This window comes from Acinetobacter yuyunsongii, assembly GCF_041021915.1.
Taxonomy (GTDB): Bacteria; Pseudomonadota; Gammaproteobacteria; order Pseudomonadales; family Moraxellaceae; genus Acinetobacter.
In genome coordinates this window covers 1,787,813-1,845,483 of record NZ_CP157435.1, presented here as the reverse complement: position 1 = coordinate 1,845,483, position 57,671 = coordinate 1,787,813, and the positions used below count along the sequence as shown (strand labels likewise).

Sequence of the window (57,671 nt, the reverse complement as noted above, 5' to 3'; positions counted from 1 at the left end):
GATCATCGCACTGCAATTCGAAATATTCAAGAACTGAGTATTACTGATTTAACGCAACATCAACGTATTTTATGGGTGGTGAGTACCTATGGAGAAGGGGATGCACCTGATGCAGCCCAGTCCTTTGTCCATAAAATTCTGTCCCAATCTTTAGATTTATCGCATTTGTTATTTTCAGTGCTTGCATTGGGTGATCAACGTTACTCGAATTTTTGTCAGTTTGGGAAAACACTAGAACAATGGTTATTGAAGCAACAAGCTCAAGCTCTATTTCCAATAGTTTGTGTGGATCAGCTCAATAGTCGTGATTTAGAACAATGGTTGCTTGGCTTGGAGCAGTTAACCAGCACTCAATTTTCAGCGCTATCTATTGAAAAAGAGCATGTAGAATTAAAGTTTGCTCATCGCCAATGCTTGAATAGAGGCAGTATTGGGGAAGCAATTTATAAAATCCAATTAATTCCTGAACAAGATTTGGTTTGGTCATCAGGCGATATTTTAGAAATTCAATGTGAAAACAATACGATTGATATTCAGAATTTTTTAGTAGCACAACAGCAAGAAGATGCAGTGGATTTCATACCTCAACTGCGCCGCTTAAATTTAAGAAAATTACCACCTCGCGCATCACTTTCATTTGCTGAATGGATTACACAATTTGAATCCTTAGCTCAGCGTGAGTATTCGATTGCAAGCTTACCTGAAAATGGTTTAATTGAATTGGTGGTGAGACAGCAACAGACTGAATCAGGTTTAGGACTAGGCTCAGGTTGGTTGACAGTGGGGTTGGAGCAAGACCAATCGCTGCAAGCCAACATACGTCATAATCCAAGTTTTCACTTAGTTCATGATGATCGACCACTGATTTTAATTGGCAATGGTACGGGAATCGCAGGTCTAGTTGCACATTTACGCCAACGTGAGCATTGGGGATATAGACGGAATTGGTTGATTTTTGGTGAAAGACAGCAGCAGTTTGATCATTTGTACCAAACAGAGATTCGCTATTGGCAGCAGCATGGTTTTCTGGAGTATGTGGATTATGCTTTTTCACGTGATCAGGCTGAAAAAGTCTATGTGCAAGATTGTCTAAGAACACAATCAGTTCAATTACAAGCATGGATTGCACAAGGCGCAGCGATATATGTCTGTGGTAGTTTACAAGGCATGGCGAGCGGTGTTGATCAAGTTCTAAAAGAGATTCTAGGGTATGAACAGGTAGAACAGCTTAAGCAGCAACAGCGTTATCAATGCGATGTGTATTAAGTCTATCGATCAGTTGTCAGATTGGGCTAGTACCAGTGCTTTGATTTTGTCAGCTTTTTCAAAATGATCAAGTCGATGTTCAATGATTCACCAATGGGGCAGCTTCCATTAAGTGTTTAGGATCATCATTTTTATTGGCAAAAAAGGCATAGAAAGAAAGTCCGACGTTACTGCCTTTTTTTGCAATTTTTTCATCGCAGACCTGTAGGATTTTGGCTTTGAGTTCGGCTCTCATATTATCCTCTAAGCACTGATGAAAGTAGGATGAAGATCATAGCATTCCCAATATCGAAAATTTTCATAGTTAGATTTTTAATATCTATTTTGAAATCTAAAAAAACCAGCTATTTTCATAACTGGCTTTTGTTAATGATGAATCAATTTAGCCTAGGCAGTAAAGTTAGAACTTTTTCTCAACAGAGAATTGGAAACTCGCTATACCTTGATTTGTTCTTGCTTGATATAAACTACCGTCAGATTGATTGGTCAGTCGTTCTTTATAATCTGTACTGAGTAGATTGTTGAGATTTAAACTTGCCGCCCAGCCACCAGTGAAACGCTTGGTTGCACTGAGGTCTAATCCAAAACGTTGATTGGTGGTTCGATCATAAGGTTGACCATCTAAACCACGCGTAAATTCAGGTGTATAACTTAGATTCATACTGGTAGAAAGCTGCCAAGGCTTAAAGTTATAAGATAACCCAGCACTTGCATTATACGGGGCAACATCGCTGACTAAACGCTCATTGTGCTGTTCATCTTCAACTTTTGCACGAATCGTTGATATTTGCCCATTCAGCATAAATGAATGACCTGCATCCGTTTGTTTCAGCGCATAACGTCCAGAAAGTTCAACACCATAGGTCGTTGCTTGATTTTGGTTTTGTGGGCGTTCAACATAACGTGACCCTTCAAGCGCAATCACCTTTTCGATGTAATCTTTAATTTCGCGATGATATGCAGTTAAACTCATACCACCATTCGCTGAGTCATATGCCAGAGTTGATTCTACAGCGCTTGTTTTCTCTGGTTTTAAGTCAGGATTACCGCCGCGATCAGGATTATTCAATGAACCAGCATCGCTATCTGTAGAAACAGTGACATTCGGAATGAGACGATCAGTTTTTGGACTGTTAAATGCTTGGCTCAGGTTGGTTTGAATCGACCATTGTTCGGTTAGATCAAAACGATAAGCAAGTACAGGGCTAAGATGTTGGTCCTGATAATCAACTAGACCAGAGCGATTTAACCATTCTTGGCGCGCGCCCAACGTAATGGTTTGTCGATCTGTAAAACGCCAGCTTCCCTCGGCATATAAAGCATAACGTTGCTCATCTAAACGATTGCTCACATTACTGTCTAAATTACTACTCCGTGTATCAACACCAAATTTGATTTGACGAGTCGGATCTAATTTACGCATCCCATCATAAGCGAGGCCATATTCATGAATGGTTTCATCGGTATAAATGGTATTTTGAGGTGAACGGGTGAGTTGAGTTTCGGTTTGACGTTCAACGGATAGCCGAATCTTATCGCTTAAGTCTTTGTCTTTTCGTTCATAACGTGTATTTAGACGAATGCTATCATTTTTATCATCTTGCGTTTGATTGGCTGAATAACCATCCATTTTGATGTTGCGATAGAATAATTCGGCAATCAATTTTTGTTGATCATCGAGATCGTATTGCAAGCGTGGTGAGAACATTTGCATGCTTCGATTGACCGTGCGCGATTGTTCACGTGTACCCGCTGATGTTTCTGTTTTGGTTAGAGATGTGTTATCAACCCACATTTGATTTGCAGAAATACTATATGACCATTGATTTTCACGACCGTCAGCTTGTAGGCTGATTTTTTGTTCGCTCTTTGATTGTTTCTCAGAATCCTCATACTTACCATAACCTACTTTTATCGAGCCACTGATGCGACTATCGAGAGGTTCTTTCAAAATAATGTTGATAACAGCTGATGACGCAACAGACGCTTGAGCAACACTTGGCTGCTTCACGACTTCAATTCGTTCAATCATTTCAGGGGTAATCGTGTCAATAATAGACATCCCACCACGTGGTCCACCTTGCACAGGTTCACCATTGATAAGGAATGTTGGACCAGCTCCACCACGGAAACGCATTCCAGAAGCGCCACCACCACCGCGTGGACCTTGTCCAGGTGTCGGAAGTTGAAATCCAGCAGCTCTACGTAATGCATCCATCACGGATTGATCGCCGTACTGTAGCATTTCATCACGGGTGATAATGGTTTTAGGTACAGCACTTATATCATCATCTTTTGGTTTCTGTGGCTCTGCCGATGCTTTAAACGATAGGGTAGGTAAAACCTGCGTTGCTGGTTCTGTAGGTGTTGTTATGTTGCTATCAGCGGCGAAAACTGAAGTGCTGATACTCAGTAATGCCGAGCTAAGTACACTCAATTTCCCAGAATAGAGTGGATATTTCATTCAAGTACCCCAAAAGAAAGATCAAATTATTTTGTGTGTAGCCTAATGTAAAATTGTGTAGAAAAATGGAATTTAGCTTAAATAAGCCTCAGATTTAAAAAATATTTTTTAATTATTTATGCGCTATTAAAGAGCATTATTTTATAAAAATTGACTGCTAAATAAGCTGAGATAAAAGAATTTATGTAAAATATGGTAAAAATAAGAATTATTTTCATTAATATTGTATTGTTTTTTATATTTTAAGTTTTACTTAATATTTGTCTGATTTTTTGTTTGGAATTCTTATGACATCTCGATATGTTACGCTCTCTCACAAGCCTATTTTTAGATTTAGTGCATTAAGCTTAATGCTCTTACAAGCGCAGTACCTATTTGCCAACGAGAACAATACTCAGACTGCGGTTATGCCAACGATTAAAATTGAAGCAATGAGCGAGCTTGATCCAATTAAAAGCTATATTGATTATGAACAAGCCAGCGTGACTCGAAATGGGCTAAAGAAAAAAGATATTCCTCAAACGATTGATACGATTGATGTTCAGAAATATAAAATCTATGGTGCAAATGATTTAAGTGTCATGTTACAGGGAACACCAGGGATATCAACGAGCTATGACATGCGTGGTGATGGCATCAACTTCCGTGGATTTAATGCAGATACTGGCGATATCTATCGTGATGGTGTCCGTGAAAGTGGTCAAGTTCGCCGTAGTACTGCCAATATTGAGCGTATTGAAATATTGAAGGGTCCAGCATCAATCTAAAGGGATAGAGTTTAGCTTTATTGGACGTGCTTTAGATAACTTGTTTGTACGGGGAGGCTATAGTTATATGAATACAGAGATTTCTAAAGACAATAAAGCGGCCAATGTTGGTAAAGTACTCAATAATACTCCACGCCATACTGGAAACTTATTTATACGCTATTTACCAGTCGAGAAGATCTATGGTGAAATTGGCGCAACTTATGTTGGTGATGCGAAGATATATTCCAATGGCAATTTAGATAATACGCCTATCGATTTTCAAGGATTCACGCGTTTAGATGCTGCAATTGGTTATAGCGCTGATCCTTGGAACGTTACGCTTGCTGTAAATAACCTAACCAATAAAGACTATTGGCGCTCAGAGTCAATGCCTAGAACACCACGTAATGTTCTAGTTCGATTGAATTATCAGTTTTAAACTTGTTTAGATCGCATATGAGTAAAAGCGTCTTTAGTTAAACTAAAGACGCTTTTTTATTTGATTTTTGATAATAATCCATCTTTAATTTTAACAAATGTTATAAAAAATGCTTAAATTTCAAGCTATCTAATTGAATTATATAAAATGCAATTGCATTAAGAATATAAATAATTTAAGATTTATTTGGATGAAAAATATACAAAATCAATTCATAAACAATCATATAATTGTGAATTATTTCTAATTTTTGATTATTTAATGTTAATTAATTCTCTTTTTTGTTTATTATTGTTAATATTCAAGAAAAGCATACAATAGAGATAATAATGAAGAAATTCCTTCCATTGCTTGTTGTTTGTTCGATTGTTGTTTTAGGTTACGCTGCATATGTAGATGCCCAAGATAAAAGACGCCAAGAGCTTACGAAAATTGTAAATGATGCGGAACACAGTTTGCATATGATCCAGAATAATCCTAATTATACCAAGCATACACATTTGCCATCGTATAAGAACGATCAATAGTCATTGATATTAATCAATAATTATTGCAATTCAGTGTATGTGTCTTTCTAGAATGTATGATAACTAGGCTTTTTTTTGATTTGAAGCCATCAAGTTTTGCTTAAAATCTGTTAAAATATTTACCATTGAATAAAAAGCTGCATCTTGTTATGCAGCTTTTTACATTTTGATAGCGGGTCAGATTTATACATCTTGTTGGTGTCACAAGCATTCGGCTGGCATAGAGATTGCTTTGTCGTTGTGTATGCCATTTCGCAAATTCAAAAAAGATTGAAATGCAAGTGTATAGATTTCAATTCCTAAGATCTCAGATTTTAACAGGTGCGATGTTATGACAACGCCTAATGCTTCGGTTGGTGTTTTAGAACGCTTATTTAAATTAAGTGAGAACAAAACCAACTTCAGAACAGAAGTTCTAGCGGGTGTAACTACATTTTTGACGATGTGTTACATCATTATTGTAAACCCACTTATTCTTTCCGAAACTGGAATGGATCATGGTGCCGTGTTTGTTGCAACCTGTTTAGCTGCTGCTATTGGTTGCTTGGTAATGGGGATTGTTGCCAATTATCCAATCGCACTTGCACCGGGGATGGGCCTAAATGCCTACTTTACCTATTCGGTCTGTTTAGGCATGGGTGTACCTTGGCAGACGGCGCTTGCGGCTGTTTTTGTATCAGGTTTAATCTTTTTGGCAATCAGCTTTTTTAAAATTCGTGAAGCGATTGTCAATGCCATTCCTATGTCGCTTAAATTTGCGATTGGCGGGGGTATTGGTTTATTTCTTGCCCTCATTGCGCTTAAAAATGCAGGCATCATTGTAGACAATCCAGCGACTTTAGTTGGTCTGGGAAATATCAAGCAACCTACGGTTTTACTGGCTTTATTTGGCTTTTTAATGATTGTGGTTTTACACCAGTTAAAAGTTCGTGGTGCGATCATCATTAGTATTCTTGCTGTGACTGGAATAGCGACAGCTTTAGGCTTAAATGAATTTAAAGGTGTTGTGGGACAAATTCCATCGATTGCACCCACCTTTATGCAAATGGACTTTGAAGGTTTATTTACGGCAAGTATGGTTGGTGTGATTTTTGTCTTCTTTATTGTCGATTTATTTGATAGTACAGGGACTTTGGTTGGTGTATCGCACCGTGCAGGTTTACTACAAGATGGTAAGTTACCTCGTTTGAAGAAAGCGTTGTTTGCTGATTCAACAGCAATTGTTGCAGGTGCAGCATTAGGTACATCTTCAACCACACCTTATATCGAATCTGCCTCTGGCGTTGCTGCGGGTGGTCGTACAGGTTTGACTGCCGTTGTCGTTGCATTCTTATTTATTGGCTGCTTATTCTTGGCACCATTAGCTCAATCTGTTCCAAGTTTTGCAACAGCTCCTGCATTATTATTTATCGGTGTGTTGATGATTCAAGGAATCACACATATTGATTGGGATGATATTACAGAAGCAGTACCTGCATTTTTAACGATTGTATTTATGCCATTTACGTATTCAATTGCGGATGGTATTGCAATGGGCTTTATTAGTTATGCATTAGTCAAATTATTTACAGGCAAAGCAAAAACAGTTCCTTACATGGTTTGGATTATTGCTGCACTGTGGGTATTTAAATTTATTGCATTTGGTGGTTGAGCCATTTAAAAGTTATTGATAAAACCTTTAGAGGGTGTACCGAACAGGCAACACCCTTTTTTATTTAAACGTGGAGTTAATATGAATCAAATCGAGCTGATTCGTGCTTTACCCAAAGCCGAATTGCATGTGCATATTGAAGGGACTTTTGAACCAGAACTGATGTTTGCAATTGCACAGCGTAATCAGATTCAGATTCCGTATCAATCAGTTGAGGAAATAAAGCAAGCCTACAACTTCCATAATCTTCAATCATTTCTTGATATCTATTATGCTGGTGCGAACGTGCTGGTGCATGAACAAGATTTTTATGATCTAGCTTGGGCATATTTCGAGAAATGTGCTGAAGATCGTGTCGTGCATACAGAGATGTTCTTCGACCCACAAACACATACTGAGCGTGGGGTTGAATTTGCAACGGTACTGGCAGGTTTAAAGCGTGCTTGTAAAGATGCTCAAGAAAAATTAGGGATTAGTTCTCAATTGATCATGTGCTTTTTGCGTCATTTAAGTGAAGAAAAAGCATTTGAAACACTTGAGCAAGCCTTGCCATTTAAAGATGACATTATTGCAATTGGTTTAGATTCAAGCGAAGTAGGGCATCCTCCTTCGAAATTTGAACGTGTTTTTGCTAAAGCACGTGAAGCAGGTTTCTTGATTGTGGCACATGCAGGTGAAGAAGGCCCCCCAGAATATATCTGGGAAGCTTTGGATTTACTCAAAGTAAACCGTATTGATCATGGTGTTCGCTCAGAAGAAGATGAGCAGTTAATGGTACGTTTAATCGCAGAAAAAATGCCATTAACAGTTTGCCCTTTAAGTAATTTAAAGCTTTGTGTTGTCAATGACATGGGTGAGCATAACATCCGCCGTTTATTACAAAAAGGTGTGCATGTTACTGTAAACTCGGATGATCCTTCATATTTCGGTGGTTATATGAATGATAACTTTGTAGCAATTCAGCAGGCTCTAGATTTATCGAATGATGAGCTTAAGCAACTTGCAATTAACTCTTTTGAGGCATCCTTTATTTCTGATGATGAGAAACAGAAATGGATTGCAGAAGTAAAAAAGATTTAAATGTAAAAAACCGCGTTAAGCGGTTTTTTTATGTGTCAGGATTTATTTAGGTTGGCGCAACATACTCAATAAGACATTATCTTTATCAATGATGTGATGTTTTATTGCTGCTAAAGCATGACCAACAATAAGTAAACCTGCAAACCAAGAAAGATAAATGTGTAATGGTTTCACTATTTCAAGCAGGTCAAAATTATCTTGAACTAGGCGAGGAATTTCAAATAAATATAAAACAGGAGCTGGATGTCCAGCACTCCAGCTAAATAAACAGCCGGTAATTGGTAGCGCAAGTAGCATGAGATACAGTAAGAAATGGCCGATATGAGCCAAAGTCTTCATCATAGGTGACATGGTGTTTGGTAGTTTAGGGACTGGGTGGGTATAACGCCAAAAAATTCGAATCACAACCAGAAAGATAATGGTGGTGGCTATATTTTTATGTAGTGTAATAACATTGCCTTTGAAGCTTCCATCAACGTCATAGCTGAGAAAATTCCCACTGTAAAAGCCGATCAGCCAAGCTGTGATAAAAATAGCCGCCATCAGCCAGTGTAAAATTTGCGCTGTGCGAGTGTAATATTGTGCTGAGGTTGACATCGCAACATCCTAGCGGTGAATATGAGTTTTACGATTTTAAATAGCTCATTTTTCTTCATATACAGTGTATATGTAACAGAGCGTTTTACGTGTAGAGCAGTAAGTAAAATGCAACTTGATTGTTATATTATGTAAAGAATCTACACAGTCATTTCTTTCAAGTCATCCTTTAGGCACAATACGCGTGCTAAAATTTTGGATACAGGTTTGAGTTCGTGAAAAAATTATTCTTTATCGTACCTATGTTATTTGCTTTAAATGGGTGTGTTGCGCCAAATACTAATAATTCCACTGCAACAACATCTCAGCAGCTAGGTATGGCTGCATTAAAAATTGCTGTGAATGCAAAATGTATTAATGAGATCAATACATTACCAGCATGGAAAACAGCGACACGTTTAATGACATCTGAGCAACGTGAAAACATTCAAACGAATGTATGTGGATGTGTTAGTGAAAAAGCACCAAATAGTGTAACGACTGTTGAATTGGCCACAGCTGCGATTGATCCTACAGCGCGTGCAACGATTGTAAATCAAGTTGTTTCTAAAACAGTAAATGCCTGTGTCGCAGAAGTGTTGAAGAAATAATTCTGATGAAATACGCTAAGCAGAGCTAAGTTTGACTTGGTTCTGCTTTTTTAGATGAAATTGATATGGTCTTGTAATTGGAGATCGTGTTAATAGACTTATATGATTAAATTGTAAAAATACCTACGTTTAGAATAGGTTTTGTATGAATAAGAACAATTTTTTTATTCTTTTCTCTTTCTTTACCTTATTTGCAGGTGTTGACGCACAAAGTGCTGAACCAACTAAACTGAAAATGGGTACGTCAGCAATACAATGTGCAGCACAAACCAAGTGTACTCATGATATCGATGATTTCGCGGCTTAGAAAGTTGCAAGTAAATTAATGACCAAGAACCAAAAACAACAGAAGAAAAAGCAAATTTGTAAATGTGTTGGTAAAAATGCACCTACTGTATTATCTCCATCAGAGCTTGCTTTAGCGGCAGTTGGTTCAAAAGCTAGAACAGCATTAACAGGCGTTGCTGTCGCAAAAACGATGAACGCTTGCGTATCAGAAGTGATAAAATAGAACAGTTTAAATAAGTTGTAATTAGTTGCTCTGAAGCAGCTAATCTTTGTGAGTAATATCATGTTTGTTGCTGGTGTAGATGAGGCAGGGCGTGGGCCTTTGGTCGGTTCAGTTGTTGCTGCTGCGGTAATTTTAGATCCCAATAATCCGATTGATGGTTTAAATGATTCTAAAAAATTAACTGAAAAGAAACGTGAAAAACTTTTCTTAGAAATTCAAGAGAAAGCCTTAGCTTGGTCAATTGCAGAAGCTTCCCACTCAGAAATTGACGAAATTAATATTTTACAGGCAACTTTTTTAGCCATGCGTCGTGCTGTAGATACCTTAAACATTCAGCCTGAAAAAGTGATTGTTGATGGCAACCAAATTCCGAAAGGAATTGAAATATTGTGTGAGGCGATTGTTGGTGGGGATGCAAGTCATGCGGAGATTAGCGCAGCAAGTATCTTGGCTAAAGTAACACGTGACCGTCAAATGCATGAACTAGATCAGCAGTATCCTAATTACGGTTTTGCAAAACATAAAGGCTATCCAACCAAAGCGCATTTTGAAGCAATTGCAGCGTATGGCGTGATTGATCAACATCGTCGTAGTTATGCGCCAGTAAAAAAAGCACTGGGTTTAAAAATATATAAATGAGTCTCCATAAACAATTAAAGCGACTAATAATTAGTCGCTTTAATTGTTAGAGAAGAATTCTGTACATTAACGATTGAAGTTATTATGTCGAGTGAAATCGTTATTATCTTCTTCAAAAGAAAGTTGATAATCTTGATCAAGATGTTGTAAATGCTCATGCATAGCACGTTCATGTTGGATACGTTGGTAAATTTCCTCACGATGCACGGAAACTTCTTTTGGAGCATTTACACCAATACGCACCTGATTACCTTTTACGCCAAGCACAGTAACACTGACTTGATCCCCAATCATTAATGTTTCTCCGACACGACGGGTCAGAATCAGCATGTTTATCTCCTTGCTAAACGCTTAAACTTGCGACAGGGAATTCATTATTTGAAAGCACAGCCTTAATATACAGAAAATTTTAACAGAAATATGTAAAAAACAGCTTTTTTTCGTAAGTTCTGTCGAGTTCTTCTGAAAAACCTCACAACTTAATATAACAGAGCCACTGTAATAAAAACTATAGTGGCTCTGTATTTTTTACCAGTTACTTGAAAGTAAATATGTTTATTGTGCTATGAATTAAGCACGTGCACTGCTTTCGCCATGTTCACGGTCTAAACCAAAAGCAGTATGTAGGCAACGTACAGCAAGCTCTAAGTAGTTTTCTTCAATGATGACAGAAATCTTAATTTCTGAAGTAGAAATCATGAGGATATTAATGCTTTCATCTGCAAGAGCTGTAAACATTTTGCTTGCTACACCAGCATGTGAGCGCATACCTACACCCACAATAGACACTTTTACGATGTCATCGCGAGTGACAACTTCACAGCCTTCAATGCTGCTTGCTGTTTGGTCCAAGATTGCTTTAGCTTTAGCAAGATCATTGCGATTTACAGTAAAGGTAAAATCAGTAGTACCATCTTCTTCAACATTTTGGATAATCATATCCACTTCAATGTTAGCATCACTAATCGGGGATAAGATTTTAGAGGCAATGCCCGGTTCATCTGGAACACCCAAAATCGTTAATTTTGCTTCGTCACGGTTAAATGCAATGCCTGCAATAATTGGTTGTTCCATGTCGTCTTCTGCCTCAGTCGTGATTAATGTGCCTACGTTTTGTTTGAAATCTTCATCAAATGCGCCGTCATTGTCATTATCAAAGCTTGATAATACACGTAATGGAACTTGATATTTGCCTGCGAATTCAACCGAACGAATTTGTAAAACTTTTGAACCTAAAGATGCCATTTCAAGCATTTCTTCAAAAGAGATACGGTCAACTTTTTTCGCTTTAGGTGCAACACGAGGATCAGTGGTATAAACACCATCCACATCTGTGTAAATTTGGCATTCATCTGCTTTTAAGGCAGCTGCAAGTGCTACACCAGAGGTATCTGAGCCGCCACGACCTAATGTTGTAATATTTCCTTCAGCATCAAAGCCTTGGAAACCTGCGACAACAATCACACGACCAGCATCTAAATCAGCTGTCATGACATCGGTATCAATAGATTCGATACGCGCTTTGGTAAACGCGCTGTCAGTTTTAATACCAACTTGACGTCCAGTGTATGATTTAGCTTCTACACCAATAGAATTCAGTGCCATAGCTAACATGGAAATCGTTACTTGCTCACCCGTAGACACCATTTGATCAAGTTCACGTGGGTTAGGGGTGCTAGTAATGGCTTTAGCAAGCGCAAGTAAGCGGTTAGTTTCACCACTCATTGCCGATACAACCACGACCACTTTGTGACCGTGATCATGCCAACGCTTGACACGATGAGCAACATTTAAAATGCGCTCAGGAGTACCCATAGAGGTACCGCCATATTTTTGAACGATTAATGCCATAGTTGTTCCATATAAGCCATGACCCTGAGAGGCATCAGGGTCAGTTACACAAAAGTGAAGTTGTTATTATTGCTCAAGCCAAGCAGGCAATGCTGCAAAAACTTGATCAAACTTCTCGTTTAGTGGCGCGCCACCTTGTGCTAAGTCAGGTTTACCACCACCTTTACCACCTAGCTCTTGAGCCAAGTGTTTGATGATGTCACCCGCTTTTAGATTTGCAGCATATTGTTTAGCGACGGACGCGATTAAACTCACTTTATCGCCTTCAACGCCAGCTAAAATAATGACTGCATCTTCCAATTTTGATTTTACACTGTCATGCAAATTGCGTAATGACTTTGCATCTAAACCTTTTACGGTTGTGATTAACGTTTGACGACCAGCGATTTCTTTAACTTGGTCTAATAAATCAGCTGCTTGGAAGCTGGCTAATTTTTGATTCAATTGTTCAATTTGCTTTTGCAGACTTGATGCTGTTTCAACAATTGATTCAACTTTTTCTACAGTTTGATCTTTTTGCGCTTTCAATAAAGCATTGATCGTCTGAATATCAGCTTCAGCTTTTTGAACAACTTCAAGTGCTTTGGTACCCGTTACGGCTTCAATACGGCGAACACCAGCTGCTACACCACCTTCAGAAGTGATTTTGAATAAACCAATATCACCTGTGCGCTTAACATGAATACCACCACACAGTTCGATCGAGAAGTTTTTCTCTTCAATAATAGAACCCATAGAAAGTACGCGAACTTCTTCGCCATACTTTTCACCAAAAAGCATCATTGCGCCTTTGGCTTTCGCTGATTCAATATCAAGTAATTCAGTGCTTACTGTCGTATTGGCAATCACTTCAGCATTGACCAAACGCTCAATCTGTTGTAATTGTTCAAATGAAACAGGTTGGTCATTGGCAAAGTCAAAACGTAAAATATCACTTGCAACCAAAGAACCTTTCTGTTGAACATGTTCACCCAGAATTTGACGTAAAGCGGCATGTAGAAGGTGAGTTGCAGAGTGGTTGCGTGCTGTTGCTGCACGAATATCTGCTTTAACCGTTGCTTCAACATTTTGAGTTGCTTTGAGGCTACCCATAGTCACGATACCTTGGTGTACAAAAGCACCACCAGATTTTTTGGTATCTTGAACTTCAAAGATACCGGTATCGTTTTTGAAAATACCAGTGTCACCAATCTGACCACCACTTTCTGCATAGAAAGGGGTTTGGTTCAATACGATCAGTGCTTCATCGCCTTCGTTGATTTCATCAACTTGAACACCATCTTTATAGATCGCAACAATTTGACCTTGACCTTGAGTTGCATCATAACCGTCAAATTGAGTTTCGCCTTCAACTTTTACAATGTTGTTATAATCAACTGCAAACTTACCAGCATCACGTGCACGTTGACGTTGTGCAGCCATTTCAACTTCGAAGCCAGCTTCGTCAATTGTAAGATCACGTTCACGCGCGATATCAGCAGTTAAGTCAGTCGGGAAACCGTAAGTATCGTAAAGTTTAAATACAGTTTCACCAGCAATCACATTGCCTTTTAGCTGAGCCAATTCACCTTCAAGTAATTTCAAGCCTTGTTCAAGTGTTTTCGCAAATTGCTCTTCTTCTTTCAGCAGTTGCGCTTCAATGCGTGCCTGTTGTGCTGCAAGTTCAGGGTATGCTTCACCCATGACTTCAATTAGCGGTTGCAACATCTTGTAGAAGAATGAACCAGTCGCACCGAGCTTGTTACCATGACGCACTGCACGACGAATGATACGACGTAACACATAACCACGACCTTCATTTGAAGGATTAACACCGTCAGCAATCAAGAATGAGCATGAACGTGCATGATCTGCAATCACTTTTAAAGAAGCTGGGTATTCAACTGGTTTATTTTGAGCTTTTGCTTCAGCTTCAATTGCAGTGGTATCCAAACCAATGACTTCAGCGGCTGCTTTTAATAAGTGTTGGAACAGGTCAATTTCATAGTTTGAATTGACATGTTGTAGAACCGCAGAAATACGCTCCAAGCCCATACCTGTATCTACAGATGGTGCTGGAAGAGGGTGCATGACACCATCCGCAGTACGGTTAAACTGCATGAAAACGTTGTTCCAGATTTCGATGAAACGGTCGCCATCTTCTTCAGGTGAGCCTGGTAAACCACCCCAGATATGATCGCCATGATCATAGAAGATTTCAGAACACGGACCACAAGGACCTGTATCACCCATTGCCCAGAAATTATCAGATGCGTATTTTCCGCCTTTGTTATCGCCAATACGAATGATACGTTCAGCATCGATTCCGATTTCTTTGTTCCAGATATCAAATGCTTCATCATCGGTATGATAAACCGTGACATATAAACGATCTTTCGGTAAGCCTAACCATTGTTCGCTGGTTAAAAATTCCCAAGCAAATTTCAGTGCATTTTCTTTAAAATAATCACCGAAAGAAAAGTTACCTAACATTTCAAAGAAAGTGTGATGACGTGCGGTATAACCTACATTGTCGAGGTCATTGTGTTTGCCGCCTGCACGTACACATTTTTGAGATGAAACAGCACGAACATAATCACGCTTTTCTAAACCTAAGAAACAATCTTTAAACTGGTTCATACCAGCATTGGTAAACAGTAAAGTTGGGTCGTTGGCAGGAACGAGAGAACTCGAAGCAACACGTGTATGCCCTTGCGATTCAAAGTAACGCAAAAATGCTTCACGGATTTCAGCGGATGTCATAAAACGAGTACTCACAACCAAGCGTCCATAATTTTTAAAAGTGCTAAATTATAACGGAAAATATGATCCCAACCAACGATTTTACAAGCAATATCATATAAAACTGTGTTTAAGCTAAAAATCTATATTCAATAGCGCTGTTCATGTTTTACCATATAGCATAGAAAAGATGATGTTTTGATGAAAGGGCTCTGCATGCAACGTATCGCTATCAATGGATTTGGTCGAATTGGTCGAAATGTATTACGTGCGTGGTTTGAGAGTCCAAAACAATTTCAATTTGATATCGTTGCTATCAACGACATTGCCGATGTGCAGACTTTGGTACATCTGTTTAAATACGATACCACGCATGGACGTTTTGCAGGTCAAGTTGAAATTCAGATTGAAAATGAACAGATATTTTTAAATATTCAGTCCCATCAACGACAATTAAAATTACAGGTATTTAAACAGGCTCAACCTGAATTACTCCTTTGGGCAGATTTAAAAATAGATGTGGTGTTGGAATGTACAGGTCTATTCCGTTCACGTGCTGATGCAACTCGGCATGTCGAAGCAGGGGCAAAGCGCGTGATTATTGGGGCTGCACCTTTTGATTCGGTCGATGCTGCAATTGTCTATGGTGTCAATCACCATGATGTGAAAGTAACTGATCAAATTATTTCGAGTGTATCTTGCACTACTCAGGCCTTGGTTCCGTTGGTCAAAATCATTGATGATGCCTTTGGCATTGATACCGCTTTAATGACAGAAATCCATGCAGTCACAGCAGATCAATCGGTATTAGACCATGCACATCGAGATTTACGTCGTGCGCGAGCTTCAGGACAAAATATTATTCCAACCACATCAAGTGCATTAGGGGCATTAAAACAAGTCATGCCAAAAATGGAAGGTCGAATTGATGGTTATTCGATTCGTGTACCGACCATTAATGTCGCAGCAATTGATTTAACTTTTGTTTCGCATTCACCAATTACAGTACACAAAGTCAATGAGGTTTTGAGTAAAGCAGCTCAATATGATTATGCGCAGATCATGCAAGTGACAGATGAAGATTTGGTTTCAAGTGATTTTAATCATTCGCCCTATTCTTTAATCGTCGATTTAACTCAAACCATGGTGGTGGGTCATCAAGCTAAAGTGTTTGCATGGTATGATAATGAGTGGGGATATGCGAATCGACTACTTGATTTGTGTGAATCTTTTTGTAATTAAACAGATCATATATTAAAAAGAAAATTTGGGGATGAAATTATGACATTGATGTTGATTTGGGGTTTTCTGATTGTTTTATTGATGGCTGTTGCTTTTTTATTTTGGTTTCAATTTAAAACGTCAAATGTACAAAGCCAAGATATTTATGTTGCGCAATTAGAAGAAAAAGTAGTGCATTTAGAGTTGCATCTAAAAAAAAGTTTGGAAATTATGCAGGATCTCGCTAAGAAAATGCATGTACAGCAAGAAGTGTTAGATAAAACTGTTGCCAATATTGCTGCATTAGAAAAACAAAATGTTGAGCTGGTCAATGTTTTGGAAGTGGTTGTTAAAAATGGGAAAAATATGCCCTAAAGTTGTCCCCCTTGAATAGGGGATTGACAAATCAGTATATATAAACAACTGTTTTTGTTAAATATTTTGATACAAATTTAAAACAAGAAAAGACTCTATATAGAATTGTAAAATTTATGCAAAACAATGATTAATTTTTGTTGGATGGTTAAATATTTTTTAATTATTATTTTGACTGAAAACTAACTTGAAGTGTGTTTTGGCTGTTGCTTATTATAAATCGTGCTTCACAAAGCATTGATCACTAAACACATAAGGATAATTGATAATGAAAAAAATAGTTTTAAAACGTACAGCAATCTGCTCAGCCTTATTTAGTGCGATTGTAATGGTCACAGGTTGTAATGATGATAATAGTTCAAATAACAATAATGGTGGGCAACAGCAAACAACGACTGAAAAATTGACAGGGACTGTTGCAACTGGAGCTGCTCTGGCTGGTGCGAATATTGAAGTGGTCAATAAAAATGGCACAACTAAATCAGTTGTTGCGGGGGCAGATGGTAAATTCAGTATCGATGTTGAAAAGGGAGCACCTTATTTATTAAAGGCAACTAAAGGTACTGGTGAATCCCAAGTTACCCTATATTCTTATGCTTCGGCTGCTGGTAATGTGAATGTAACCCAATTAACCACACAGGCAATTTTGGCTGCCAACAAAGCTGATGAAAAACGTGATTACAACTCATTGGCAGAAATTTATACCAATTGGGCAAAACTGGCTAAAGACAGTACTAGTGATGAAATAAATGCTGCTATTGATAAAGCCGCAAAAGAAGTTGTTGCGAACTTAAAGACCGTATTTGATGCAAATATAGATACGAGTAAAGGTTATCCAAACATTTTTAAAACTGCGTTTAATGCAGATTCTACTGGTCTGGACAAGGTTCTGGATCAAGTTAAGATTAATGGTTTGAATAGTAAATGTACGGGTATTGGTAGCACATATACTTGTAATGTGCAGTATGTCGTCAATGGGCAAAACTTTGCATGGAATTATAGTGTTGATACAGCAGGTCTAAATGTCGTTATTGATCTAGGAAATAATCCAAATATTCCTTCAGGAAATTATAATTTGAATGTTACAACTTCTGTGATGGGGCAAGGTGCAACAGTAACAGTGAAGAATGTTCCAAAACCAGCTAATCAAAATGAATTCTGTGGTTCTAATGATGTCACAGCACAATTACCAAATGGTCAGTTTAAGATTAATAGCTGTAGCTTTAATGGTACGGTAGGTAATATCAATGCGACAGTAAATGCAAACGGTTTTAATGTTACCTATGATGTGAAGTACGAGTATAGCCCAGCATAATCAAATCTAAAAAACTTGGAATTGATTTTAGGCAACCATTTTGGTTGCCTATTTTTATGCGGGATTTACTAAAATTCTCAGGTGCATCATATAAATCTTCATGTTACACTACGCTGAATCGGGCATTCACCCGATTTTTTTATGTGGTTGCTTTTTGTGTGGATGCCTCCACATTGAACAGATTTTAGGTTTGAACATGACCATTTCAGAGACATGGTTGCTCCCTGACGGGGTAGCAGATGTATTGCCCGAACAAGCGCAAGTTGTTGAAGCTTTGCGTAGACAAGCATTAGATTTTCTTGCAGTTCGCGGTTATCAATTGGTATATACACCATTTATTGAATACATCGAATCGTTATCTTCACTTTCAGAATCAAATCAAGATTTAGATTTGGTTACATTTAAAGTTATTGATCAACTTTCAGGTCGTTTGCTTGGTGTGCGAGCGGATATGACACCGCAAGTTGCACGTATTGATGCGCATGTTCGACCAATTGAAGGTGTAGCTCGTTATTGCTATGCAGGTACAGTCCTTCATACAAAACCGCAAAACTTTAATGCAACACGCGCTCCACTCCAGTTGGGTGCGGAGCTATATGGTCATGACAGCATCGAAGCTGATGTTGAAATGATTGATGTTATGCTTGGTTTGTTGGAAAAAACAGATAGTTTACAAGGCGTTCACCTAGACTTAGGTCATGTTGGTTTATTCCGTAGTCTGGTTAAGCGCGCTGGTTTAAATAAAAATACTGAAAATCAGCTGTCTGATTTATATCAGCGTAAGGCTTTACCAGAATTAGAAGAATTTACTCAAGACTTGCCAATGGGTACTGATTTTTATGCATTAGGTCGTTATGCGAGCGATCTAGAAGCTTTGCAAGCACATTTAAGTCCAGATGTTTTAAATGATGTTGATTTTAAAAATGCGTTTGATGCATTGAGAACAACTTTTGCAGAAATAAGATCTCGCTGGTCTAGTCTTGATATTGGTATAGATGTTATTGAGCTGCGTAGTTACCACTATCATACGGGTTTGATGTATGCCATTTATGCGCCTAATCGCGCTGCGCCACTTGCTCAGGGTGGGCGTTATGATGGTATTGGTGAGCACTTTGGTCGTGCTCGTCCAGCAACAGGTTTTAGTTGTGATTTATATGCTTTGGGTGCTACACAATTTACTGAAATTGAAACAGTTGTCGCTCCTAAAGGCAATCAACAAGATTTATTGAATGCAATTGCTGATGCACGTACTCAAGGTTTAAGTGTAGTGCAGTTGTTGGGTAATGATGAGTTAAGTTCAGTGCCTTATGCGACGCATCAAATGGTGTTGCAAAATGGGCAATGGATCATTGAAAAAATTTAATTGCTAAGTTTAAAAAGCTTAGCTTCCAATTTTAACAGCATGATGTAATGAGGCTATTATGGGCAAAAATGTTGTGGTACTGGGTACCCAATGGGGCGACGAGGGTAAAGGTAAGATCGTCGACCTGCTCACAGATCAGGCGGCTGCGGTCGTACGCTATCAAGGTGGACACAATGCAGGTCACACACTTGTAGTCGGTGGTAAGAAGACTGTATTACACCTCATTCCATCAGGTATTTTACGTGAAAACGTATTATGCTTAATCGGGAATGGTGTTGTTCTTTCTCCTGAAGCATTAATCAAAGAAATGGCAATTTTGGAAGCGGAAGGCGTACCTGTTAAAGAGCGTTTACGTATTTCACCAAACTGTCCTTTGATTTTGCCTAACCATATTGCACTAGACCAAGCACGTGAGAAAAAACGTGGTAATGCCAAAATTGGTACAACAGGTCGTGGCATTGGTCCAGCTTATGAAGATAAAGTTGCACGTCGTGCTGTACGTGTAGCTGATTTGATTCGTGGTGGCGCATTACTTGAAGAAAAACTTAAGGAAATGCTAGAGCTTCATAACTTCCAACTTTCTCAATTCTATGGTGTTGATGAAGTGAAGTTTGAAGATGTACTTGAGCTTTGTAATCAATGGCGTGAAGTGCTTGCACCATTAGTGATTGACGTGACCAAAGTGTTACATGATTACCGCAAAGAAGGTAAGTCAATTATGTTTGAAGGTGCTCAAGGTTCGTTACTTGACATCGATCATGGTACTTATCCGTTTGTAACAAGTTCGAATACAACCGCTGGTGGCGTAAGTTCTGGTTCTGGTATGGGGCCATTACATTTAGATTATGTATTAGGTATTACTAAAGCATATACAACACGTGTAGGCGCTGGTCCATTCCCAACTGAGTTGCATTACGATGCTGCTACAGATACAGGTGATGCGATTGGTCGTCATTTAGGTACTGTGGGTCACGAATTTGGTGCATCTACAGGTCGTCAACGTCGTTGTGGCTGGTTCGATGCTGAAATCCTACGTCGTTCAGTTGAAGTGAACTCATTGTCTGGTATTTGCTTGACTAAGCTGGATGTATTAGATGGTTTAGAAGAAATCAAGATCTGTGTAGGCTATGAAGATGTGGATTCAGGTTGTGCAGGTTCTTCTGATGCAATTTCATTTGAAAGCTTAAAACCAATCTATGAAACAATGCCAGGTTGGAGTGAGTCTACAGTAGGCTTAACTCAAATTGATCAACTTCCTGCAAATGCGTTAGCTTATGTAAAACGTCTTGAGCAGTTAATTGAATGCCCAATTGATATTGTTTCTACAGGTCCAGATCGTGCAGAAACCATTATTTTACGTCATCCATTTTCAGCTTAAACTGAATAGATAACGTCAAAAGCCTCTTTTTAAAAGGGGCTTTTTTATTTTTATGGATTTATATATCAAAAATCTCTAGCAAAAAATCAGCTTTTTATTCCAGTCATTGTTATTTCACAGAATGGAAAATCCCCGTTATATTCACTCTACATTCAAACGAAGAGGGTTTTAACCATGACGAAAAAAACAATTCGCTATAATAGATATGAACTGGCATGCCAATGTTAGGTTATATCAAGGCGATTAAAAAGCTACAAGCCAATTCTAATCAGGCGGGGAAAGGAATTGGTTTGAATATTTTGATACAATAAGAATAATCCTGAATATTAAATAAAATTTTAATAAGAAATCTAGGGGAATCTATTGATTCCCTTATTTTTTTCTAAAAATAAAAACTCTTATGCTTTGGAGTGGATAGTACAGCAGTTGTAATCAGTATACATAATCGTATTGTGAGCTAAATAAAATGGTCTTAGAATTTTAAATTGACAAGACATAAAAATGAAACGGGATCAGCAATGGCAGGTGGTTGGGCACGTGACGGTGCAGAGCAGGAGCAGATTGATGCAACAATTCATGATGCGATTGCAAAAGCAAGACAAGGTCTTTCTCATAATGAAGATGGAGAAGCCGCATTATATTGTGAAGAATGTGGCGAGCCCATTCCTCAAGCCCGCCGTGAAGCGATGAAAGGCGTGAAATATTGTATTCGTTGCCAGCAACAACTTGAGGAAAAGAGTAAGGCACTGGAACTATTTAATCGGCGGGGAAGTAAGGATAGCCAATTACGTTAAATCTTTTGCCTTATTAATCTTCTATCTCTTTCACAGCATTATATACAACGCTTGGCTCAATATTGAGCAACTTTTTACCAAAGCTACGTAACCACCAAACCAGTTGAGAGGTAAACGGAACTGTTGCACTAACCTCAACAATATTTTCTTCTAACGGCGTAATCTTTTGGTCTTTACTTAACTGACTTTCATAAAAGCTTTTTGCTGTACTTTCGGTCATCGTTAGTTTGAGCTGAATTTGTTCAGTCGGTTTGCTGTAATCTACACGGAAGCCCAACGCGCCTGATTCGATATAATTATCAATATCAAAATTTACTGGATGTAAAGCACGGCTATCAAGTACAGTTGCTGCTTTAAAGCGGTGCAAGGCAAAAGTTTGTACTTCAGTTTTGTCATTTCTGGTACAGATTAAATAAATTACTGCACCTTTTTGAACCAAAGCTAAAGGATTTAAAATATAGGATTTATCTTCGCCTGAATTGGTTCGTGCTCTATATACACATTCAATTTGTTTATCTTGTAGCAAGCCTTCATAAATTGCTTGTTGAGCTTGTTTATCAACCATCGGAGGGATTAATGGTTGCGAAGCAGGAACAATACGAACTCGATTGATCCATTGTCTGACATTGTTTTGTGTAGACAAACTACGTTTTGCCAGATCAAACCAAGGTGTCATTTCTTCAAGCAAGCTGGGTGGAAGCAAATGGCGTAGATGCTCTTCCACCATCATAAAGGTGACCGCCTGTGAGCTGGTCATGTGCGGCAAACTCTGGATGGGCGCGTCTGAACGCCAACGCCAGCCTTGCGGTACAGTCTTATTGCTTTCAATGGGAAAGCGTTGTGCAATCTGGTTTAAATCCCGCTGAATGGTACGCAGGCTAATTTCGATTCCTTCACGTTGTAATGTTTCTTGTAATTCACGTGTCCCCATCCATTTTCCTGTAGAAAGACGAGACAATATCTGCCATTGGCGATAAAGGCTATTGGAAGTTTCTTTTTCTTGTACGGATGACATAAGCGAAATACGTAATTTAATGGTCTAAAGCAGACACAATAAAAAAACTAGCACTATTTAGCAAGCCCATGATCTTGAGATTACGTATTTACGACTGAAACAACTGTCAATTTATTGAATGATCTTAATCCTGATGAAAAAATAATCGTTTTATATAAGTGGCATTGAAATTGCTTATTTAAGATATAAATAAATGATGAGACGAGGTTTCTATGTCAGAACAAGAACACAACCTACATGCCAGTGCGGATTATTATACTCAAGAGCAAACGGCAGCGGTATCAGTCCATTCGTCTACATTTATCCCACAGCTTAGTGTCAGCACTAACTTGTTTGAACAGCTTAAATCTGAGTTTTTTAACGAGATGCTTGATGACAAAAGTTTTAATGCGGAAGCTTCGAAAAAAATTGAACAGTGGTTGAGTATTCGCAGCCTTGATGAGTTACGAACACTTGGGAATCAAGCGAAGCAACATTTCCTTTATCAGGGAATCACATTTAATGTTTACGGCGATCAAGAGGGTGCTGAGCGAACCATTCCTTATGATTTGATTCCAAGAGTGATTGAAAAGAAACAATGGGAAAAAATTTCCTCAGGTTGCGCGCAACGTGTGAAAGCACTCAATTCATTTTTAGATGATATTTATCATGGACAACATATTTTAAAAGAGGGGCTTATTCCTGCTGATCAAGTGATTGCGCATGAAGCATTTCAGCCACATATGTTAAATCATCATCTTAAAGGAAAGGTTTATTCACAAATTAGCGGTATTGATATTATTCGTGATGGTCAGGGTGATTTCTTCGTACTTGAAGATAACTTAAGAACACCGTCTGGCGTATCTTATATGATTGAGAGTCGTAAGATTAGTCAAAAACTAATGCCTGATTTGTGCATCAGTAATAATTTGCAAGGCATAGAACAATATCCAACTTTATTAAGAGCAATTTTAGAAGAGAACGCTTATGTGGATAAGCCACTTATTGTGGTATTAACACCGGGTCGTTTTAACAGTGCTTATTATGAGCATTCATTTTTAGCACGAGAAATGGATGTGCCATTAGTCACGAGTCGAGATTTATTTGTTGAAAATGATCGAGTTTTTGTTAAAACAATCCGTGGTCGTCAGCAAGTTGATGTGATCTATCGCCGTGTCGATGATGACTTTCTTGATCCGTTAACTTTTAGACCTGATAGCACATTAGGAGTTGCAGGGTTGATGTCGGCTTATTTGCAAAAAAATGTTGTGATTGCAAACGCACCAGGTACAGGTGTTGCTGACGATAAATCAATTTATCCTTATGTTGATAAAATGATTCAATTTTATTTGGGTGAAACAGCAATTTTAAGTAATGTTCCGACATATCAATGTCGTGATCAAGAACACTTGGATTATGTACTTAGTAATTTAGAAAAATTGGTCGTGAAAGAGGCACAAGGTTCGGGTGGATATGGGATGTTGATTGGACCACAAGCAGATCAACAACAAATTGAACTATTTAGACAAAAAATTATTGAAACACCACATTTGTATATTGCACAACCCACTCTGGCACTTTCTGTAGCACCAACATTAACGTCCGAAGGGCTTGCTGAACGACATATCGATTTACGCCCATTCGTTTTGAGTTCGCCTTATCGTACTGAGATTGTGCCAGGAGGTCTGACTCGAGTTGCAATGCAAGCGGGTTCTTTAGTGGTTAATTCCTCTCAAGGCGGTGGTATCAAAGATACATGGGTTGTAGAAACATTGCATTCTTGAACGCTTTCCTTAAGAGTTTTAGTCCAAAGTCTATAGCCTAGTGCCGTACTTTGGGGATTTTGATCATATATAAGGGAGGAAATTTATGCTTTTACTTAGCTCAAGCGCTCATCATATTTATTGGTTAGGTCGTTATTTATTTAGAATTGGTCATGTTGCTAGCCATTTGCCATTTTGTGATGATGAACAAGCAGCAGATTTTGCTCAAGCACTTTGTTTACATATCGATGATGCTGAGAATCTGAATAATTTTATGCTAGATCATCAACAACCCTATTCTTTATTGAGCCAGCTTGAGATTGCTCGAGATAATATTCAAGAATTACGTGGTTTACTGTCAGCTCAAACCTATGCTGAGCTGAATCATATCATTAAAAATGCAGTATCAGATGGTGAAGAGATTCAAGCCGTCGTAGGGAAGTGTTGTGCTCTTTTAAAAACAGAACAAAACGATGTTTTCTTATTCTTTCATGTTGGACAATGTATTGAAAAAATTGATACGCATTTCCGTTTTCAACATAATATTCAGGATGTTATAGCTTCGATTGATCCGATTATTGAACAGTTATTTGAACTAGGTTGGGATGACTTGCAGCCAAATTGGCAGATTCTAAAAGAGCAACCTTATTTAAATCAGTTTTATGCCTTTACCTATAAGTTAGAAAATCAATTTGAGGCATTCTCATGAAACTCATGGTGAATCATCAAACGCACTATCGTTATACGCAAGTTGCTCGAAATAGTGTGCAATCGATTAAAATGATGCCACAGAGTTCTATGCACCAAAGCATAGAAAACTGGCATATTAGTGTGCCGGGACAATATTCATGTCAAAGAGACGCATTTAATAATTTATGGATCACTGCAACTCAGAGACATGCATATCACTACTTGACCATTATGGCGCAAGGTGTCGTTGATTTATATGCAACAGAACTCGGCTATGTAAAAACGGATGTTTCTCCAATGCTTTTTTTGCAGCGTACCATGATGACGTGTTGCGATCTAAGTATGCTTGATTTTGCTCAGGCAGTGGTCAAAGTAAAAGATCGTAAGCATTTAATACTTTTATCTGAGAAAATTTTACAACAAGTTCAGTACCAGCCTGAGACAACCTCAGTGACGACTTCTGCAATTGATGCATTTCATGCAAGACAAGGTGTATGTCAAGATCATGCACATATTTTAATTACAATGTGCCGTGGATTACATTTACCAGCTCGTTATGTGTCTGGCTATATATATGATGCAAATCAACCGCACCTAGCCAGTCATGCATGGGCTGAGGTTTTTGTAGAAAATGAGTGGTATTGTTTCGATGTAAGTAACCAGATATTTACCCCAAAAAATCATATTTATGTCGCAGTTGGTCGTGATTATCTAGATGTTGCACCAATTCGAGGTATCCGTGAGCAAGGTGGGGTGGAAAGTATGATATCTACGGTTCAAGTTTTGGCTTGTTGAAGGTAAGAGAAGAAGAGATGACCTATTGTTGTGCATTAAGATTAGAGCAAGGTTTGGTATTGATTAGTGATACTCGAACTAATGCAGGGGTCGATCATATTTCTGTATTTCGTAAATTACATACCTTTGGTGTTGAAGGTGAGCGTTTTATTGCATTGCAAACAGCAGGTAATTTAGCAACAACTCAAGCTGTTATTGGTCATTTACAAAATGCTTTAGCATTACATCAAGAGCCAAATTTATATAGCGCAAATACCATGTTTGAAGTTGCTGAATTAATTGGAAAGACTTTGCGTAAGGTACTCGAGGATGTTACGACTGATACTCAGGAACAGATGAACTACTCGTGTAGTATTTTGGTGTGTGGGCAGATACAGGGTGAGGAAATGCAACTGTATAATGTCTATCCACAAGGTAATTTTATCTGTGCGACTACCGATACCCCATATTTCCAGATTGGTGAAAGTAAGTATGGAAAGCCAATTTTAGATCGTGCACTGCACTATACGATGCCATTAGATGATGCGTTACGTTGCAGTTTGATCTCTTTTGATTCAACATTAAGGTCTAATGTTTCTGTTGGATTGCCTTTAGACGCGTTGGTTTATCATAAAGATAGTTTTAAAATTCCTGAAGGGAAACGCATCCGAGAAGATGATCCTTACTTTACCCAAATTAGTAAACAGTGGTCTGATACCTTGCGCCGTGGACTTCAAGAGTTACCAAAGCCTACGACTGATTATGGTTTGTAATCATATAAGAAAAAATCCAAGCAAAGGCTTGGATTTTTTATCTGTTTTAAATCACTTTTCGAATGGGTCTATTACTTAACCGACATAATAATTCGTAACCAATCGTGCCATTTGCCGCAGCGACATCATCAACCAAACGAGATTTGCCCCATAGTTCTACTTTAGTACCTAATTCAGCTTTAACCTGAGTAACGTCAATCGCAATCATATCCATGCTGACACGTCCGATCATGGGAACTAACTGCTGATGAATCGCCACAAAATTTGGTTTGATATATGCTCTTGGATAACCATCACCATAGCCAATTGAGACAATGGCAATATTCATAGGCTGTGTTGCTGTAAACGTTGAACCGTAACCTACAGATTCGCCTTGTTGAATTTGATTAAGCGCAATGATTTCTGCACTAAAGGTCATTACAGGCTTTAAATCGAGTTCATTTACATTTTTGTCAGCAAATGGACTTGCGCCATAAAGCATGATACCTGGGCGAACAAAATCGAAATGCAATTCAGGATATTTATAGATCGCAGCAGAGTTACAGCATGATGCAAAGATAGGGGCACATGCTTCTTTGACATGGAGAAATTGCTGCTTTTGTTGTTCATTTAAAGGGTGATCGGCATCTGCATTGGCAAAATGCATAGTAAGGACACAGCTAAAGCCTTCTGATTTTAAACGTTGAATGACATCGATAATTTCAGTCACTTTAAAGCCTAAACGGTTCATTCCGCTATTTAGCTTGACCCACACTTTTAAGCCCAAAGCATTATAAGCTTGTTTATGCTGAATCAACCATTCAACTTGTTGACTTTGATGAATCAGGCATTCGAGTTTGTACTCAATTACTTGTTGCATTTCGTCTTCTGAAAATATGCCCTCAATCAAAGTGATGGGTTGAGAATATCCCAGTTGCCTGATCTCTAAAGCTTCTTCTAAACAGGCGACACCAAAGGCATCTGTTGCATCCAAGGCGGCTAAACAGTCTTTAACTCCATGTCCATAAGCATTTGCTTTGACCATACTAACAATTTGTGAATGTGGAGCAAGTTGTTTAACGCGGTTTAAATTATATTGTAGTGCATCACTATCAATATAAACTGTTGCTTGGCGCACCCTGATTTCTCCTTTGGGTCGACATGGAAAGTTTTTAAGGCAGATCAATAACCGAGGGATTATTCCTCGTCATCGTATTGAGCATAGAACTCAGGTGAAAGGTTACTAAAGCGAGTGTATTGACCTTCAAAGGCAAGACGAACTGAACCAATTGGACCATTACGTTGTTTACCGATAATAATTTCGGCTGTACCAGCTTCTTTAGACTCTTTGTTATAGACTTCATCACGATAAATAAACATGATCAAGTCGGCATCTTGCTCGATTGCGCCTGATTCACGTAAGTCTGACATGACAGGGCGTTTATTTGGTCGGTTCTCCAAACTACGGTTAAGCTGAGACAGTGCAATGACAGGGCATTGCATTTCTTTAGCTAGTGCTTTTAAGCTTCGAGAAATCTCCGAAATCTCACCCACACGGTTATCGCCCATACCCGGCACTTTCATTAACTGTAAGTAGTCGACCATGATACAGCCGATTTTTCCATCATGCATTTTGGCAATACGTCGCGCACGTGCACGAAGTTCGGTTGGTGGTAGGGCAGAGGAATCATCGATATAGAGGTGCATTTCTTGTAATTGAAGAATAGTTCCTGTGACTTTGGTCCATTCATCTGCATCGAGATTACCTGAACGTAGATGACCCTGATGGACTTTACCCATTGCTGAGATCAAACGCATAGCAATCGAGTCTGCTGGCATCTCCATTGAGAATACGAGAGCAGGTAAGCGGTTGTATTGCAGTACACTTTCAACTAAGTTCATGGCGAAGGTGGTTTTACCCATCGAAGGACGGGCTGCAACAATAATCAAATCCCCAGGTTGCATACCTGAGGTTTTATTATCTAACTCTAAGAAACCTGTGGTTAAACCTGTAATATTGCCGTCTAATTTAGAAAGTTCATCGAGTTTAGAAATCACATCAGCAGTGACAGAGCTAATCGATTTTGGCCCTGAATCTTTCTTGTTGTTGTTATGTTGTTCGGCCAAAGAGAAAATACTGGTTTCGGCTAAATCTAGGATTTCACTGACAGGGCGACCTTTGGTGTCATAAGCATTTTGCAAAATATCACTACTGACTTTAATCATTGCGCGTAGTGTTGAAAATTCTTTAATTTTATTGGCGTAGATTTCAAGATTGTAAAAGCTTGAAGGTGAATCTGCCATCAATTGCATTAAATATTCTTCACCACCAATTGCATCAAGCAGGTTTTGTTTGAGTAACCAATCATTGACCAATACAGCATCATAAGGCGAGTTTTCTTGCGCTAGTTTTTCGATGGCACGATAAATATATTTATGACGTGTTGCATAAAAATCATTTTCTTTAAGTAAATCGCTAACTTGTTCAAATGATTCGGCAACCGTCATTAATGCCGCGAGCACAGCTTGCTCAATTGCGAGATTGTGCGGTGGTGTACGAAATTCTTTTAATTGACCTGAGTCACTCACTTTACTCTCTGTGTTTGGAGAATTTTTCGTAAAATTGGCATTCGCCTGTGACATAACAAGACCTAATAAAAAGATGAAACTGTAACGACTGACTATCTTAATCCAAATGGACGCAGACAGGAGAATTTAATTGGAAGAAAATTGTTTAATTGCTGGAAAAGTAGGGTGTACTAAAATATAAAATTTTAGGAATAAAAAAAGAGCATGTAAAAACATGCTCTTTTCTTTGCAGAAATTACTCAGATACGATAGTAACGAGAACTTCAGCAACAACATCATGATGCAATTGGATTGCGATGTTGAATTCACCAGTGTGACGAAGCGCACCGTTTGGTAAACGAACTTCTGCACGGTCTACTGCTAGACCAGCGTTCGTTAAAGCGTCAGCGATATCACGAGTACCGATAGAACCGAAAAGTTTACCTTCATCACCAGCTTTAGCAGTGATAACGATATTTACTTCGTTCAATTGTTCAGCACGTGCATTCGCAGCAGCTAAAATAGCAGCTTCTTGTTTCTCAAGTTCAGCACGACGAGCTTCAAATGCAGCAGTATTTGCTTCAGTTGCAGCTACAGCTTTACCTTGAGGGATCAAGAAGTTACGACCGTAACCAGCTTTAACTGATACTTTGTCGCCTAATTTACCAAGGTTCTTAATGCGTTGTAATAAGATAACGTCCACAGCTCACCTCACTTACTTATGGTTGTCAGTGTACGGAATCAAAGACAAATAGCGAGCTTGTTTAATAGCTAACGCTAATTGACGTTGATAACGAGCTTTAGTACCTGTAATACGGCTAGGAACAATCTTGCCGTTTTCAGTGATGTACTGTTTTAAAGTGTCGATATCTTTGTAGTCGATGTACGCAACATTCTCAGCTGTAAAGCGGCAGAACTTGCGACGACGGTAAAAACGTGCCATTGAGGTTCTCCTTATTCAGCTTCTTGAATTGCTTGTTGTGCTTCTTCACGTTGAGCTTTACGCGCACGTTTCTCTTCAGCACTCTTAGCAAGTAAAGATTCTTCAGTAATTGCGTGTTCACGACGGATGATGATGTTACGAATGATTGCATCGTTATAACGGAACAATTCTTCTAATTCATCAAGAGTCGTTTGACCACATTCAACATTCATAAGAATGTAGTGTGCTTTGTGAATCTTGTTGATTGGGTAAGCCAATTGGCGACGGCCCCAATCTTCTAAACGGTGAATTTGACCTTCAGCTTCTTTGATCTGAGAGATATAGCGTTCAACCATACCTACAACTTGATCGCTTTGGTCTGGGTGTACCAATAGTACGATTTCGTAGTGACGCATTGTCAGCTCCTTACGGTTTAAGCAGCCCCCAACTAAAAAGCCAGAAGCAAGGAGTCATAACTAATTTAGTTATGTCGCAAATTGCGAAGCTGGGATTTTAGACACATTTCATTTAAATCGCAAGTAAATTCATGTTTTAGATCGAAGTAAAAAGATGATATAGCCTTTAAAATGAGGGTCATTAAAATCGTTTGAGTTATTTTGACGTAACCCATTTTGTACAAAACCGATTTTATAAGGCAGTTGCATTGCAGAGATACGTTTTAAATATTGTGGGTAATTGGGAATGGTGGTTGTACCTTGATAGGTTTGGATCACAAGTTCACTGATATTATTTCTCAAAATAGTTAAAGTTTTCTGATCCTTAAAATTTGTCCAGTCCAGTAATCCTGTAATGCTAAGTTGATAAGAGGGAGGGAGTCTTTTTCTGAAACTTTCTAGAAAAAGGGCATATTCTTTTAAATCATGGGTTCGACTGTCGAAATCAATTTGAATTCCCTGAACTTGATTACCTTGATTTCTCCAATGTTCTAAACGTTTGAAAACAGTTTGATAGTTTTGTTCGTTCCAAGCCAGATGATGTGTGCGAAAAACTAACCAAATTTTCTGACGGGGTAATTTTAGGATAGAAACACCTTGTGGGATCAATATAGAGCTGTGTTTTTGTTTTGAATATCGAATTTCTCCTTGCAAAATATACAGTTCTTTCGCCTTACTTAAGTAAGGCGCAGATTGAATGTTGCCCCAAATCCAAAAAGAATCGAAATGATAGGCATCAATTGTTGACGTTGCAGATTGTGTCGGTTGGCAAGCAAATAAGTTAAAAATAAAAAAAGTGAAAATGATCGCTTTCAGCCACTTCAACATCGTCAATTACCAATAATATTTCAGTGATTTTGCCCAACTGGTATTTGGATAATCTGTTTTGATTTTATCAAACCATTGTTTTCGGACAGATTTGTTTACTTCATTACCACCACAATCATTAATACCACTTGGCGCATAACATTGAATTGCGCGATAAAGGGCGTAAGCTTGTAAATCGCTTTTGCTTGATGATTTGATGAGATCTTGATAAATCTGACCACGAGCAAAAATTTTTCCTGAAAAATTTGATGTTTGTTTTTCATTATAAGAAAGTTGCTGTAACGAATATCCTTGTTCACTACGGAAATATTCTCCTAAGCAAACATTTAATAATGGATCTTTAGGTGTCTGAGCCAATTGATTAACTAAAGTATCTAAATTTGAGCATTTTAGTTGTGGTGTGATGTTTGCTCCATTCCAAATGAAATTAGAAAAATCTGGCTTATTCTTCAATTGTTCATTGTCACTGTTATAACCCTTATATTGCATGGCATTTTTGGGCATAAAAGCATAGCTTTGTTTAAATAAGTCAAAATTTTGATGAACTAAACTTTTGCTTAACAGGGTATAGGTGGCTGCCTGTTTTTGATCAAGGGTACTGTCATTCGACTGGATGATTTTTTGTAAACTGTCTGCATTTGCCACTTGGGTAATAAAATTTCGTTGCAGATTGAACTGGCTCATTTTTGCTTTTTTACCGATAAAAGCTGAATAATCCTGTCTGGCAGCGAGATGATTGGATAAAGCCGTTTCAAACAGGCCTTTTTGATAACTATCTTTTGCTTGGGCAAACTGTTGATTCCAATAGTGTTCCGCTAGCTGTTTCTGTCCAGTTTTCTCTAAAATTTGCCCCTTTAAAAAGCTCTGGCTTAGCTGTAAATAATTGTTGTTCTTAATATTATCTTTAGGTAAATAGCTCAAGGCCTCCTGTGGTTTATTCTGGACAAATAGCAAATGAACTGCCTGTAAATATTGGAATAACTCAGGCTGTGCCTTAAAAAATTCTTTTTGAGCTGCTAATTGTGTCCATGTTATTGGGCGATAAGGATCAGATGCAGGCATTCGCATATACATCAAGTCATAAGTCGCCAGAAAAAATGGATCTTTTAAATTCTTAACATTGAAATATTGACTATTAAATACCCGACGATCAATTTCGGCAGGTAATTGACTCATCTCCAGATTATAAAATTTTGATTTGGGGTTATGAATTTGCCAAACGATTTCATTGACCAATAAATCCTGACGTTTTGAAAGCCATAGTCCCCGACGCATAAAGCCGCGTGCGCTCGCAACGTATTGCCCATTTGGATAGGCTTTTAAATAAACCGTAATATGATCTAAAAATTGTTTAAGTAAATTTTGATTGATATTGTCCAGATATACATCACCATATTGATCCACACCTGTTGTATAGGCTGAGTTGAGGCTGGTACGAATCAGCATATATAGTGCAGTTTCTTTTAGCCATGTATCCTCAACAGTACTTAATACCGTATAAATTTTGGTCGCGGCAGAGTAGTTTGCATTATAAAACAGGATACTGGCGTTTAAATAAGAGGCGTATTGACGTGTTGTGACTGACCAATTTGGATCAACGGCAATCAATGCAATTTTATCACCACATTGATTCATTTTTTGACGTTCATTAATCAGCAATTGTTTTTCATTTGCTGGAATATTCTTATTGATTTTAACCTGACTAATAAAAGCAGCATTGCCAGAATTAAAACTGTAGCAACGTTCATCAAAAATGATTTCATCTTTTTGCGATAATTTTTCTCGCTGATTTAAAATCCTGTTTTCAGTCAAAGCGGAAATATTTGCGGCATCAAAAGGCACCGTACCGTAGCTTGCATCCCATAAATTACCATCTGCTGTCATCGGCTTAATTGTTGCAAGCCCTAAGTCGCTGAGTAGTAAAGTCATATTGGTTTGACTATCATTTGCTGGATATAACACAGGAAGATTGCTACAACCGTTTAAATTTTTGTCATTTATGGCAAGGTTTGGCTCGCAAAATTGCTCTACACCAGCATAGGTGATTGGGCTATAGTAAATTACCAGTGAAAGCGAAGAATAGACAATTGATTTGAATATAAATTTATTTTGTAGTTTCATTTAGGCAATAAAGGGTGAAATGTTTTTATTGCACGAAATGATAACAAATGAAGTGGGGAATAAAAAGACAGAGAAGTCTCTATCTTTTTAAAAAATAGGGAGGAAGGGTACAGGGCTTTTAAATGTAAAGCTAAAGCTCAAACTAATTACAGTAATTAAGATTACTGAAAAAAGGAAAAAGCGTTTTGCCCAAAGCTGATCATCTTCAGCTTTAAATCCTAAAATACCAATGTAAAACCAGTAAATACAAAGTGCATTACAGATGACCAAGAAAATAATATTGGTATATCCATATATATACAAAGCATTCATCGCAACAGTGAATAAAATCACATAGATCAGCGATTCGATTTTAGTTCTATGAATAGAACGTGCAACAGGTAAAATAGGCACGCCTGCGTTTTTGTAATCTTCAAAACGATAAATCGCAATTGCCCATGAATGCGGCATTTGCCATAAGGCATATGCAATAAAAATGAGAAGAGCAGCCATATCGAAATGATGACTTACAGCCGTATAACCAATAACAGGTGGACTCGCTCCAGAAATACTACCAATCACGGTTTGATGGATCGTGGTACGTTTCGTCCACAAACTATAAAAACCGACATAGACGACAAAACCAATGACTGCGAATAAAAATGCATAGGCATTCACATAGAACCAGAGCATGCTAAAACCAATCACACCTAATACAAGAGCATAAAACATTGCAATAGTAGGAGATATGGTTTTCTTAACAAGAGCACGATTCATTGTGCGTTGCATTTTTTGATCGATGTCTTGATCAATAACATTATTGACTACACAACCAGAAGCAACCACAAAAGTTGTTCCAAGTAATGTAATTAATAATAAGAGGAAGTCTATAGAGCCTTGGGCGGCTAAAAAGAAGCCGCCCAAGGTGGTAATAAAATTACCAAAGAGAATTCCTGGTTTAGTCAGGAATAAATACTTTTTCCACATGACAATCAGTTTAGATCATCATGTTGTAGTGTAGGTAATTCATAATCCACACAGAGCCGACTAAAAGTACAGCAATACATAAGATTGTGTAGATAAATGCAATAAGGTTCCAGCGTTGTTCAGATGATGTATTCATGTGTAAGAAATACACAAGTTGTACGATTACCTGAGCAACAGCAGCGATTGCAATAACAGTAACTAAGATGCCACGGCTAAATCCGCCCGACATCACCATCCCGAATGGGATGATGGTGAGGATAACAGATAGGATAAACCCAACAGTGTATTGCTTAAAGTTACCGTGTGATGCACCTGCAGCATTATGGTCATGACCACTCATTAGAGAACTCCCAGTAAGTAAACGACGCTGAATACACAGATCCAAACGATGTCAAGGAAGTGCCAGAACAAGCTTAAGCAAGCAAGACGACGTGTATTCGGTAGTGTCAAACCATTCTTTTTAATTTGATACATAAGTACCAGCATCCACACTAAACCAGAAGTTACGTGAATACCGTGTGTACCAACTAAAGTAAAGAATGCTGATAAGAATGCACTATGAGTCGGACCGTGGCCAGCATGTACAAGGTGATGGAATTCATAGATTTCCATACCAATGAACGATGCACCAAATAAGAAAGTAATGAATAACCAAGTAATCACTTGGTTTACATTCTTTTTATAAGATGCAAGAACTGCAAATCCGAATGTTACCGAAGAGATCAAGAGGGCAAAAGTTTCGGTTAATACAAAACCTAAAGAATCACCAAAAAGATCTTTCGCACTTGGGGTACCAGGCGGAATATGACTGCTTAATACAGCGAACGCAATGAAGAGTGATCCGAAAAGAATCAAGTCACTCATCAAGTATGTCCAGAAACCAAAGACCGTTAAGTCTGTGTCATCGTGCTCGTGATGACCGTCATGACCGTGGTTGTCGTGATGAAGTACTTCAGCCATTTCCTTAGTCCTTCTTCAAGTGTTTTTCAAGTAACGCATAGCGTTCATTTTCAATACGTTCAACTTCTGCAGCAGGTACGTAGTAATCAACATTCTTAGTGAATGAGCTTACGATCAAGCTAACAACTGAAGCAACGAATGAAACAACGACTAGCCACCAAATATGCCAGATCAATGCAAAACCAAGAACAGTAATGAACATTGCAATGACAAAACCAGCAGCACGATCAGTCGGCATGTGGATGTCTTCATATTTAGTGTTACGTGCATATGCTACGCCATTTTCTTTGTCAGTCCAGAAACGGTCAACGCCGCTAGCTTCTGGTACATGTGCAAAGTTATAGAATGGAGCAGGAGATGACGTAGACCATTCAAGTGTACGACTATCCCAAGGGTCGCCTGTGTAGTCCATGTTGTCTTTACGTTGTAAGAAACCAACGATGATTTGCATTAAGAAACATGCAATACCAATAGCAACAAGAACGGCACCAAATAATGCGATCGCTAAGTATGGATCCCATTCTGGGTTGTCATATGTATTCAAACGACGAGTCATACCCATGAAACCAAGGATATAAAGTGGCATGAATGCAAAATAGAAACCGAAGAACCAGAACCAGAACGCAGCTTTACCCCATGCTTCGTTGAGCTTCCAACCAAACATTTTCGGCCAGTAGAAGATGATGCCGGCAAACATACCAAACACCACACCACCGATAATTACGTTATGGAAGTGAGCGATCAAGAAGAGTGAGTTGTGTACAAGGAAGTCCGCAGGCGGAACAGCCATAAGTACACCAGTTAAACCACCAATACCGAATGTTACTAGGAAGCCAAGCGTCCATAACATTGGAGTAGTAAAGGTGATGCGACCTTTATACATCGTGAATAACCAAGAGAAGATTTTCACACCTGTAGGAATCGCAATAACCATGGTCATGATACCGAAGAACGCATTCACGTTCGCACCAGCACCCATGGTGAAGAAGTGGTGAAGCCATACAACGAACGCAAGTACAGTAATCGCGATAGTTGCATACACCATAGACTTGTAACCGAACAACGCTTTACGAGAGAAGGTTGCAACGATTTCTGAGTATAAACCAAATGCTGGTAATACCAAGATATATACTTCAGGGTGACCCCATGTCCAGATCAAGTTCACGTAAAGCATTGGGCTACCGCCAAGCTCATTAGTGAAGAAATGGAAACCGAAGTAACGGTCTAAAGTAAGCATTGCAAGCGTACCTGTTAATACAGGGAATGATGCAATGATTAATACAGCCGTACACAGTGAAGTCCATGTGAAAATAGGCATGTCCATTAATTTCATGCCAGGTGCGCGCATTTTAATGATGGTAACAAAGAAGTTAACACCAGATAAAAGCGTACCTAAGCCAGAAACTTGGAGTGCCCAGATATAGTAGTCAACACCGACACCAGGAGAATATTGAATGCCAGATAGAGGAGGGTAAGCCATCCAACCAGTCGAAGCGAATTCACCTAGTACAAGTGAAACCATCATCAAACCAGCAGCGCCTGCGAATAACCAGAAACTTAAAGAGTTCAATAATGGGAATGCAACGTCACGAGCACCGATTTGTAATGGTACTGAGATGTTCATCATACCGACAACGAGACCCATCGCTACGAAGAAGATCATGATTACACCGTGTGCTGTAAAGATCTGATCGTAATGGTCTGGATGTAAGTAACCTTCACCACCGCCTTTAGCGAGGAAAAGTTGTAAACGCATCATGATCGCATCGGCGAAACCACGCAGAAGCATGACTACTGATACGATGATATACATGATACCAATTTTCTTATGGTCTACAGATGTGAACCATTCGTTCCATAAGTATCCCCATTTTTTGAAATAGGTAATACCGCCTAGAACTGCAATGCCACCAAGAGCCATCATGACCATGGTAACGAGTACAATCGGCTCTGTTGGAATAGAATCCCAGCCTAATTTGCCAAAAATCATATCCATGTCTTATTCCCCTTGAGCAGCATGTTCAGCTGCAGCATGAGTTTCTGCTGTTGCATGTCCAGCAGCAGAGTGGTCAGCACCGTGATAATTACTCATGTAGTGGTTGATAATTGTTTCAAACAATTTTGGCTCAACTGAAGAGTAATAAGTCACAGGGTGTGGCTTGTTCGGGAACGGTTTCATAGCTTCAGCTTTAGCAAGTGCTTCTTCATCACCAGCAGCCTTAGCACGGTTTATAAGAATTTCGATCTGATGTTTAGAACGATCGCCATCTTTAAGTGTCGCTAATTCAGCTTGGTCAAGTGTACCTTTTTGAATTGCTTCAGCATTGATACTTGTACCATTACCCGCTTTAACAGCTTCTACCCATTGTGCAAACTCTGGTTCAGTTACACTATGTGCCTTGAAGCGCATTTGTGAGAAACCATAACCTGAATAGTTAGCTGAGAAACCACGGAATACACCTGGTTCGTCCGCTAAAAGGTGAAGATGAGTCTGCATACCCGCCATTGCATAGATCTGACCACCTAACTGTGGGATGAAGAACGAGTTCATCGTAAAGTTAGAAGTAATCTTAAAGCTTACAGGCGTTTTTTCTGGGAAGCGTACTTCGTTTACCGTTGCAATGTTTTGCTCAGGATAGATAAAAATCCATTTAAACTGTTCAGCGACAGCTTGAATAGTTAATGGTGCTTTATCTGATTCTAACGGACGGTAAGGGTCGTACTTGTGGGAACCCCACCAAGTTAACCAAGCTAAAATACCAATAATAATGACAGGAACACCCCAAACAACGATCTCAATTGTCGTAGAGTGTGCCCAAGTAGGTTTATAGTCTGCATCTTTATTCGATGCGCGATATTGCCAACCAAACCATAATGCCATAACGATTGATGGAATCACCACCAATAGCATTAGATAGATCGCAGTCATCATCAGGCTACTTTGACCTTGACCTACTGGACCTTTATTGTTTAGAAGTACCATATCACCGCCACACCCTGTCAAGAGCGCAGCCATCGTTGATAAAGACAATACAGCTAAAATCGTTTGTCTCATTTTACAACCTCGGTGAAGAGTCCCATTCCCTAATTTAAATTATGGGATAGCGATTAAAGTGTCGCATGATTGATAAGAATTTTTTGTGAAATGCTTAGCAATCATGCGACACCGCTACGTTGTTGGGCATTATGCCTCATATTGAAAAACTAAGCTACATCTAACACAGTCAGAAATACTTGTTTTGAAACCTGATTTATTTTGTAGGAATTGTTGTTGAAATGTATATTTTTTCTATAAATATCAATTTTGTAGAGGAAAAAAGAGGAATAAATCCTCTTTTGCTTAGTTAATTAAAAATTATTGCTTTACGACCTTAGTTTTTGCCAATTTATCGTGCAAAGTTTGGCGATTTTTATTAAATGCAAAGAATGCATAGTCGATAATGGTAATAAATGGCATAAACAATAAATTCAGAATGATAAATAAAGCACTTCTCAACCAAAAAGCTCTAATCGTATTGACTGCCGTATGTGTTTCAGCATCTACGATTTTAATTTTGGTTATTTTTTTACCAATGCTTTGTCCAGACTTCGCAATTAAAAAAGCTTGCAGCATCAGCATTAGGATCAAATAAACAAAAATACTCATCCATGCTTCATTTGGAATAAGCTGCATAAGTTGATGCTGCAACTCAACTGCTTCACTTGAAGCGACTTGGCTTGCTTGTAATTGCTTTTGAATTTTAAATAATTCTGTGTACTGGCTTTCGTTAAAGAAAAAAGATGGTATAGCGGCCATTGGAAGCCAAAGTGTTAAGTCAATCACCTTAGCGAGTGCACGAGAATGAAATGAGGCGAGTTCAGATGTTTTTTGTTCAACTTTAATTTTAAAAGTTGACTGCTCAGTTTGATTGTTAATTTGATGATTGAATGATGAATAACCTACAGGTTCGTAGACAAGTTTTCCTTGAGTGAGTTCGCCAAGAGTTTTCCATTCACTCATACCTTCGTGCCAAACCAAGTCTGTAAGTAATACTTGTTGGCTAGAAAGCATTTGGTTCAGTTGGTCTAAACTATAAGGTCCAGCTTGTTGGTTATTACGAGCCAAGTAAATTTGCATAATTAAAAATTCTCAATGACTAAAGATGAAAAAAGACCCTACGAAAGGGTCTTTTTTTTAAAAGACTAGGCTTTCTTGATTTGTTCTTCAGCAAGGAAGAACCAAGTATCAAGCACTGAGTCAGGGTTAAGTGACACAGATTCAATACCTTGTTCCATGAGCCATTTAGCAAGGTCAGGGTGGTCTGAAGGACCTTGACCACAAATACCAACGTATTTTCCTGCTTTACGGCATGCATGAATTGCCATAGAAAGAAGGGCTTTAACCGCTGGATCACGCTCATCGAATAAGTGAGATACGATACCAGAATCACGGTCAAGACCAAGTGTTAATTGTGTTAAGTCATTTGAACCAATTGAGAAACCATCGAAGTGCTCAAGGAACTGTTCAGCCAATAAAGCATTGGTTGGAAGCTCACACATCATGATGATTTTGAGGCCATTTTCACCACGTTTTAAACCATTTTGAGCAAGCAACTCAATAACACGTTTGGCTTCAGACACTGTACGCACGAATGGAATCATGATTTGAATATTGGTTAAACCCATTTCATCACGGGCTTTCTTCAAAGCACGGCACTCAAGCTCAAAACAGTCACGGAAGTTGTCAGATACGTAACGACTCGCACCTCGAAAGCCCAACATTGGGTTTTCTTCCTCTGGCTCGTATAATTTACCGCCAATTAAATTCGCATATTCATTTGATTTAAAGTCAGACATACGAACGATGACTGGTTTTTCAGCAAATGCAGCTGCAAGTGTTGAAATACCTTCAACTAACTTTTCTACATAGAATTCGATTGGCGAAGAATAACCTGATGTACGTGTCATTACAGCAGCACGCGTTTCACGTGGTAGGCTGTCAATATTGAGAAGCGCTTTAGGATGTACACCGATCATACGGTTAATGATGAATTCAAGACGTGCAAGACCAATCCCTTCATTTGGAATTTGAGCAAAGTCGAATGCACGGTCTGGATTACCAACATTCATCATAATCTTAAATGGAAGTTTTGGCATTGAGTGAATTGAGTTACGTTGCACCTCAAAATCTAATGCGCCTTCATAGATAAAGCCTGTATCACCTTCAGCACACGAAACAGTGACTTCTTGACCATCGGTTAATACTTCTGTTGCATTACCACAACCCACGATTGCAGGTACACCTAACTCACGTGCAATGATTGCAGCGTGACAAGTACGGCCACCACGATTGGTCACAATCGCTGCGGCGCGTTTCATTACTGGCTCCCAATCTGGGTCAGTCATGTCTGATACAAGTACATCACCGTCTTGTACTTTATCCATCTCTTTAATCGAGGTTACAACACGAACTTTACCAGAACCAATGCGTTGACCAATTGAACGACCTTCACAGATGACAGTGCCACGTTGTTTTAATAGGTAACGTTCCATTGTGCCGACATTTTGACGGCTTTTAACAGTTTCAGGACGTGCTTGAACGATGTAGATTTGACCATCATCACCATCTTTCGCCCATTCGATGTCCATTGGCGAGCCGTAATGTTGTTCAATAATCAATGCTTGTTTAGCAAGTTCATGTAATTCATGATCATTTAATGCGAATTGTTGACGCTCTGGTTTTTCAACATCAACCACAACAACGGATTTACCTGCAGCGCCTTCTTCACCATAAATCATTTTTTGGTGTTTAGAACCGAGATTGCGGCGTAAGACTGAGTGTTTACCTGCATTTAACAATGGTTTTGACAAATAGAATTCGTCAGGGTTGACAGCTCCCTGAACAACCATTTCACCCAGACCGTATGATGCGGTAATAAATACCACATCACGGAAACCAGATTCTGTGTCAAGCGTAAACATTACACCTGCAGCACCAGTCTCTGAACGAACCATACGTTGTACACCCGCAGATAGGGCAACAACACTGTGTTCAAAACCTTGGTGTACACGGTACGCGATGGCACGGTCATTATAAAGCGAAGCAAAAACTTCTTTAATCGCGATAAGAACGTTATCAATTCCGCGAATATTTAAGAAAGTTTCTTGTTGTCCTGCAAAAGAAGCATCAGGTAAATCTTCAGCAGTCGCAGAAGAGCGTACAGCAACAGCGATGTCTGGATTACCGTTTGAAAGTGCTGTAAATGCGTCACGAATTTCTTGTTCTAAATTAGCAGTAAGTGGGGTATCAACGATCCATTTACGGATTTTAGCGCCTGTCTCTATAAGTGCGTTTACATCATCAACATTTAGCTGCTCAAGTTCAGCCTGAATTCGAGCATTTAAGCCGCTTTGATCCAAGAACTCACGATAGGCAGCAGCAGTTGTTGCAAAGCCACCAGGTACCGATACACCAGCATTGGATAAATGGCTGATCATTTCACCCAAAGATGAGTTTTTCCCACCTACGAGTTCGACATCGTGTTTCCCTAATTTTTCCAGACCGATTACGCGCGCTTCCAAAGTATTTACTCCACTTTTTTTGCAGTATGAATGACCATCATTGGTATGAAATTATACGAATGTGCTTAGATTTAGTATTTTACTAAGCGACAGTCATGTTAGATGAGTTTACTATAAAGATTATAGAGCACTAAGACAAATGTTTAAGGAGAATTTTGATGCCCGAAAGTAAACAAATTAAACGGAGTGTATTTTTTATTTCGGATGGTACTGCAATTACCGCAGAAACCCTTGGACATTCACTACTTGCGCAATTTCCGAATGTCGATTTTGATATTCATATTATGCCTTATATTACCACTGAAGAAGCTGCAATGAATGTGGTGGTTGACATCAATGGATGCCAATCAAGAGATGGATGTTTACCACTTGTTTTTGACACATTGGTAGACCCACATGTTCGTGAAATTATTAATACAGCTAAAGCCGTAAATTTGGATGTTTTCGAGGGATTAATTAGTAAACTTGAGCAAGAGTTGGGTACACCACCAACAACTTTAGTTGGACAGACCCATGCTGTAACAGATTCTGAATCTTATAAGGCTCGTATTGATGCAGTACATTTTGCATTAGACAATGATGATGGTGCTCGAACTCGTCATTATGATAAAGCTGACTTGATTTTAGTTGGCGTTTCTCGATCTGGGAAAACACCAACCTCGATTTATTTATCATTACAGTTTGGAATTCGTGTTGCGAACTATCCCTTAACTGAAGAAGATTTAGATGATAATCGTCTACCTGCTGTGCTACGAGCACATAAAAATAAGCTCTTTGGTTTAATGATTGATGCTGAGCGATTGGTCGCTATTCGTAGCGAACGAAAAGCCAATAGTCGTTATGCAAGTTTTAGTCAGTGCCAAATGGAATTACGTGCCATAGAGGGTATTTATATTTCTGAAGGTATTAAGTATTTGAACGTCACTGAAATGTCGATTGAAGAAATTTCAACGCGTATTTTACAGTTGACTGGTTTAAAACGTCGTATTGGCTAAATAGTATCTTTAAATGAGAAGCGTAGAGGATGGGCTACGCTTTTTTATTTTGAAGAAATAAGATTGGGAACCTCATAAAGCAGCGCTTGATGCCATTCAGGTCGATTTTGACTGTAAAAACCATGAAAGCTCGGATGAGACACTTGATTATATCCGTACAGACAAAAGCTTGAAGAATAATATTGATATTATGTTGCTGGATAAAAACTATAAACCTCAAGGAAAGTATCTACGTTACTGCAAAAAAAATACCTCCTATCAATACATGGGCGTGATGAAATAAGCATTGCGGAACGAGGCAATGCTTATTTGAAAATAGGATTGCCTACTGGTTTTTTAGCTCCATGAGCAAGCTAAAGTTTTCCAGACGTTTTTGTGTATCGTAAATATCACAGGTGAAGATAAACTCATCTACATCATATTGCGCAGCAATTTTTTCCAGTCCTGTTTTGACAGTTTCCTGTGAACCAATTTGAGCCATTGCATAGAAATTCTGGATGGCGAGTTGCTCAGCGCTGCTTGCCAGACCTTGTATTGATTCAGTTGGCGGTTTGAGTTTTAGACTGTGCCCCCGAATCAGGTTTAAAATACGCTGATAAGAACTGGTAGCTAAATATTGTGCTTCTTCATCAGTTGCCGCAACGACTGTTGGTACGCCCATTGACACATAAGGTTTATCAAGATATTCAGATGCTTGAAAATTCTCACGGTAAATTTCGATTGCTTGACCTAACATACGTGGAGCGAAATGTGATGCAAAAGAATAGGGAAGTCCCAACTTTGCAGCAAGCTGTGCGCTAAACAGACTTGAACCTAGCAACCAGACAGGTACATGAGTGCCTTGACCTGGGGTGGCAATAATTTTCTGGTTGGGCTGTGGGTCTTTAAAATATTGCAAAATTTCCATTACATCCTGAGGAAATTGATCTTCGGTTTCTTGACGCCCGCGTCGTAATGCACGCATCGTCATTTGATCAGTTCCTGGAGCACGCCCCAAACCAAGTTCAAAACGATTTGGATAAAGTGTAGCTAAAGTCCCGAATTGTTCTGCAACAACTAATGGTGCATGATTAGGTAACATGATGCCACCAGAACCTAAGCGAATTTTGTGTGTATTTGCTGCGATGAATCCTAGTAAAACTGCCGTTGCGGAACTCGCAATTCCATCCATATTGTGATGTTCAGCTAACCAGAAACGTTCATAACCAAGCTTTTCAGCGTGTTGAGCAACTTCTAGTGTATGACGAAGTGAAAATTCAATACTTTTATCGTCTCTGACAGGAGCTAACTCCAAAATTGAAAATTTGATCTCTTGTAGTGACTTCATTTTTTAACTCTCAAAATCATATATCGAAATAATACGATATAAGTTTGGTTTTGTATATCGAATATTGTCGATATTTGTTGCGCATTGGATAAAATAAAAAAGCGCCCGAAGGCGCCAAAAGAGAAAGCGTTTGGATTTGATCCTTAATCTTTATACCAACCACGGTGATAGCCATTATCATGACGGTAATGATGACGAGATTTATAGTATCTACGATCATCATAAGAACGGCGGTTGTCGTAACGGCGCTCATCGTAAGAACGACGGTTTTCGTAACGTTCATCGGCATCACGATCTTGACCTACTTTTTGACCTAATACCGCACCACCTGCAGAGCCAAGCGCAGCACCGATATAACCACCATTGGTTCCGCCCATATTACGACCAACCGTATAACCACCCACACCACCTAAACCCGCACCAATCGCTGCTTCAGTACGATCACGTTTATTGCTTGATGCTGCTGCACCACCAGCACCACCAATTGCGGAACCAATCATGGCACCTGTATTACCGCCAAGTTGTTTACCAACTGCTGTACCAACAATACTACCAAGTGCTGAAGTTGCTGCAACACGTGCTGTATTATCTGCATGTGCAACAGTCATCATTGATGAGGTTGCCAAGATGACGCTACATAACCACATATTCGATTTCATAGTGAAACTCCTTATCCATTCTTTTGGACAGTATTCTTTTGCTTGAGACAAATGTAACAAGACTTTTAAGTGAAAATATGGAGCGCAATAGGATGATTGAGAGAGTTTGGCGAGAGTTTTGTATATGTTCTATTACAAATGAACAGATTGTGAATAAATTATAAAAAATAAGAATGAGTATGCTGTAAGCAACGATACCTAGCTGAATCGAGTACAATAGACTGAATTTGAGATGAGGATGATGTAGTTATGCTGTTGGAAAAAATTTTGCAATCGCAAGGCTTTGGTTCAAGAAAGTATTGCCAACAGATAATTAAAAATGGTTCTGTGCAGATTGAAGGACAAGTTTGTGAAAACCCTAAACAGAATATAAATACGGATCAGCTTTGTTTTCAAGTATTTGGCGAAGAATACCAATATCGAGAACATCTCTACATTGTTTTAAATAAACCGAAGGGCTATGAATGTTCACATCAGGCAACGCATCATAAAAGTGTATTTAGCCTACTGCCTGAAATTTTGATCCATCGGGGTATTCAATGCGTGGGAAGACTAGACCAAGATACCACAGGATTATTGTTATTGACTGATGATGGTCAATATTTACAAGCCTTAACCAATCCGCGCAAGCATGTGCCAAAAGTTTATCATGTAACGACTGCCGATCCGATTTCAGCTGAGCAATTAATAGCTTTAGAACAGGGAGTTGAGCTAAGGAATGAAAAAGGTATTTATGCCGCAACCAATCTTCAACTATTTTCCACACATCAATTGACAATGACAATTCATCAAGGTGTTTACCATCAAGTTAAACGTATGCTTGCCGCAGTTGGAAATAAAGTTGAGCTTTTACACCGCCAGCAAATAGGATTACTTGAGCTTCCTGAATTACCAGAAGGTGAATGGATTTATCTTACATCTTCGCAAAAACAATTGAGTCAAAATATTGCTTTAGATATCGAGTAACTATTTTAAAAAACAGTGAAAGGTTTTGAATTCATCATCTTGAATAAATCCCATTTGTTCATAAAGACGGCGAGACTCATAATTATTTTTTTGTGTTTCGAGACTAATTCTTTGTGCATTTTCATGGCGAGCAAAAAGGATTGCGGTGTCAATTAATTGCTTAGCCGATCCTTGTTTTCGATAAGATGGGGTTACATAAACATCATCTAAAATATAATAGGTTTCACAAGAAACAGATGAAAAAGCAAGGTACAGTAAAACAAAGCCTGTGAGCACATCATCTTTAACGTGAATGAAAATGACACTATCTTTATTTTCGAAACGATGTTTTAGAAATTGATAGGATTGTTCAATATTGGATGATGTACCATAGAATTGACGGTATTCATCAAACAAGACAGCAAGTTGGTGAAGATCTTCTTTTGTTGCTCGTTTAACAATCATTCCTGTCTATCCTTGCATTTATAATTTTATTTGGACTATCAGAATAACGAAAAAATTTAAGCTTAAAAAATAAAAACTTGTTTATAAATGCAACATTGTTAAGTTTTGTCACTTTCACCTAACAGTGCATTCAATTCTTCAAATAGATCTTCATGATCGTCTTCAACATGCAAATCTATAGCAGTTGAAGGATCATTTATTGCTGCATTTTTAGATTTACGGAGCTTGAGTAACTGTTCCATATTAATGTTTTGATTTTCAATCGCAAAAGGAATTGATTTCGTCAATACAACTTGTTTAAAGAAAAGACGAACAGCTTGGGCAGGGGATATACCTAACTGCTTAAAAACGGCAAAAGCTTGTTTCTTTTCCTGTGAATCAAGGCGAACTTGATAAACTTCTGTTTTTCGCATACAGAATACGACCAAATATTTTTAATTATCGTCATGTATTCTAAACCATTGCAATGTAATTTCAATATTTCTGAAGTGAAAAAATAGCAATTTTGTCATTACGTTGTATTTACAATATCAATTCAAATTTAGAATTGAAATGCATTTCTTGATTTAAAACGGGATCGATAAAATAAATCTCTTTTGCTAACAACTGGAGCGGTTGTTCAAAGTCATCATCGGCTTTATGTGCGACAACTGGATAAAACGGATCATTTAAAATTGGAATGCCTAAGTAATTAAGGTGCACACGCAATTGATGTTGTTTACCCGTCTTGGGTTTAAGCTGATATTTTGCGTAATGTTGATTGTGTTCTAAAAGCGCTATCAAAGTTTCAGAATTCTGAGGTTTTTCAGAATTAATTTGCATCGTGTAAAACGGCTGACCTTTTTCTAAATGGAGCTGTAATATTTGTGGAAAATGTAATTCAGCTCGATAAGCTGCAATCGCGTGATAGATTTTTTGCACTTTTCGATCTGCAAAAAGTTGTTGGTATATTCCTCGAAGTTCTGGTTTTTTACAGAATAAAACGATGCCCGCTGTTTCGCGATCCAGTCGATGAATCGGGGTTAGATCCTCATATCCAGTTTGCTTTTTTAAACGTACTAATAATGTTTCCTGAACATATTGCCCAGTTGGAGTCATCGTAAGAAAGTGGGGTTTATCAACCACGAGTAAATGTTCATTTTCGTATAAAATCTCATGCTGAAAAGGCACATGAATTTCATGCGCCAGAAAACGATAATAAAAAATATGGGTATTAGGCGTATAGTGGCTTTCTATGTTTAAGATGTCACCATCAGCCGCATAAATTAACTGATCAGCAAAGCGCTGCTGCCATTCACTGGCTTGAATATGCGAGAAGTGTTGGCAAAGATATTCAAAAATGGTAGGTGCCGAAATATTTTGAGGTAAAAAGACTTTACTGGCACTAACCCCATTGATCACTGGAGGGATAAAATTTTCAACCGTATTCATATTATTTTGAGTGATGCTGAAGAATGAAAATTTGGGACAAATCCATGGTCAAACATTTTTACAAAAGTTTGAGGTGTTAACACAGTAACTATAAGATTTTGAGGTAATTCAATTTTCTTTTGATAGCCATCAAAAGACCAAATCAAATAACAGTTTTCTTTATAAACTACAATCGCTTCAGAAGCATATTCAAAAAAAGTTCCAATAGGCAGTTCTGAAAGATTTGCTTGGAATGTATGCTGCATTTTTTCAGCATTAATTCGATCTTGGTGGATACGTTTATCCATTTCTTTTGCTGAAATTGATATACCTGCATTGTTGATATTCAACCAGATTTTTTTAAACTCTTGATAACGTTTTCTTTGGCATTCGCCACAGGGACGATGTCCTGCAGATAAAGCTGTGGCTTCATCTAAAAAAAATAATTCTGAATAAGAGTCACCAAAAACTTCTCTTTTAATATTACCGAATGTTGTTAAACAATGAATCCATGACTGTGTTGCCCATTGTTTAATAATCTGTTTATTCGAGTTATGGAGACGACCGCCACGATTTCCCATCAGCATCGCTTTTTTAGAAGGATGCTGACGCAATTTTCCCCAAGGGTTTACTCTATTTTGTAAGGTCATATTTAAAATCTTGAACGTTTTAAAAAGAAGCAATTCATTTCGGTGCATTAGGCTTTAACGCAGGGCGATGTTATCATAGCGGGTATCCCAATTTTATTCTATTTGCCATGTCATATTCAGTGAAATTTACTTTAAATCATGAACAAGACACTCAAAAATTTGCGCAAGTGCTCTCACAACAAGTGCATTCAGGCGTTATATATTTGATTGGTGATTTAGGGGCTGGAAAAACGACATTTACGCGTTACTTTATCCAGAATCTTGGGCATCAAGGTTCAGTAAAAAGCCCAACTTATACCTTGGTTGAGCCATATACCATTCAAGGCAAAGAAATTTTCCATTTTGATTTATATCGTTTAGATGATCCCTATGAATTAGAACTGATGGGAATTCGTGATTATTTAGAAACCCCAGATGCTTTATTCTTATTTGAATGGCCTTCAAAAGGTGGAGATGAAATTCCAAAAGCTGATCTAATCATTGATATCCAAAAATCGGATGATGAATTGACTCGGTTTGTTACGCTAACCACTGAATCCGAATCTTTATCTCAAACTTTGCAGGAACAATTGAATGGCGCATGATTCAACTCGTCGTATTCATACCCTTGATGCTGCCTTAGCCAACCAGATTGCTGCGGGTGAGGTGATTGAACGTCCATCATCAGTTGTTAAAGAATTATTAGAAAATGCAATCGATGCTGGCGCAACCGAACTTTTTATTCGGGTAGCGCAAGGTGGTTCGACCCTGATTGAAATCATTGATAATGGCCATGGAATTCATCCTGAAGATTTACCATTAGCGGTGATGCGGCATGCGACAAGTAAAATTAAAACATCGGAAGATTTGCATGCAATTGTTAGTTTAGGCTTTCGTGGAGAAGCATTAGCTTCGATTGCTGCAGTATCACGTTTGACGTTGACCAGTAGCCAAGATGAACAAGGCGTGGGCTATCGGGTTGAAGTGAATGGAACAGCATTTGATCATCAACAAATACAGGCTGTTGCAGCACAAAAAGGTACACATATTCGTGTACAAGATTTATTTTTCAATGTGCCAGCGCGCCGAAAGTTTTTAAAAAAACCAAGTACAGAATTTGGTCATATTGAAGAAATAGTCCGTCGTTTGGCTTTGACTCATTTTGAAATTCGTTTTGTACTCGAACATAATGATAATATTCGTTTAAATTTGCCGATTGCTGATAGTGGTGAATTACGTTATCAGCGTGTCCAGCAGTTATTAGGTCAACAGTTTATTCAAAATGCCTATTGGATCGATGCTGAAAGTATCAATATGCGTTTGTCAGGCTGGTTAGGGCATCCTTCCGACGCACGAGCACAGGCTGACATGCAATATGTGTATGTGAATGGTCGTATTGTCAAAGACAAAACCATTTCACATGCGTTACGTATGGCCTATGAAGGAATTTTGCATGGTCATCAACATTCATCTTATTTATTGTTTTTAGAAGTTGATCCTGAAAATATCGATGTGAATGTACATCCAACCAAACATGAAATTCGTTTTTTGAACCAGCGTGAAGTACATGAGTTTGTACGGCATTATGCCAAAGCAACCTTGTCTCAATTTCAAACCGCAACTGCTGATTTAGCACAAGCGATGAAAACAGATGAAGCTGAGGCAGAAAATTTTAATTATCAGCCTCAGCCAAAATACCAAGAACAATTCAATTTACATCGAGCAGTAGCTGAGCCTGAACGACAAGCCAATCAGCAGGTTGTTGTTTCGACAGATTTACTCACTGAGTTTAATCAAAGCCGCCCACAGGCAGTACAGTACAATTCAACACCTCAAGAACCACGTTATAATGGCTCTGCACAGTTAAATAATGGACTCAAAAGCTATCTAGCGCCTTTACGTGAAGAAACAGAAGATGGAAATAATCCTGGTCCATCACGTGTAGATGAGTTTCCTTTGGGAATTGCAATCGCACAACTGCATGGCATCTATATTTTGGCGCAAAATACTGAAGGCTTGATCATTGTGGATATGCATGCGGCACATGAACGTATCTTGTTGCAGCAGATGAAGTCGACATGGGATAAACCTGAATTTTGGACTTCACAACAACTGCTGATTCCTAAAGTTGTTTCCATTACTCGTATGCAAGCGACTCGCGTTGAAGATTTACAACCACAATTAGAACGTTTGGGGTTGGAAATTGATCAATACGGCGATGATCAAGTGATTGTGCGTGGTGTGCCTGCCATTTTGCATAAAGCTGACTTTAGTAATTTAATTCCAGAATTATTAAATGATCTTGATCCAAATGATGAAGCCAGAGGCCTATTACAAAAACGTGATGAGCTTCTTGCTGGTATGGCGTGTCATGGGGCTGTAAGAGCACATCGACAACTCAGTCTTTCGGAAATGAATGCTTTATTACGCCAAATGGAACAAACTGAATTTGCCAGTCAATGTAATCATGGGCGTCCAACTTGGCGCGCATTTCCATTGCATCAATTAGATAAATTATTTGCTCGAGGAGAGTAGTTTTACATGTCAAATCAATTGCCCGTCATCAATTTAATGGGGCCTACCGCAAGTGGTAAAACAGCATTGGCATGCGAACTCTATGAACGCGGTAATTTCGAATTGATTTCTGTGGATTCAGCTTTAGTTTATAAAGATATGGATATTGGGACTGCTAAACCCACAAAAGAAGAGCAACAACAATACCCGCATCACTTAATCGATATTATTACGCCATTGGATGTATACTCAGCAGCACAATTTGTTGAAGATGTTTGCCCATTAATTGATGATATGCATTCGCGTGGCAAAACACCAATTTTAGTGGGCGGCACAATGCTATATTTTAAATCGCTACTTGAAGGATTAGCTGATAATCTACCGAATGCGAATCAAAGTATTCGTGATGCAATTCTCGCTAAAGCTGATCTTGAAGGCTGGCAGTCTGTTTATGATGAATTGGTTTCTGTTGATCCAATTGCTGGACAAAAGTTCAAAGTTTCAGATAAACAAAGAATTATTAGGGCATTAGAAGTTTACCGAATTACAGGTGAACCAATAACAAAACTACAGGCAGAACAGCCTAAAAATCAACCATATCGTTACAAATTTCATAATTACGCATTGATGCCAGATCGGGTAGAATTACATCAACGTATTGAGCAACGTTTAAGCAAAATGTGGAGTATTGGTTTTTTAAATGAAGTAGAGGAATTAATTAGAAAATACGATTTAAGTGATAATTTACCATCCATGCGGTCTGTGGGTTATCGTCAAGCTTTAGATTTTTTATTAAAAAGTGACCTAAGTCTCAAAAATAAAGTAGAAATGGAGAACAAAGCATTATTTGCGACACGGCAACTTGCCAAACGTCAATACACTTGGTTACGTTCTTTGCAAGAAACACACGATTTTAAAACTTACGTGACGATAAAGCAGGCGAAAGAAGACTTGCGAAACTTCTTTGGATAAAGCAAAATTCGCAGGCTGTCTTTTTATAATTTTTAGTTGAAAAATAAAGATAGTTTTTTTGCGCTGATTTAAAAATTTTTTGGAGTTACAAATGTCTAAAGGTCAAACTTTACAAGATCCGTTCTTAAATTCTCTCCGTAAAGAACGTATTCCAGTTTCTATTTTCCTCGTGAACGGTATTAAATTACAGGGGCATATTGAGTCTTTTGATCAATATGTAGTTTTATTAAAAAACACTGTAAGTCAAATGGTTTATAAACACGCGATTTCTACAGTTGTACCTGCGCGTAACCCACGTCCAGCTGGCGCACAAGGTACTACTGGTGGTTTCCCTGCACAAGGTGCTACTGGTGGTTTCGGTGGTCAAGGTTCTACTGGCGGCTTTGGTGGTCAAGGTGGCTTTGGCGGTCAAGGTGGTGGCTTCGGCGGTCAAGGTGGCTTCGGTGGTCAAGGTGGCTTCGGTGGTCAAGGTGGCTTCGGTGGTCAAGGTGGCTTCGGTGGTCAAGGTGGCTTCGGTGGTCAAGGTGGCTTCGGTCATCAAGGTGGCTTCGATAGCGAAACTAAATTTGAAGATGGTCAAGAAGACGAAAATAATCGTTAATTGATTTATGATCTTTTAAAAAAGCCAGTCTAATAATAGACTGGCTTTTTTTGTGTTTTTACATAGCTAGAAAAACTATGGAAATGATTGTTGCAGCTGCGTGCTGTAGTGTATTGGTCTCGATTCTTTTAAAATATTTAAAAGCAAAAGGTTTTGATATTTTTCAAATCATCGCGTGGAATTATTTGAGCGCAAGCCTTTTATGCTTTTATTGGTTTAAAACCGATATTACTCATATTTCTCTCAATAATACGCCTTGGTGGTTAATTCTTGTTTTAGGTCTATTATTACCAAGTATATTTTTATGCTTAGCCAAGTCGCTACAATTCGCTGGTATCTTAAAAACGGAAATTGCTCAGCGGCTTGCAGTCATACTGTCGTTATTAGCTGCCTATTTTATTTTTGGTGAGCAATTTAGCCAATTGAAATTAATTGGGGTTGTTTTCGGAGTTATGGCAATTTTAGCGATCATTATGGGACAGGCCACAGAGCAGGCAAGTAAAGGCATGAGCTTAAAATCAGCCTTATTTTTGTTTAGTGTTTGGGCGGGTTATGCAGCTATTGATGTATTACTAAAATATAGCAGTAGTTTAGGCTTACAGTTTGCGATCACGCTAAATTTAACTTTTATTACAGCCTTTATTTTATCTATCATTTATATCGCCATTACCCAACCGAACTGGCAAACTAAAAACATTTTTATGGGATTATGTTTGGGTGTACTGAACTTTGCCAATATTGCTTTGTATGTTAAAGCACATATGATTTTCAAAGAAACGCCTGCGATTGTCTTTGCTGGAATGAATATACTGGTGGTTATTCTAGGTGTACTAAGTGGAGTGATTTTATTCAAAGAGCGCTTAAAAACTTATACCTGGATTGGATTAATCAGTGGTATTGTTTCAGTCATGTTATTGGCTAAAGCAATGATGAATTAAAACAGTGGGAGTAGATTGAGTCACTCCCATTGGATGAAGGATTGTTATAAACGTGTAAAAACAACCTCATCAGATAGTCGTGATTTAGGTAATTTTGCATTAAAGTCATTTTCGCTACGATAGCCGAGTGAAACAATAACAGATGCTTTTAAGCCTTGTATTCGGCAGAAATATCAGTATGTGTGCAAAATACTAAGGTGTGGGAAGAGTTTAGAACTTTAGCCGCGTTATAGATGTAATTGCCTGTCTGTGCTGATGCGATACGTTGTTTGGCCTCATCTGTTTCAGCAATTAAAAAATGCCAAGGTTGAATATTTACTGAAGAAGGGCTGAAGCGTAAAATTTAGAGTAGTTTTTCAAACTGTTCTTTTGGAATTTTTTTACTCGCATCGTATGCCTTGGTGGTGTAACGTGTTTTTGCGGTGTGTAGGGAATCCATCTATTATCAACCAAATAAAAAATCAGTTTATTTTACTGGATCTAGCAGGTAGGAAAAGTGTCTAAATGTGATTTGGGTATCGATAAAAGTCGAATGGAATAAAGATCAATAGGTCCACTTTTTAAAATCCAAGCTGCTATTTTCTTGTTCGTTAATTTCTAAAATCCAAGCGGAGTCTTCTCGCCAATCACCTAAAACAATACGTTGTTTATTCAACACTTGATGAATTTCAGGGCGATGGGTATGGCCATGAATTAAATAATCGACTTCAGTAATGACATTTTCAACTGCTTTTGCATTTACATCCATGATGTCATAGCTTTTTAGTTGTTTGGTTTCACTACTCTTTTTACGGAAGCCATTGGCGAGCTTTTGTCTAAAGCTGAGAGGGGTACGTTTTATTAGCCCCAATAAGATGGGATTGCGAATCACTTTGCGAAAACGCTGATAGGCAACATCATCAGTGCAGAGCGCATCGCCATGCTCCAGTCGGAACGTATGTCGCTGAATATTTAAGGTATAAACGTTAGGTAATAAAATCCCATTAAATTGCTTTAAGAATTTTTGACCTAAGGCAAAATCACGATTCCCCACTTGGAAATAAACTTGGTTATTCGCTGCGGTGAATTTTTGCAAAGCGCTGACAATTTCATCTAACCACGGGGCGGTGTAATCATCTCCAATCCAAGCATTAAACCAATCACCCAAAATATAGAGGTGTGTGTTTTTATCCTGATATTGTTCCAATAAAGCCAAAAACCCTCGAACGAGTCGAGGGTGATCAGGTGACAAGTGTAAATCTGAAATAAACAGATAAGTCACAAAGAATCCTGTTGGATAAAATTATTCAGAGATAATTTTAGCAGATTCGATAACTACATTCTCTAAAGGAACATCAGCATGATAACCACGGTTACCAGTACGCACACCTTTAATTGCAGCTACAACATCCATACCTTCTACAACTTTACCAAATACCGCATAACCCCAGCCTTGTGCAGTTGGCGCTGTGTGGTTTAAGAAAGAGTTATTTTTTACGTTGATAAAGAATTGAGCAGATGCAGAATGAGGAGCTTGCGTACGTGCCATAGCAATTGTGCCTTCATCGTTGCTTAAGCCGTTGTCAGCTTCATTTTCGATTGAGTCACGTGTTGCTTTTTCTTTGAAGTTTTCGTCCATGCCACCACCTTGGATCATAAAACCATCAATCACACGGTGGAAAATTACGCCGTCATAGAAACCGTCGCGTACATATTCTAAGAAATTTGCAACCGTTTTTGGTGCTTTTTCAGCGTTAAGCTCAAGAACAATACGACCTTTATTGGTATTTAATTCGACTTGAGGAAAACTCATTACATTAATCTCCTAAACATGGGTTTGTGACCATGGGTTTTTGGTTGAGAGAAGCATAAGCAAACTGTAAACTACAAGGCAAGTAAAAAACGTTAAAATCTTTCATAAATAGCAAAGATTGCGTTTTTATTTCCCATTTTTAACTGTAAGAAGTGATTTACACCCTATGAAGCCAAATGATGTTGTTTCAGAACTGCCAAAGACCCCGACGCCGAATACTCATGCCTCTGTCGATGCCGCGCAGCAAGAACAACAGGCAGGCTTGGACTTTGTACGTCAGGTGATTACCGATGATTTAAAAGAAGGTCGTACCCAAAAAGTTGTAACTCGTTTCCCGCCTGAGCCAAATGGTTATCTGCATATTGGTCATGTCAAAGCAATTTGTTTGAACTTTGGTATTGCCGAAGAATTTGATGGTCTATGTAATTTACGTTTTGACGATACAAACCCAGATGCCGAAGAACAAGAATATGTTGATGGTATTGCCAATGATGTGAAATGGTTGGGCTTTAACTGGAATGGTGAGCCTCGCTATGCTTCTGGTTATTTCGATCAACTTTACACATGGGCTGTTCAATTAATTGAACAGGGGGATGCCTATGTGGATTTACAGACGCCTGAAGAAATCAAGTTGAATCGCGGTAGCTTTGTGGAGCCAGGTAAAAACTCGCCATACCGCGATGCTACACTTGAGGAAAACTTGGCGCGTTTCGAACAAATGCGTAATGGTGAGTTGGGCGAGGGCAAAGCGGTTTTACGTGCCAAAATTGATATGGCAAGTCCGAATGTACATATGCGTGACCCAATCCTTTATCGCGTGTTGCATTCAGAACATCACCAGACAGGTGATAAGTGGAAAATGTATCCAATGTATGACTATGCTCATCCATTGTCAGATGCAATTGAAGGGATTACTCATTCACTCTGTACTTTAGAGTTCCAAGATCACCGTCCATTCTATGATTGGGTTGTGGAGAAAGTTCATTCTCCTGTTGTACCGCGTCAATATGAGTCATCACGTTTAAACATCGATTACACGATTACTTCTAAACGTAAATTGCGTAAATTGGTTGAGGGTAATCATGTACAGGGGTGGGATGATCCGCGTATGCCAACAATTGTTGGGATGCGTCGTCGTGGTTTTACTCCAGAAGGTTTGCGCGATTTTTGTAAGCGTGTGGGTGTGTCGAAAACAGATGGTATTGTTGATGTAGCAATGCTTGAATTCTGTATTCGTCAATCTTTGGAAAATGCCGCAGCGCGTGGAATGGCTGTACTGAATCCATTAAAAGTCACATTGACTAATTTACCTGAAGAATTAGATTTAACTCATTCACGTCATCCAAATGTTGATATGGGCGAACGTATCATTCCTTTAACACGTGAAATCTATATTGATCGTAAAGACTTTGAAGAGGTTGCACCAAAAGGATTTAAACGTTTGATTCCAGAAGGCGAAGTGCGTTTACGCCATGCTTATGTGATCAAGTGTGATGAAGTAATCAAGGATACCAATGGTGAAGTAATTGAGCTTAAATGTTCAATTGATCCTGAAACGTTAGGCAAAAACCCTGAAGGTCGTAAAGTCAAAGGGGTTATTCATTGGGTCTCTGCAACGAAAGGTATACCTGCTGAAATTCGTATTTACGATCGTTTATTTACCGAAGCTGCGCCAGATGCAGATGATGATTTCTTGGCAAATCTAAATCCTGAATCATTAAAAGTCGTTCAAGCGGTGATTGAGCCTGCTTTGGCACAAGCGCAACCTGAAGATCGTTTCCAGTTTGAGCGTGAGGGGTACTTTGTTGCAGATCAACATGATCATCAAGCTGAAAAACCAGTGTTTAACCGTATTCTTGATCTTAAAGATAGCTTTAAAGTAGAGAAGAAATAACCTTTAGGTGAATTTGAACTTTTTTTAGCTCGAAGAATTTAGTTTAGACATGGAAAAGCCCAATTTTAAATTGGGTTTTTCTATTATATTATGGATTTATGTGATAGAAATAAATAATCATTGAAATAAATAAAGCCGTCGACATGAATAAATAAGTATTGATTGAGTGAAAACTTTTTATTAACTTGATCATATTTTTATTCCAACTAAAAGAGTATGAATGAATGATATTATTTTATTGTTTTTTTAGAAAATAGCTTGCAAGTACTGTCGTTACTTATTGGTCTTAATGTTTGTTTCTGTAATAAAATTTTAATAAGTGTAATATTCTATTTTTCAAATAACTAATTTAAGTTAGGCAAATAGTATGTCTAAATTTATCATAAACATACTGTTTTCGAGTCATGAATTCAATCATCAAGTTTTTCTAAAAAAAATTCAATAATTGCCCTGCATTTACTTTCTAATTGTTCAGCATAATCTAAATTAGCTTGTCGTAACTGAGGAATTGATAAGCCTGCATGCCGTATTTCACACGTATGCCCAATGAGCCATTTCTCAAAACTGTGTTGGTTTATCTCAAGATGAAATTGTAAAGCTAGAATATTATTTCCCACGGCGAATGCCTGATTTGGATAAATTTCT

At 38.5% G+C, this 57,671-nt stretch carries 55 protein-coding genes and 3 pseudogenes (2 of these 58 running past the window's edge); 27 read left to right on the top strand and 31 right to left on the bottom strand.

All coding sequences use genetic code 11. The annotated features are described in order from the left end of the window. Nucleotides 1-1,266, top strand: the 3' portion of a protein-coding gene (locus tag ABLB98_RS08890) for a sulfite reductase subunit alpha (protein WP_348882478.1). It extends 207 nt beyond the left edge of the window; 1,266 of the gene's 1,473 nt are visible here — the last part of the coding sequence; its start codon lies beyond the left edge, outside the window; it ends in the stop codon at nucleotides 1,264-1,266. A 9-nt stretch (nucleotides 1,267-1,275) separates the two neighbouring features. Here ABLB98_RS08890 and ABLB98_RS08885 read toward each other — a convergent pair. Next, nucleotides 1,276-1,501: pseudogene (locus ABLB98_RS08885) on the bottom strand (DUF6500 family protein). Nucleotides 1,502-1,666: 165 nt separating this feature from the next. Further along, entirely contained in the window at nucleotides 1,667-3,730 is a 2,064-nt protein-coding gene (locus ABLB98_RS08880) for a TonB-dependent receptor (protein ID WP_348882477.1), read from the bottom strand. 287 nt (nucleotides 3,731-4,017) lie between these two features. Between ABLB98_RS08880 and ABLB98_RS08875 the strand changes: the two are divergent. The 4 genes and pseudogenes from ABLB98_RS08875 to ABLB98_RS08860 all read left to right on the top strand — a co-directional run bounded on the left by ABLB98_RS08875 (nucleotide 4,018) and on the right by ABLB98_RS08860 (nucleotide 8,176). Then, a pseudogene (locus ABLB98_RS08875) lies at nucleotides 4,018-4,918 on the top strand (TonB-dependent receptor). A 329-nt stretch (nucleotides 4,919-5,247) separates the two neighbouring features. Next, nucleotides 5,248-5,445, top strand: a complete 198-nt coding sequence (locus ABLB98_RS08870) for a hypothetical protein (RefSeq protein ID WP_348882476.1) — start codon at nucleotides 5,248-5,250, stop codon at nucleotides 5,443-5,445. 331 nt (nucleotides 5,446-5,776) lie between these two features. Next, entirely contained in the window at nucleotides 5,777-7,096 is a 1,320-nt protein-coding gene (locus tag ABLB98_RS08865; protein WP_005161017.1) for an NCS2 family permease, read from the top strand. Between the two features lie 81 nt (nucleotides 7,097-7,177). Then, nucleotides 7,178-8,176, top strand: a complete 999-nt coding sequence (locus ABLB98_RS08860) for an adenosine deaminase (RefSeq protein ID WP_348882475.1) — start codon at nucleotides 7,178-7,180, stop codon at nucleotides 8,174-8,176. 42 nt (nucleotides 8,177-8,218) lie between these two features. Here ABLB98_RS08860 and ABLB98_RS08855 read toward each other — a convergent pair whose 3' ends face one another. Continuing rightward, the gene (locus tag ABLB98_RS08855; RefSeq protein WP_087544250.1) at nucleotides 8,219-8,773 is read right to left on the bottom strand and encodes a cytochrome b; all 555 of its coding nucleotides are present in this window, start codon (nucleotides 8,771-8,773) and stop codon (nucleotides 8,219-8,221) included. Between the two features lie 215 nt (nucleotides 8,774-8,988). Here ABLB98_RS08855 and ABLB98_RS08850 point away from each other — a divergent pair, with 215 nt between their 5' ends. From ABLB98_RS08850 to rnhB, 4 genes are all read left to right on the top strand, one after another. After that, a complete protein-coding gene (locus tag ABLB98_RS08850) occupies nucleotides 8,989-9,363 on the top strand; it encodes a hypothetical protein (protein WP_005161007.1) in 375 nt (124 codons plus the stop codon). Between the two features lie 145 nt (nucleotides 9,364-9,508). Next, nucleotides 9,509-9,670 carry a hypothetical protein gene (locus ABLB98_RS08845; RefSeq protein ID WP_005160999.1) on the top strand — a complete coding sequence of 54 codons (162 nt, stop codon included), beginning with the start codon at nucleotides 9,509-9,511 and terminating at the stop codon, nucleotides 9,668-9,670. An 18-nt stretch (nucleotides 9,671-9,688) separates the two neighbouring features. After that, complete coding sequence (locus tag ABLB98_RS08840; protein WP_348882474.1) at nucleotides 9,689-9,874, top strand: hypothetical protein; 186 nt, start codon at nucleotides 9,689-9,691, stop codon at nucleotides 9,872-9,874. 60 nt (nucleotides 9,875-9,934) lie between these two features. Next, nucleotides 9,935-10,513, top strand: a complete 579-nt coding sequence (gene rnhB / locus ABLB98_RS08835; RefSeq protein ID WP_348882494.1) for a ribonuclease HII — start codon at nucleotides 9,935-9,937, stop codon at nucleotides 10,511-10,513. 66 nt (nucleotides 10,514-10,579) lie between these two features. Here rnhB and csrA read toward each other — a convergent pair whose 3' ends face one another. The 3 genes from csrA to alaS form a co-directional block, all read right to left on the bottom strand. Next, a complete protein-coding gene (gene csrA / locus ABLB98_RS08830; protein ID WP_004661337.1) occupies nucleotides 10,580-10,843 on the bottom strand; it encodes a carbon storage regulator CsrA in 264 nt (87 codons plus the stop codon). Between the two features lie 240 nt (nucleotides 10,844-11,083). After that, nucleotides 11,084-12,364: an aspartate kinase gene (locus ABLB98_RS08825; protein ID WP_004661340.1), complete on the bottom strand. Its 1,281-nt coding sequence runs from the start codon at nucleotides 12,362-12,364 to the stop codon at nucleotides 11,084-11,086. A 66-nt stretch (nucleotides 12,365-12,430) separates the two neighbouring features. After that, nucleotides 12,431-15,121, bottom strand: coding sequence for an alanine--tRNA ligase (gene alaS / locus ABLB98_RS08820; RefSeq protein ID WP_348882473.1), 2,691 nt, complete (start codon nucleotides 15,119-15,121; stop codon nucleotides 12,431-12,433). A 180-nt stretch (nucleotides 15,122-15,301) separates the two neighbouring features. Here alaS and ABLB98_RS08815 point away from each other — a divergent pair, with 180 nt between their 5' ends. From ABLB98_RS08815 to ABLB98_RS08790, 6 genes are all read left to right on the top strand, one after another. Continuing rightward, a complete protein-coding gene (locus ABLB98_RS08815) occupies nucleotides 15,302-16,327 on the top strand; it encodes a type I glyceraldehyde-3-phosphate dehydrogenase (protein ID WP_087547190.1) in 1,026 nt (341 codons plus the stop codon). A 39-nt stretch (nucleotides 16,328-16,366) separates the two neighbouring features. Further along, nucleotides 16,367-16,681, top strand: a complete 315-nt coding sequence (locus tag ABLB98_RS08810; protein ID WP_087547189.1) for a hypothetical protein — start codon at nucleotides 16,367-16,369, stop codon at nucleotides 16,679-16,681. Nucleotides 16,682-16,949: 268 nt separating this feature from the next. Further along, nucleotides 16,950-17,996 carry a carboxypeptidase-like regulatory domain-containing protein gene (locus tag ABLB98_RS08805; RefSeq protein WP_348882472.1) on the top strand — a complete coding sequence of 349 codons (1,047 nt, stop codon included), beginning with the start codon at nucleotides 16,950-16,952 and terminating at the stop codon, nucleotides 17,994-17,996. A 196-nt stretch (nucleotides 17,997-18,192) separates the two neighbouring features. After that, complete coding sequence (locus tag ABLB98_RS08800) at nucleotides 18,193-19,359, top strand: ATP phosphoribosyltransferase regulatory subunit (RefSeq protein WP_348882471.1); 1,167 nt, start codon at nucleotides 18,193-18,195, stop codon at nucleotides 19,357-19,359. 58 nt (nucleotides 19,360-19,417) lie between these two features. After that, nucleotides 19,418-20,737, top strand: a complete 1,320-nt coding sequence (locus ABLB98_RS08795) for an adenylosuccinate synthase (protein ID WP_005160977.1) — start codon at nucleotides 19,418-19,420, stop codon at nucleotides 20,735-20,737. Between the two features lie 518 nt (nucleotides 20,738-21,255). Then, nucleotides 21,256-21,531 (top strand): DksA/TraR family C4-type zinc finger protein, encoded by a 276-nt coding sequence (locus ABLB98_RS08790; protein ID WP_004676973.1) that lies wholly within the window; start codon nucleotides 21,256-21,258, stop codon nucleotides 21,529-21,531. A 13-nt stretch (nucleotides 21,532-21,544) separates the two neighbouring features. Here ABLB98_RS08790 and ABLB98_RS08785 read toward each other — a convergent pair whose 3' ends face one another. Then, a complete protein-coding gene (locus ABLB98_RS08785) occupies nucleotides 21,545-22,546 on the bottom strand; it encodes a WYL domain-containing protein (RefSeq protein ID WP_348882470.1) in 1,002 nt (333 codons plus the stop codon). Nucleotides 22,547-22,758: 212 nt separating this feature from the next. Here ABLB98_RS08785 and ABLB98_RS08780 point away from each other — a divergent pair, with 212 nt between their 5' ends. The 4 genes from ABLB98_RS08780 to ABLB98_RS08765 all read left to right on the top strand — a co-directional run bounded on the left by ABLB98_RS08780 (nucleotide 22,759) and on the right by ABLB98_RS08765 (nucleotide 26,525). Continuing rightward, nucleotides 22,759-24,309: a circularly permuted type 2 ATP-grasp protein gene (locus tag ABLB98_RS08780; RefSeq protein ID WP_348882469.1), complete on the top strand. Its 1,551-nt coding sequence runs from the start codon at nucleotides 22,759-22,761 to the stop codon at nucleotides 24,307-24,309. Between the two features lie 85 nt (nucleotides 24,310-24,394). Then, the gene (locus ABLB98_RS08775) at nucleotides 24,395-24,997 is read left to right on the top strand and encodes an alpha-E domain-containing protein (protein ID WP_269238184.1); all 603 of its coding nucleotides are present in this window, start codon (nucleotides 24,395-24,397) and stop codon (nucleotides 24,995-24,997) included. Continuing rightward, nucleotides 24,994-25,773, top strand: a complete 780-nt coding sequence (locus ABLB98_RS08770; protein WP_348882468.1) for a transglutaminase family protein — start codon at nucleotides 24,994-24,996, stop codon at nucleotides 25,771-25,773. The genes ABLB98_RS08775 and ABLB98_RS08770 overlap by 4 nt, the downstream gene beginning before the upstream one ends. Before the next feature lie 17 nt (nucleotides 25,774-25,790). Continuing rightward, a complete protein-coding gene (locus tag ABLB98_RS08765; protein WP_087536096.1) occupies nucleotides 25,791-26,525 on the top strand; it encodes a proteasome-type protease in 735 nt (244 codons plus the stop codon). 46 nt (nucleotides 26,526-26,571) lie between these two features. Here ABLB98_RS08765 and alr read toward each other — a convergent pair whose 3' ends face one another. From alr to ppsA, 14 genes are all read right to left on the bottom strand, one after another. Beyond that, the gene (gene alr / locus ABLB98_RS08760) at nucleotides 26,572-27,642 is read right to left on the bottom strand and encodes an alanine racemase (protein WP_348882467.1); all 1,071 of its coding nucleotides are present in this window, start codon (nucleotides 27,640-27,642) and stop codon (nucleotides 26,572-26,574) included. 59 nt (nucleotides 27,643-27,701) lie between these two features. Beyond that, the gene (gene dnaB / locus ABLB98_RS08755) at nucleotides 27,702-29,147 is read right to left on the bottom strand and encodes a replicative DNA helicase (RefSeq protein ID WP_087536098.1); all 1,446 of its coding nucleotides are present in this window, start codon (nucleotides 29,145-29,147) and stop codon (nucleotides 27,702-27,704) included. Between the two features lie 181 nt (nucleotides 29,148-29,328). Then, complete coding sequence (rplI, locus tag ABLB98_RS08750) at nucleotides 29,329-29,775, bottom strand: 50S ribosomal protein L9 (RefSeq protein ID WP_004912185.1); 447 nt, start codon at nucleotides 29,773-29,775, stop codon at nucleotides 29,329-29,331. A 12-nt stretch (nucleotides 29,776-29,787) separates the two neighbouring features. Continuing rightward, a complete protein-coding gene (rpsR, locus tag ABLB98_RS08745; RefSeq protein WP_000090661.1) occupies nucleotides 29,788-30,015 on the bottom strand; it encodes a 30S ribosomal protein S18 in 228 nt (75 codons plus the stop codon). Between the two features lie 11 nt (nucleotides 30,016-30,026). Then, a complete protein-coding gene (rpsF, locus tag ABLB98_RS08740) occupies nucleotides 30,027-30,410 on the bottom strand; it encodes a 30S ribosomal protein S6 (protein ID WP_004654408.1) in 384 nt (127 codons plus the stop codon). A gap of 129 nt (nucleotides 30,411-30,539) precedes the next feature. Then, entirely contained in the window at nucleotides 30,540-31,277 is a 738-nt protein-coding gene (locus tag ABLB98_RS08735) for a DUF3142 domain-containing protein (protein ID WP_348882466.1), read from the bottom strand. A 6-nt stretch (nucleotides 31,278-31,283) separates the two neighbouring features. After that, a complete protein-coding gene (locus tag ABLB98_RS08730) occupies nucleotides 31,284-33,398 on the bottom strand; it encodes a hypothetical protein (RefSeq protein WP_348882465.1) in 2,115 nt (704 codons plus the stop codon). A gap of 87 nt (nucleotides 33,399-33,485) precedes the next feature. After that, nucleotides 33,486-34,364, bottom strand: coding sequence for a heme o synthase (gene cyoE / locus ABLB98_RS08725; RefSeq protein ID WP_348882464.1), 879 nt, complete (start codon nucleotides 34,362-34,364; stop codon nucleotides 33,486-33,488). 10 nt (nucleotides 34,365-34,374) lie between these two features. Further along, complete coding sequence (locus ABLB98_RS08720; protein WP_087536102.1) at nucleotides 34,375-34,704, bottom strand: cytochrome o ubiquinol oxidase subunit IV; 330 nt, start codon at nucleotides 34,702-34,704, stop codon at nucleotides 34,375-34,377. Further along, nucleotides 34,704-35,324: a cytochrome o ubiquinol oxidase subunit III gene (gene cyoC, locus ABLB98_RS08715; RefSeq protein ID WP_087544273.1), complete on the bottom strand. Its 621-nt coding sequence runs from the start codon at nucleotides 35,322-35,324 to the stop codon at nucleotides 34,704-34,706. The genes ABLB98_RS08720 and cyoC overlap by 1 nt, the downstream gene beginning before the upstream one ends. A gap of 4 nt (nucleotides 35,325-35,328) precedes the next feature. Continuing rightward, nucleotides 35,329-37,320: a cytochrome o ubiquinol oxidase subunit I gene (cyoB, locus tag ABLB98_RS08710; protein WP_249569980.1), complete on the bottom strand. Its 1,992-nt coding sequence runs from the start codon at nucleotides 37,318-37,320 to the stop codon at nucleotides 35,329-35,331. A 3-nt stretch (nucleotides 37,321-37,323) separates the two neighbouring features. After that, nucleotides 37,324-38,379 (bottom strand): ubiquinol oxidase subunit II, encoded by a 1,056-nt coding sequence (cyoA, locus tag ABLB98_RS08705; RefSeq protein ID WP_348882463.1) that lies wholly within the window; start codon nucleotides 38,377-38,379, stop codon nucleotides 37,324-37,326. Between the two features lie 300 nt (nucleotides 38,380-38,679). After that, nucleotides 38,680-39,441 (bottom strand): RDD family protein, encoded by a 762-nt coding sequence (locus tag ABLB98_RS08700; protein WP_005215378.1) that lies wholly within the window; start codon nucleotides 39,439-39,441, stop codon nucleotides 38,680-38,682. Nucleotides 39,442-39,506: 65 nt separating this feature from the next. Beyond that, nucleotides 39,507-41,885: a phosphoenolpyruvate synthase gene (ppsA, locus tag ABLB98_RS08695; protein ID WP_004661374.1), complete on the bottom strand. Its 2,379-nt coding sequence runs from the start codon at nucleotides 41,883-41,885 to the stop codon at nucleotides 39,507-39,509. Nucleotides 41,886-42,043: 158 nt separating this feature from the next. Between ppsA and ABLB98_RS08690 the strand changes: the two genes are divergently transcribed. Then, complete coding sequence (locus ABLB98_RS08690; RefSeq protein WP_004661375.1) at nucleotides 42,044-42,880, top strand: pyruvate, water dikinase regulatory protein; 837 nt, start codon at nucleotides 42,044-42,046, stop codon at nucleotides 42,878-42,880. 325 nt (nucleotides 42,881-43,205) lie between these two features. Here the strand turns inward: ABLB98_RS08690 and ABLB98_RS08685 are convergent, their stop codons facing one another. Next, the gene (locus ABLB98_RS08685) at nucleotides 43,206-44,207 is read right to left on the bottom strand and encodes an LLM class flavin-dependent oxidoreductase (RefSeq protein WP_348882462.1); all 1,002 of its coding nucleotides are present in this window, start codon (nucleotides 44,205-44,207) and stop codon (nucleotides 43,206-43,208) included. A gap of 143 nt (nucleotides 44,208-44,350) precedes the next feature. Next, complete coding sequence (locus tag ABLB98_RS08680) at nucleotides 44,351-44,866, bottom strand: glycine zipper 2TM domain-containing protein (protein ID WP_348882461.1); 516 nt, start codon at nucleotides 44,864-44,866, stop codon at nucleotides 44,351-44,353. Nucleotides 44,867-45,115: 249 nt separating this feature from the next. On the opposite strand from ABLB98_RS08680, the gene ABLB98_RS08675 reads away from it, so the two are divergent. After that, nucleotides 45,116-45,832 (top strand): pseudouridine synthase, encoded by a 717-nt coding sequence (locus ABLB98_RS08675; RefSeq protein ID WP_348882460.1) that lies wholly within the window; start codon nucleotides 45,116-45,118, stop codon nucleotides 45,830-45,832. On the opposite strand, the gene ABLB98_RS08670 is transcribed toward ABLB98_RS08675, so the two are convergent. The 4 genes from ABLB98_RS08670 to ABLB98_RS08655 form a co-directional block, all read right to left on the bottom strand. Next, nucleotides 45,833-46,276 (bottom strand): N-acetyltransferase, encoded by a 444-nt coding sequence (locus ABLB98_RS08670; RefSeq protein WP_087536111.1) that lies wholly within the window; start codon nucleotides 46,274-46,276, stop codon nucleotides 45,833-45,835. Between the two features lie 98 nt (nucleotides 46,277-46,374). Then, nucleotides 46,375-46,689, bottom strand: a complete 315-nt coding sequence (locus ABLB98_RS08665; protein WP_087544280.1) for a type II toxin-antitoxin system RelB/DinJ family antitoxin — start codon at nucleotides 46,687-46,689, stop codon at nucleotides 46,375-46,377. Nucleotides 46,690-46,798: 109 nt separating this feature from the next. After that, complete coding sequence (locus tag ABLB98_RS08660; RefSeq protein WP_087547175.1) at nucleotides 46,799-47,707, bottom strand: pseudouridine synthase; 909 nt, start codon at nucleotides 47,705-47,707, stop codon at nucleotides 46,799-46,801. Beyond that, entirely contained in the window at nucleotides 47,704-48,336 is a 633-nt protein-coding gene (locus tag ABLB98_RS08655; protein WP_348882459.1) for a hypothetical protein, read from the bottom strand. Before ABLB98_RS08655 ends, ABLB98_RS08660 begins: the two co-directional genes overlap by 4 nt. 107 nt (nucleotides 48,337-48,443) lie before the next feature. On the opposite strand from ABLB98_RS08655, the gene tsaE reads away from it, so the two are divergent. From tsaE to ABLB98_RS08630, 5 genes are all read left to right on the top strand, one after another. After that, nucleotides 48,444-48,920: a tRNA (adenosine(37)-N6)-threonylcarbamoyltransferase complex ATPase subunit type 1 TsaE gene (tsaE, locus tag ABLB98_RS08650; RefSeq protein WP_256414980.1), complete on the top strand. Its 477-nt coding sequence runs from the start codon at nucleotides 48,444-48,446 to the stop codon at nucleotides 48,918-48,920. After that, on the top strand, nucleotides 48,910-50,850 hold the full coding sequence (gene mutL, locus ABLB98_RS08645) for a DNA mismatch repair endonuclease MutL (RefSeq protein WP_348882458.1): 1,941 nt from the start codon (nucleotides 48,910-48,912) through the stop codon (nucleotides 50,848-50,850). The genes tsaE and mutL overlap by 11 nt, the downstream gene beginning before the upstream one ends. Before the next feature lie 6 nt (nucleotides 50,851-50,856). After that, entirely contained in the window at nucleotides 50,857-51,801 is a 945-nt protein-coding gene (miaA, locus tag ABLB98_RS08640) for a tRNA (adenosine(37)-N6)-dimethylallyltransferase MiaA (RefSeq protein ID WP_348882457.1), read from the top strand. A gap of 91 nt (nucleotides 51,802-51,892) precedes the next feature. Beyond that, on the top strand, nucleotides 51,893-52,402 hold the full coding sequence (gene hfq, locus ABLB98_RS08635; protein ID WP_348882456.1) for an RNA chaperone Hfq: 510 nt from the start codon (nucleotides 51,893-51,895) through the stop codon (nucleotides 52,400-52,402). A 77-nt stretch (nucleotides 52,403-52,479) separates the two neighbouring features. Beyond that, nucleotides 52,480-53,340, top strand: coding sequence for a DMT family transporter (locus tag ABLB98_RS08630; RefSeq protein ID WP_348882455.1), 861 nt, complete (start codon nucleotides 52,480-52,482; stop codon nucleotides 53,338-53,340). A 44-nt stretch (nucleotides 53,341-53,384) separates the two neighbouring features. Here the strand turns inward: ABLB98_RS08630 and ABLB98_RS08625 are convergent. The 3 genes and pseudogenes from ABLB98_RS08625 to ABLB98_RS08615 all read right to left on the bottom strand — a co-directional run bounded on the left by ABLB98_RS08625 (nucleotide 53,385) and on the right by ABLB98_RS08615 (nucleotide 55,132). After that, nucleotides 53,385-53,779: pseudogene (locus tag ABLB98_RS08625) on the bottom strand (nitroreductase family protein). Nucleotides 53,780-53,884: 105 nt separating this feature from the next. After that, nucleotides 53,885-54,601, bottom strand: a complete 717-nt coding sequence (locus ABLB98_RS08620) for a UDP-2,3-diacylglucosamine diphosphatase (RefSeq protein WP_348882454.1) — start codon at nucleotides 54,599-54,601, stop codon at nucleotides 53,885-53,887. A gap of 21 nt (nucleotides 54,602-54,622) precedes the next feature. Beyond that, nucleotides 54,623-55,132, bottom strand: coding sequence for a peptidylprolyl isomerase (locus ABLB98_RS08615; RefSeq protein ID WP_087536121.1), 510 nt, complete (start codon nucleotides 55,130-55,132; stop codon nucleotides 54,623-54,625). A gap of 166 nt (nucleotides 55,133-55,298) precedes the next feature. Here ABLB98_RS08615 and ABLB98_RS08610 point away from each other — a divergent pair, with 166 nt between their 5' ends. Continuing rightward, the gene (locus ABLB98_RS08610; RefSeq protein WP_348882453.1) at nucleotides 55,299-57,026 is read left to right on the top strand and encodes a glutamine--tRNA ligase/YqeY domain fusion protein; all 1,728 of its coding nucleotides are present in this window, start codon (nucleotides 55,299-55,301) and stop codon (nucleotides 57,024-57,026) included. Between the two features lie 410 nt (nucleotides 57,027-57,436). Here the strand turns inward: ABLB98_RS08610 and ABLB98_RS08605 are convergent, their stop codons facing one another. Then, nucleotides 57,437-57,671, bottom strand: the end of a protein-coding gene (locus ABLB98_RS08605; protein WP_348882452.1) for a glutamine amidotransferase. The gene runs 479 nt beyond the window's last position; only the last 235 of its 714 coding nucleotides appear in the window; its start codon lies beyond the right edge, outside the window; the stop codon is at nucleotides 57,437-57,439.

Excerpts from the sequence above, each read along its gene's own strand:
- ABLB98_RS08880 (WP_348882477.1), bottom strand. The coding sequence starts at position 3,730 with ATGAAATATCCACTCTATTCTGGGAAATTGAGTGTACTTAGCTCGGCA.
- ABLB98_RS08870 (WP_348882476.1), top strand. The coding sequence starts at position 5,248 with ATGAAGAAATTCCTTCCATTGCTTGTTGTTTGTTCGATTGTTGTTTTA.
- ABLB98_RS08865 (WP_005161017.1), top strand. The coding sequence starts at position 5,777 with ATGACAACGCCTAATGCTTCGGTTGGTGTTTTAGAACGCTTATTTAAA.
- ABLB98_RS08860 (WP_348882475.1), top strand. The coding sequence starts at position 7,178 with ATGAATCAAATCGAGCTGATTCGTGCTTTACCCAAAGCCGAATTGCAT.
- ABLB98_RS08855 (WP_087544250.1), bottom strand. The coding sequence starts at position 8,773 with ATGTCAACCTCAGCACAATATTACACTCGCACAGCGCAAATTTTACAC.
- ABLB98_RS08845 (WP_005160999.1), top strand. The coding sequence starts at position 9,509 with ATGAATAAGAACAATTTTTTTATTCTTTTCTCTTTCTTTACCTTATTT.
- ABLB98_RS08840 (WP_348882474.1), top strand. The coding sequence starts at position 9,689 with ATGACCAAGAACCAAAAACAACAGAAGAAAAAGCAAATTTGTAAATGT.
- rnhB (WP_348882494.1), top strand. The coding sequence starts at position 9,935 with ATGTTTGTTGCTGGTGTAGATGAGGCAGGGCGTGGGCCTTTGGTCGGT.
- csrA (WP_004661337.1), bottom strand. The coding sequence starts at position 10,843 with ATGCTGATTCTGACCCGTCGTGTCGGAGAAACATTAATGATTGGGGAT.
- ABLB98_RS08825 (WP_004661340.1), bottom strand. The coding sequence starts at position 12,364 with ATGGCATTAATCGTTCAAAAATATGGCGGTACCTCTATGGGTACTCCT.
- ABLB98_RS08815 (WP_087547190.1), top strand. The coding sequence starts at position 15,302 with ATGCAACGTATCGCTATCAATGGATTTGGTCGAATTGGTCGAAATGTA.
- ABLB98_RS08810 (WP_087547189.1), top strand. The coding sequence starts at position 16,367 with ATGACATTGATGTTGATTTGGGGTTTTCTGATTGTTTTATTGATGGCT.
- ABLB98_RS08805 (WP_348882472.1), top strand. The coding sequence starts at position 16,950 with ATGAAAAAAATAGTTTTAAAACGTACAGCAATCTGCTCAGCCTTATTT.
- ABLB98_RS08800 (WP_348882471.1), top strand. The coding sequence starts at position 18,193 with ATGACCATTTCAGAGACATGGTTGCTCCCTGACGGGGTAGCAGATGTA.
- ABLB98_RS08795 (WP_005160977.1), top strand. The coding sequence starts at position 19,418 with ATGGGCAAAAATGTTGTGGTACTGGGTACCCAATGGGGCGACGAGGGT.
- ABLB98_RS08790 (WP_004676973.1), top strand. The coding sequence starts at position 21,256 with ATGGCAGGTGGTTGGGCACGTGACGGTGCAGAGCAGGAGCAGATTGAT.
- ABLB98_RS08785 (WP_348882470.1), bottom strand. The coding sequence starts at position 22,546 with ATGTCATCCGTACAAGAAAAAGAAACTTCCAATAGCCTTTATCGCCAA.
- ABLB98_RS08780 (WP_348882469.1), top strand. The coding sequence starts at position 22,759 with ATGTCAGAACAAGAACACAACCTACATGCCAGTGCGGATTATTATACT.
- ABLB98_RS08775 (WP_269238184.1), top strand. The coding sequence starts at position 24,395 with ATGCTTTTACTTAGCTCAAGCGCTCATCATATTTATTGGTTAGGTCGT.
- ABLB98_RS08770 (WP_348882468.1), top strand. The coding sequence starts at position 24,994 with ATGAAACTCATGGTGAATCATCAAACGCACTATCGTTATACGCAAGTT.
- ABLB98_RS08765 (WP_087536096.1), top strand. The coding sequence starts at position 25,791 with ATGACCTATTGTTGTGCATTAAGATTAGAGCAAGGTTTGGTATTGATT.
- dnaB (WP_087536098.1), bottom strand. The coding sequence starts at position 29,147 with ATGTCACAGGCGAATGCCAATTTTACGAAAAATTCTCCAAACACAGAG.
- rpsR (WP_000090661.1), bottom strand. The coding sequence starts at position 30,015 with ATGGCACGTTTTTACCGTCGTCGCAAGTTCTGCCGCTTTACAGCTGAG.
- rpsF (WP_004654408.1), bottom strand. The coding sequence starts at position 30,410 with ATGCGTCACTACGAAATCGTACTATTGGTACACCCAGACCAAAGCGAT.
- ABLB98_RS08735 (WP_348882466.1), bottom strand. The coding sequence starts at position 31,277 with ATGTTGAAGTGGCTGAAAGCGATCATTTTCACTTTTTTTATTTTTAAC.
- ABLB98_RS08730 (WP_348882465.1), bottom strand. The coding sequence starts at position 33,398 with ATGAAACTACAAAATAAATTTATATTCAAATCAATTGTCTATTCTTCG.
- cyoE (WP_348882464.1), bottom strand. The coding sequence starts at position 34,364 with ATGTGGAAAAAGTATTTATTCCTGACTAAACCAGGAATTCTCTTTGGT.
- ABLB98_RS08720 (WP_087536102.1), bottom strand. The coding sequence starts at position 34,704 with ATGAGTGGTCATGACCATAATGCTGCAGGTGCATCACACGGTAACTTT.
- cyoC (WP_087544273.1), bottom strand. The coding sequence starts at position 35,324 with ATGGCTGAAGTACTTCATCACGACAACCACGGTCATGACGGTCATCAC.
- cyoB (WP_249569980.1), bottom strand. The coding sequence starts at position 37,320 with ATGGATATGATTTTTGGCAAATTAGGCTGGGATTCTATTCCAACAGAG.
- cyoA (WP_348882463.1), bottom strand. The coding sequence starts at position 38,379 with ATGAGACAAACGATTTTAGCTGTATTGTCTTTATCAACGATGGCTGCG.
- ABLB98_RS08700 (WP_005215378.1), bottom strand. The coding sequence starts at position 39,441 with ATGCAAATTTACTTGGCTCGTAATAACCAACAAGCTGGACCTTATAGT.
- ABLB98_RS08690 (WP_004661375.1), top strand. The coding sequence starts at position 42,044 with ATGCCCGAAAGTAAACAAATTAAACGGAGTGTATTTTTTATTTCGGAT.
- ABLB98_RS08685 (WP_348882462.1), bottom strand. The coding sequence starts at position 44,207 with ATGAAGTCACTACAAGAGATCAAATTTTCAATTTTGGAGTTAGCTCCT.
- ABLB98_RS08680 (WP_348882461.1), bottom strand. The coding sequence starts at position 44,866 with ATGAAATCGAATATGTGGTTATGTAGCGTCATCTTGGCAACCTCATCA.
- ABLB98_RS08675 (WP_348882460.1), top strand. The coding sequence starts at position 45,116 with ATGCTGTTGGAAAAAATTTTGCAATCGCAAGGCTTTGGTTCAAGAAAG.
- ABLB98_RS08670 (WP_087536111.1), bottom strand. The coding sequence starts at position 46,276 with ATGATTGTTAAACGAGCAACAAAAGAAGATCTTCACCAACTTGCTGTC.
- ABLB98_RS08665 (WP_087544280.1), bottom strand. The coding sequence starts at position 46,689 with ATGCGAAAAACAGAAGTTTATCAAGTTCGCCTTGATTCACAGGAAAAG.
- ABLB98_RS08660 (WP_087547175.1), bottom strand. The coding sequence starts at position 47,707 with ATGAATACGGTTGAAAATTTTATCCCTCCAGTGATCAATGGGGTTAGT.
- ABLB98_RS08655 (WP_348882459.1), bottom strand. The coding sequence starts at position 48,336 with ATGACCTTACAAAATAGAGTAAACCCTTGGGGAAAATTGCGTCAGCAT.
- tsaE (WP_256414980.1), top strand. The coding sequence starts at position 48,444 with ATGTCATATTCAGTGAAATTTACTTTAAATCATGAACAAGACACTCAA.
- mutL (WP_348882458.1), top strand. The coding sequence starts at position 48,910 with ATGGCGCATGATTCAACTCGTCGTATTCATACCCTTGATGCTGCCTTA.
- miaA (WP_348882457.1), top strand. The coding sequence starts at position 50,857 with ATGTCAAATCAATTGCCCGTCATCAATTTAATGGGGCCTACCGCAAGT.
- hfq (WP_348882456.1), top strand. The coding sequence starts at position 51,893 with ATGTCTAAAGGTCAAACTTTACAAGATCCGTTCTTAAATTCTCTCCGT.
- ABLB98_RS08630 (WP_348882455.1), top strand. The coding sequence starts at position 52,480 with ATGGAAATGATTGTTGCAGCTGCGTGCTGTAGTGTATTGGTCTCGATT.
- ABLB98_RS08615 (WP_087536121.1), bottom strand. The coding sequence starts at position 55,132 with ATGAGTTTTCCTCAAGTCGAATTAAATACCAATAAAGGTCGTATTGTT.
- ABLB98_RS08610 (WP_348882453.1), top strand. The coding sequence starts at position 55,299 with ATGAAGCCAAATGATGTTGTTTCAGAACTGCCAAAGACCCCGACGCCG.